Origin of the sequence: Brevibacillus sp. M2.1A (assembly GCF_013284355.2) — a bacterium.
Classification (GTDB): Bacteria; Bacillota; Bacilli; order Brevibacillales; family Brevibacillaceae; genus Brevibacillus.
This window is the reverse complement of sequence record NZ_JABSUY020000001.1, coordinates 3,938,259-3,995,929: the sequence shown is the minus strand read 5'-3', so window position 1 is coordinate 3,995,929 and position 57,671 is coordinate 3,938,259. Positions and strand designations below refer to the sequence as shown.

32 protein-coding genes and 1 tRNA gene (1 of these 33 only partly in view) are annotated in these 57,671 nt (G+C 47.2%); 25 read left to right on the top strand and 8 right to left on the bottom strand.

What is annotated here, in order from left to right:
• Window positions 1-146 carry the start of an edeine self-resistance N-acetyltransferase EdeQ gene (gene edeQ, locus HP567_RS19100; protein WP_173607821.1) on the bottom strand. Its footprint begins 292 nt before the window's first position, so only the first 146 of its 438 coding nucleotides appear in the window; its start codon is at window positions 144-146; its stop codon lies beyond the left edge, outside the window.
• Between the two features lie 298 nt (window positions 147-444).
• Here edeQ and edeP point away from each other — a divergent pair, with 298 nt between their 5' ends.
• The 17 genes from edeP to HP567_RS19015 all read left to right on the top strand — a co-directional run bounded on the left by edeP (window position 445) and on the right by HP567_RS19015 (window position 45,007).
• Window positions 445-4,950, top strand: a complete 4,506-nt coding sequence (edeP, locus tag HP567_RS19095; RefSeq protein WP_173607820.1) for an edeine non-ribosomal peptide synthetase EdeP — start codon at window positions 445-447, stop codon at window positions 4,948-4,950.
• Window positions 4,951-4,995: 45 nt separating this feature from the next.
• Window positions 4,996-6,243, top strand: a complete 1,248-nt coding sequence (locus HP567_RS19090) for a lysine 2,3-aminomutase (RefSeq protein ID WP_173607819.1) — start codon at window positions 4,996-4,998, stop codon at window positions 6,241-6,243.
• 24 nt (window positions 6,244-6,267) lie between these two features.
• Window positions 6,268-12,783 carry an edeine non-ribosomal peptide synthetase EdeN gene (gene edeN / locus HP567_RS19085; RefSeq protein WP_173608366.1) on the top strand — a complete coding sequence of 2,172 codons (6,516 nt, stop codon included), beginning with the start codon at window positions 6,268-6,270 and terminating at the stop codon, window positions 12,781-12,783.
• Window positions 12,784-12,798: 15 nt separating this feature from the next.
• Window positions 12,799-13,962, top strand: coding sequence for a pyridoxal phosphate-dependent aminotransferase (locus HP567_RS19080; protein ID WP_173607818.1), 1,164 nt, complete (start codon window positions 12,799-12,801; stop codon window positions 13,960-13,962).
• Between the two features lie 17 nt (window positions 13,963-13,979).
• A complete protein-coding gene (gene edeL, locus HP567_RS19075; protein ID WP_173607817.1) occupies window positions 13,980-17,270 on the top strand; it encodes an edeine non-ribosomal peptide synthetase EdeL in 3,291 nt (1,096 codons plus the stop codon).
• A gap of 33 nt (window positions 17,271-17,303) precedes the next feature.
• Window positions 17,304-21,287: an edeine non-ribosomal peptide synthetase EdeK gene (edeK, locus tag HP567_RS19070; RefSeq protein WP_173607816.1), complete on the top strand. Its 3,984-nt coding sequence runs from the start codon at window positions 17,304-17,306 to the stop codon at window positions 21,285-21,287.
• Window positions 21,288-21,317: 30 nt separating this feature from the next.
• A complete protein-coding gene (gene edeJ / locus HP567_RS19065; RefSeq protein WP_173607815.1) occupies window positions 21,318-24,008 on the top strand; it encodes an edeine non-ribosomal peptide synthetase EdeJ in 2,691 nt (896 codons plus the stop codon).
• Window position 24,009: 1 nt separating this feature from the next.
• Window positions 24,010-32,670, top strand: coding sequence for an edeine biosynthesis hybrid PKS-NRPS EdeI (gene edeI, locus HP567_RS19060; protein WP_173607814.1), 8,661 nt, complete (start codon window positions 24,010-24,012; stop codon window positions 32,668-32,670).
• 16 nt (window positions 32,671-32,686) lie between these two features.
• Window positions 32,687-33,955 (top strand): ACP S-malonyltransferase, encoded by a 1,269-nt coding sequence (gene fabD, locus HP567_RS19055; RefSeq protein WP_173607813.1) that lies wholly within the window; start codon window positions 32,687-32,689, stop codon window positions 33,953-33,955.
• Window positions 33,956-33,996: 41 nt separating this feature from the next.
• Window positions 33,997-37,368 carry an edeine polyketide synthase EdeG gene (edeG, locus tag HP567_RS19050; protein WP_173607812.1) on the top strand — a complete coding sequence of 1,124 codons (3,372 nt, stop codon included), beginning with the start codon at window positions 33,997-33,999 and terminating at the stop codon, window positions 37,366-37,368.
• Window positions 37,369-37,411: 43 nt separating this feature from the next.
• A complete protein-coding gene (locus HP567_RS19045; RefSeq protein ID WP_173607811.1) occupies window positions 37,412-38,455 on the top strand; it encodes a BtrH N-terminal domain-containing protein in 1,044 nt (347 codons plus the stop codon).
• A 25-nt stretch (window positions 38,456-38,480) separates the two neighbouring features.
• Window positions 38,481-38,717: a phosphopantetheine-binding protein gene (locus HP567_RS19040; protein WP_047067460.1), complete on the top strand. Its 237-nt coding sequence runs from the start codon at window positions 38,481-38,483 to the stop codon at window positions 38,715-38,717.
• Between the two features lie 67 nt (window positions 38,718-38,784).
• Entirely contained in the window at window positions 38,785-39,753 is a 969-nt protein-coding gene (gene sbnA / locus HP567_RS19035; protein ID WP_173607810.1) for a 2,3-diaminopropionate biosynthesis protein SbnA, read from the top strand.
• 45 nt (window positions 39,754-39,798) lie between these two features.
• Window positions 39,799-40,767, top strand: coding sequence for a 2,3-diaminopropionate biosynthesis protein SbnB (gene sbnB, locus HP567_RS19030; protein ID WP_173607809.1), 969 nt, complete (start codon window positions 39,799-39,801; stop codon window positions 40,765-40,767).
• A gap of 24 nt (window positions 40,768-40,791) precedes the next feature.
• Window positions 40,792-41,553: a ParB N-terminal domain-containing protein gene (locus HP567_RS19025; RefSeq protein WP_229088228.1), complete on the top strand. Its 762-nt coding sequence runs from the start codon at window positions 40,792-40,794 to the stop codon at window positions 41,551-41,553.
• Window positions 41,554-41,719: 166 nt separating this feature from the next.
• Window positions 41,720-44,779, top strand: coding sequence for a cyclic peptide edeine export ABC transporter EdeA (edeA, locus tag HP567_RS19020; protein WP_173608365.1), 3,060 nt, complete (start codon window positions 41,720-41,722; stop codon window positions 44,777-44,779).
• A gap of 154 nt (window positions 44,780-44,933) precedes the next feature.
• A tRNA-Gly gene (locus tag HP567_RS19015) sits at window positions 44,934-45,007 on the top strand.
• Between the two features lie 209 nt (window positions 45,008-45,216).
• Here HP567_RS19015 and HP567_RS19010 read toward each other — a convergent pair.
• A complete protein-coding gene (locus HP567_RS19010) occupies window positions 45,217-46,236 on the bottom strand; it encodes an alpha/beta fold hydrolase (protein ID WP_173608364.1) in 1,020 nt (339 codons plus the stop codon).
• A gap of 142 nt (window positions 46,237-46,378) precedes the next feature.
• Between HP567_RS19010 and HP567_RS19005 the strand changes: the two genes are divergently transcribed.
• Together HP567_RS19005 and HP567_RS19000 are read left to right on the top strand one after the other, a co-directional pair.
• Window positions 46,379-47,299, top strand: a complete 921-nt coding sequence (locus HP567_RS19005; protein WP_173608363.1) for a LysR family transcriptional regulator — start codon at window positions 46,379-46,381, stop codon at window positions 47,297-47,299.
• A 295-nt stretch (window positions 47,300-47,594) separates the two neighbouring features.
• Window positions 47,595-48,512: an aldo/keto reductase gene (locus tag HP567_RS19000; RefSeq protein ID WP_173607807.1), complete on the top strand. Its 918-nt coding sequence runs from the start codon at window positions 47,595-47,597 to the stop codon at window positions 48,510-48,512.
• Window positions 48,513-48,523: 11 nt separating this feature from the next.
• Here the strand turns inward: HP567_RS19000 and HP567_RS18995 are convergent, their stop codons facing one another.
• From HP567_RS18995 to HP567_RS18980, 4 genes are all read right to left on the bottom strand, one after another.
• Window positions 48,524-49,165: a DUF3885 domain-containing protein gene (locus tag HP567_RS18995; RefSeq protein WP_173607806.1), complete on the bottom strand. Its 642-nt coding sequence runs from the start codon at window positions 49,163-49,165 to the stop codon at window positions 48,524-48,526.
• A 33-nt stretch (window positions 49,166-49,198) separates the two neighbouring features.
• Window positions 49,199-49,591 carry a YkvA family protein gene (locus HP567_RS18990; protein WP_173607805.1) on the bottom strand — a complete coding sequence of 131 codons (393 nt, stop codon included), beginning with the start codon at window positions 49,589-49,591 and terminating at the stop codon, window positions 49,199-49,201.
• Between the two features lie 112 nt (window positions 49,592-49,703).
• Window positions 49,704-50,687 carry a zinc-dependent alcohol dehydrogenase family protein gene (locus tag HP567_RS18985; protein WP_173607804.1) on the bottom strand — a complete coding sequence of 328 codons (984 nt, stop codon included), beginning with the start codon at window positions 50,685-50,687 and terminating at the stop codon, window positions 49,704-49,706.
• Window positions 50,688-50,886: 199 nt separating this feature from the next.
• Window positions 50,887-51,096 (bottom strand): CDGSH iron-sulfur domain-containing protein, encoded by a 210-nt coding sequence (locus HP567_RS18980; RefSeq protein WP_173607803.1) that lies wholly within the window; start codon window positions 51,094-51,096, stop codon window positions 50,887-50,889.
• 190 nt (window positions 51,097-51,286) lie between these two features.
• Between HP567_RS18980 and HP567_RS18975 the strand changes: the two genes are divergently transcribed.
• Window positions 51,287-51,457, top strand: coding sequence for a tryptophan RNA-binding attenuation protein (locus HP567_RS18975; RefSeq protein WP_069844814.1), 171 nt, complete (start codon window positions 51,287-51,289; stop codon window positions 51,455-51,457).
• A gap of 90 nt (window positions 51,458-51,547) precedes the next feature.
• Here the strand turns inward: HP567_RS18975 and HP567_RS18970 are convergent, their stop codons facing one another.
• Both HP567_RS18970 and HP567_RS18965 read right to left on the bottom strand, forming a co-directional pair.
• Window positions 51,548-51,922 (bottom strand): DoxX family protein, encoded by a 375-nt coding sequence (locus HP567_RS18970; protein ID WP_173607802.1) that lies wholly within the window; start codon window positions 51,920-51,922, stop codon window positions 51,548-51,550.
• 136 nt (window positions 51,923-52,058) lie between these two features.
• Window positions 52,059-52,586, bottom strand: a complete 528-nt coding sequence (locus HP567_RS18965; RefSeq protein WP_173607801.1) for an isochorismatase family protein — start codon at window positions 52,584-52,586, stop codon at window positions 52,059-52,061.
• An 84-nt stretch (window positions 52,587-52,670) separates the two neighbouring features.
• On the opposite strand from HP567_RS18965, the gene HP567_RS18960 reads away from it, so the two are divergent.
• From HP567_RS18960 to HP567_RS18940, 5 genes are all read left to right on the top strand, one after another.
• A complete protein-coding gene (locus HP567_RS18960) occupies window positions 52,671-53,315 on the top strand; it encodes a hypothetical protein (protein ID WP_173607800.1) in 645 nt (214 codons plus the stop codon).
• A gap of 104 nt (window positions 53,316-53,419) precedes the next feature.
• Window positions 53,420-53,779 (top strand): YmaF family protein, encoded by a 360-nt coding sequence (locus HP567_RS18955; protein WP_173607799.1) that lies wholly within the window; start codon window positions 53,420-53,422, stop codon window positions 53,777-53,779.
• Window positions 53,780-53,909: 130 nt separating this feature from the next.
• Complete coding sequence (locus HP567_RS18950) at window positions 53,910-54,611, top strand: YjjG family noncanonical pyrimidine nucleotidase (RefSeq protein WP_173607798.1); 702 nt, start codon at window positions 53,910-53,912, stop codon at window positions 54,609-54,611.
• 73 nt (window positions 54,612-54,684) lie between these two features.
• The gene (locus HP567_RS18945; protein WP_173607797.1) at window positions 54,685-56,514 is read left to right on the top strand and encodes a UbiD family decarboxylase; all 1,830 of its coding nucleotides are present in this window, start codon (window positions 54,685-54,687) and stop codon (window positions 56,512-56,514) included.
• A 165-nt stretch (window positions 56,515-56,679) separates the two neighbouring features.
• Window positions 56,680-57,582, top strand: coding sequence for a hypothetical protein (locus HP567_RS18940; protein ID WP_229088079.1), 903 nt, complete (start codon window positions 56,680-56,682; stop codon window positions 57,580-57,582).
• Window positions 57,583-57,671: the final 89 nt, after the last annotated feature.

The following is a 57,671-nucleotide window of genomic DNA, read 5'->3' as shown; positions in this document are numbered from 1 at the left end:
GCCAAAGGAACAAATGTAGTTTGAAACTTTGATTCAGCGATGGAGTAGAGGTTCGGGGCAACAAACTCGCTCTGTTCGGGAGTAGGTTCCAGTTCAATACACTCTTCCCAGTTTTCCAAAGTTACTTCACGAAGTGTCACAGACATCTAATCACATTCATCCTTCCGAGGGCTTTTTGCCAATATATTACATTTTATCCTACGTGAAAAGACAGCCAAAATCAATAGAGTACACAAATTTTTTTCTATTTTATGCAGCGCTAGAGAAGGAGAACAAGGGATGGAATTCCCGTAATTTTCAGAAATAACAATTTATGGAAAATTCATTTGACACTACAGAAGAGTCATCTATATAGTTGGAATTGGAAGTATTTGTAATCGATTTGATTTTTTACCATGTCTGAATTGTGGTTACATCTGCACAATTCAGAAAGGGGGATATGCTTTGCGCCAGGATAAGAAGCAATGGAAGGTCGGTTATCCTTTAAGTCATCCACAAAAGCGTATCTGGTATACGGAAAAATTACATCCACAGCTTCCTATCCATACGTTAGGGGGGATGGTGAGGGTGCAAGGAAAGGTGAAGCTGGATGTACTGGAAGCCGCTATTCACCTGTTCATTCAAAAGAACGATACCTTGCGACTCAACTATCAGGAGGAAGAGACAGTCCTTCAGTTTGTTGGAGAGTACGAACCGCAGCCATTGCAGGTGTTTGATTTCAGACAGGAACAGAATGCGCCAGAGCGGTGCAGACAATTTCTGCAAGATTTGTTTACAAAGCCGTTTTCGATCGGACAAGAGCCTCTGTTCTACTTTTGTCTGATTCAACTGAGTGATGAAGAAGCGGGGTATTTTGTAAAGCTGCACCATTTGATTGCTGATGGTTGGTCTATTTCAATCATGACAGAACAAATTGCTCACTATTATGACACGTTGTTGGCAGGCGGTACCGTCCATGTAGGAGATGAACACGCTTATCAAACTCTTGTCGAAAGGGAGCATGCCTATTCTCAGACTGAGAGATTTGAAAAGGACAAGCGATACTGGCGGGACAAGTTTCATAGCTTGCCCGTAATCACGACATTACAAAAGGCGACAGATACTACTGAAGGCAAGCGCAAAGTTTTTGCATTCAACCGCGAAGATTCGACAAGAATACGCCAGTTTGCAGACCAAATGAAATGCTCGCTAAATTCCTTGTTTGTGGCTCTCGTGAGTCTTTACCTGCAGCGCTGTTCGAGGCAAGAAGAAATCGTGATCGGTACACCGCTGTTAAACCGTTCAGGCAAAGTGGAGCGCAAAATATTCGGGATGTTCACCAGCACTATGCCATTTCGTCTGGCAGTTCCGATGGAAATGGATGCTATCGATTATGTTAAATATGTCAACAGGGAACTCACTTCCTGTTATTTTCATCAGAAATATCCGTACGATTTGCTGGCTCAAGAGCTGGAGCTGAAGAAACATGGCTATGACAGCCTGTTTCAGATTTGTGTAAATTATTACAGCACGCAGCTGCCATTCACTCTTGGTGGCTACCCCGTGACTAATGAGGAGTTTTACAACGGTCACCAGTTGTATTCGCTCCAAGTGATTATCAGAGAATGGGCAACAGATGAACAATTGACAATGGAATTGGACTATAAGATAGCCGAGTACACGGAAGAGGATATTGACCGAATAGCGGATCATCTCATAAGGCTTCTCCATCAGATGATCTCGATTCCAGAAGTACCGCTGTCCAATCTGAACTTCCTTGCTGACGAAGAGTTGGCACTACAACTCCATACGTGGAATGATACTGCTGCTTCCTATCCCAGCGAGAAGACGGTTGTCCAGTTGTTTGAAGAGCAAGTAATACGCTCACCACAGGGAGTTGCGTTGGAGTCAGAAGGGCGCTCGCTGACATTTCAGGAACTGCAGGATCAAGTGAATCGACTCGCTCAGTCGTTGCGAAACCGAGGAGTTGGCCCTGGTGTAATTGTGGCGTTGCTGGCAGATCATTCGCCAGAGATGATCATCGGGCTGTTGGCAGTACTAAAAGCTGGCGGGGCTTACCTTCCGATTGATCCTCAACTCCCTTCTCAGCGCATCGAATATCTGCTGTCTGATTCTGGAGCGGACCTGTTGCTTCGTCACACTTCGCGAACAGAGGATATTTCGTGGTCCAAAAAAATCCTAGAGCTTGGTGATTCGTCCCTGTATATAAAGGATGGCGCAACTCTGGAATTGGTTAGTCAGCCAGATGATTTGGCCTATGTCATTTATACATCAGGCTCTACTGGAAATCCGAAGGGAGTCATGGTTACTCATCGAGGACTGGTCAACTATATTTCGTGGGCGAAAGACCGCTATCTCTCCGGTCCTGAAGAAGCGTTCGCTTTCTATTCCTCGCTAGCATTTGACTTGACGGTTACGTCTATTTTTTGCCCGTTGGTAAAGGGAAATCGGATGGTTATCTATCCGCACTCCGATTCAGAGTTTGTATTATCGCGAATCTTTAGCGATGGACGCTCCCATGTTGTAAAGCTGACACCTGCCCATCTGTTTTTGCTGCAAGAAATCGCTTTGCCTAGTACCACGGTAAAGAGAGTGATAGTGGGCGGCGAGGACTTGAAGGTGAGTCTGGCTGAGGCAATTCATGCGAAATGGAACGGACAAATTGAAATTCTCAATGAGTATGGCCCTACCGAAACAGTAGTTGGGTGCATGATCTATCAATACGATCCAGTGATCGATACCGAAGGATCTGTACCGATTGGACATCCGATCAGTAACGTGCAGCTCTACATTTTGGATTCATATGGCAACCCAATCCCAATCGGATCGACGGGAGAGCTATTCATCTCGGGAGATAGTGTGGCACGGGGGTATCTCAACCGCGAGGAATTGACGCAAGAGCGTTTCCTACCTGATCCGTTTCAGCCAGGTAAAGTGATGTACAAGACGGGCGACCTGGTTCGCTATCGGCCTAATGGAGTCATGGAGTATCTGGGGCGGGCTGACTATCAGGTGAAGATTCATGGTTACCGCATTGAATTGGGTGAAATTGAACAACAGCTACTTGGTTATTCTTCTGTGCGTGAGGCCGTGGTGATTGATCGCATGGATACGTGGGGGCGTAAGTACCTTTGTGCTTACTTGATCACGGAAACATCTTTCCGGGAAAATGAGCTCCGCGAAGAACTGGCGAGTCGATTGCCTGCATACATGATCCCTTCGCAAATTGTGCAGCTTGAACAGTTTCCGTTGACCTCAAATGGCAAGGTAGATCGAAGACTGCTTCCCGAACCTGTCATGGAGCGAAAAGGTGTGGGGGATGAAACCAGTCCTCGTGACGAGTTTGACAAGCTATTGGTTGACGTGTATGAGGACGTGCTTGGTCATTCGCCGTTTGGTCTACATGACCCATTTTCTCAACTAGGCGGGGATTCGATCAAGGCGATTCAGGTTTCCTATCGATTGCATCAGCGAGGAATCAAGATTCCCGTAAGAGACATCTTGATTTATGACACGATTGCAGAACTAAAAGCGAGAAGTGACTGGAGCTGGGGAGTGGAACAGATCTCGCAAGAGCCGTGTACTGGCGAGTTGCCGTCATCTCCCATCGTTTCTTGGTTTTTGTCACAACAGTTCCGCAATGCTGATCATTGGAACCAGTCATTGCTCCTTGAAAGCAAGGAAAAAGTAACGCTGGAAGAGTTTGAAGCGAGTCTGTATGCACTGGTTAACCACCATGATTGTCTGCGACTCAATTACTCTGCAAAAGATGGGAAGCTCTTTTACAATGAGCGCCACCTGACCAATCGCGTGTCAGTGACTTGCGTCGATCTTTATTCCTTACCGCAAGAAGAACAGGAGAGTAGAATGCTTGAGGCGATGCGAGCTTGCGCTGTTAGCTTCAAGTTGGAAGAATCTTTGCTGTTTACCGGTTGTCTCTTTGAATTAGGTCCTGATCGACCTCAGCGATTGTTTCTGACGGCCCATCATCTTGTAGTGGACGGTGTCTCCTGGAGGATTCTCCTGGAAGATTTGATGAGTGCCTTGGCCAGTCTGAAACGTAATGAGCCGATTGTTTTGCCAGATAAAACACATTCGATGCAAGCGTGGATCAAGGAAGTCTCCGCCTTTTACCAGTCGGATCAGGCAAGCAAAGAAAAAGCATATTGGGACATGTTTTCCATCCCGGAAGACAAACTACCGACTGACTTCGATTTTGGCGAAGATTTGGTAGAATACAGCGCTACATCTACGCGCACACTTTCAGCCGAGATGACATCGCGACTGTTGACGACGGCCAACCGAATGTTCAATACGGGTCCCCAAGACTTATTGGTTGCAGCACTTACCCGGACATTATCTGATGTATTTGATAGGGAGCGTCTCTTACTGGTAATGGAGTCTCATGGGCGGGAGTCTTCTATCCATACGATGAACATAACCAGAACAGTAGGATGGTTCACCAGCATGTACCCTGTTTTGTTCGAAACGAATCTATCCAATCGGACCGATCACCTAAAAGGGGTAAAGGAGAAGTTGCGCCAGATTCCGATGGGTGGGCTTGGGTTTGGCTGGCTAAAGCCTCAGCTGCTCGCGGCTGTGGAAAAGTCCCAAGTTCGATTCAATTATCTGGGATCGGTGGATAATCAACTAAGTGATGATCTGGTACTAATGGGAGGAAACTTGGCAGTTGATGCCGGGGTGGGGAATCATTTGACTGCACTGCTTGACGTGGCTGCTCTCATTCGTCAAGGAGAACTTCAGGTTTCTGTTACGTACAGCTTGCGCAAGTATAGCGAGGAGACCATGGAGAAGATACTTGCGCTGTTTTTCAATGAATTGGAGCAGCTCATTGATCATTGTTGCCGTCAGGAGGTCCCTGAATTCACTCCATCGGATTTTGAAGATGTGGAATTGTCGCAAAAAGAGCTGGATCTACTGTTTGGTTAGCAAGCGAATCTCATGCGTGTTTAATGAATGACAGGAGGGATTACATTGAGTGTCAAGGTATTAATGGGGAAAAAAGGATTTGAGGAGTTCGCAACAATTGTCGGCTTTACAGAAGCTGAGAGGGAAGAACGCAGTGCATTACTGGAGCAGTCTTATATGCCATTCAAGGTGACTCGCTATTATGCCGAGTTGATTGCGAGTCAATCAGAGCCTTATCGTACCCAGATGATCAATATCGTGCTTCCGCCACCGGGAGTAAAGCCCTATAAAGGCCGTTTTGATCCGTATGGAAACAAGTCGTACCGTCAGGATGAAACAGCTTTTCTGCAACACAAGTATAAGAAGACGTTGTTGCTTCACATCGACGATTTTTGTATTGCCAACTGCCAGTTCTGCTATAAAGTGAATGAAATCCGCCATGAGGATATTGGATACACCAATATTATGGACAAAGCAGAAAGGGCAGTACAGTATCTGGAAGCCCACCCGTACATCGATAATGTCCTCTTTACCGGTGGAGACCCTGCTTCCTTCCGTAAAACTTCTGACTTAATCAAGCTGATCAGCACGCTATTGAGTGTGAAGAGTATTCGACTCGTTCGCTTTGCAACCAAGGCTTTGGCCTATGACCCTGCTCGTTTTCTTGATGGAGAGCTGCTGGCGTTTTTCGACCAAGTAAGACAGACGCCGGGCAAGCAGGTAAGTGTGATTTCTCAGTTTAACCATCCTGGGGAAATAAGCGACGTTTCAATTCAAGCAACGCAAGCACTGCTATCCGTCGGTGTCCAGATTCGCGGACAGCCTGCCATCATTCGTGGCGTTAACGATTCTGTCGAGACCTTGATCGACTTGCAGCGCAAGTTTTTGGATAATCGAATCATTTCGTATTATTTGACGGTATTTATGCCAGTCAGGGGAGTCGAGCAGTATGCCATTCCGTTGGACGAGGCTTTCCGGAATGTGGCCGAGTCCAAGCGCAATCTGGGTGGCTTGGAGAAAAAAGGGGTACTTCTTACTTCCCACGACTTTGGAAAATTAGAGATTTGTGGCTTTTATCCGACAGCCGAGCGCCCTGAAAAAATCGTTTTGAAATGGCATCAAGCAGTCGGACCAGACTATCTTCCAGCGCGGTTGAAGGAATTAATTCCAACTCGTTCAGAAGACCTGATGATTTTGGACTACAAACAGGGAGAGATGTACTGCCTCGACCATGTCTTCGAACACAATGGCTTGCCGTACGTGAATGCAGATGGGGAGATCGTGGAAAACCTGCCGAGTGAAGCAGTTCGGTAAGGGAGTCAGGAGAGAAAAATTGTGATGAACAAGATCGACAAAAACAATATAGCTGACATTTTGCCGTTAAGTCCGACGCAGGAGGGCATGCTGTTTTATTACCGACTCCAAAAGGACTCCAATCTGTATTTTGAACAGCATCGGCTAACCCTTCGTGGCAAGTTTCAGCTGGAGTTGTTTACGCAGGCCGTTACGATGGCGTTTGAGGCCAACGAAATGCTCCGTACGGTTTTTCGCTGGGAGGGGCTTCAGGCCCCTGTTCAGCTCATTCTCAAGCAAAAGACATTGGAGATTCCTTATTTCGATTGGAGCGAGTTACCATCTGGAGCGCGTGAAAGAAAACTGTCTGCTTTGTTGTCACAGGACAAGCAAACACCTTTCACGCTTGAGTTAGGCAATACCATTCGCATTCAAGTAGTGAGGATGGAGTTGTATCGTTATGAAGTCATATGGTCATTTCATCACATTCTCATGGACGGATGGAGTTCCGGCATTCTCCTAAGAGAGATATTTACAGCGTATGGGCAATTGTGCTCGGGACAGTCCCCTGCGATCAAGCAGAAGGCGAAATACAAGGAGTATCTGCGTTTTCTCAAAGAAGCTTCGAATGAACAATCGTTATCGTATTGGAAAGATTCCTTACAAGGAATTAGCTCTCCTACGCCGCTTCCCTATATGCGGGATCGTAACGAAGAGCAGCGTTATTCTTCTTATCATCTTCGGCTTAGTCGAACGCTTACGGATACATTGGAGGAAACATCCAAGCGTAACCGCGTGACAATCAGCACACTGTTGCAAGCCGCGTGGGGGATTTTACTGCAAAAATACAGCGATACGCGGGATGCTCTTTTTGAAGTGGCGTACGCTGGTCGTCCTGCCCATCTCACTGGAGTAGAGGAAATCGTCGGACTCTTCATCAAGACGTATCCACTCCGGGTCAAACGGACAGAAACGACAACAGTCAAAGATCTGCTGGGTGTCATGATGGAAGAACAGCACCAGATGGCCCCGCATTTGTACGTGCCATCGGTTGAGTTGAAAAACTGCTCAGAGATGGACGCACAAACCCCTTTGGCGCACAGTTTGTTCGTTTTCCAAAACTATCCCATCGACAAGACGCTGGCCGGATTGGAACTTGACTTCGAGCTGGAGAATATCACTTCACATGAAACAACCGATTATCCATTGGTGCTGGAAGTAACACCAGGCGATGAATGGACAATCCATGTCAACTACCAGGCATGGAAGTTTCAAGCGACGGAAATCGAACGCCTGGCGCTTCACTACCTGAGCCTTCTCGAGCAGATTGCGGCTGATTCGGATCAAGAGATTCGTGACCTTACCCTGCTCAGTGATCGTGAGCGGCAAGAGATGATTGAGGAACAGATGAAAGTCGTGCCAGTTCCGAGTAATTACTGCGTGCACGAGTTGATTGATCAAGCTGCAGAAAAAACACCGGATGCAGTTGCGCTTATACACGGAAAGCAGACTGTGACCTACAAGGAGTTACAAGAACAAGCGAATCGCCTGTCTTGGGCTCTGCAAAAGGAGGTGACAGATGCAGGCCGACCGATAGTTATCATGTGTGATCGTTCCCCTGAGATGATTACTGCACTGCTGGCTATCCTCAAAGCTGGGTGTTACTATGTCCCGCTTGATCCAGACTTGCCAAAAGCGCGAATTGAACAGATCGTAAGCCAGATTCAGCCTAGTCTGATTGTGACAGAAGGCAGCTATCTGGAACTCGTCGCTGACTTGCAAACAAGGGTGTTTCGACTGGATGAACCAGCATGCTGGGCACAGGAGTTAACTCCAACACCACAGCGAAAAGCAGCACCTTCAAGTACGGCTTATGCCATCTTTACTTCTGGTTCGACAGGTACGCCAAAAGGTGTGCGTGTAAAGCATGATCAATTAATCAACGCTCTTTGGTGGCACATAGAATTTGTCGGGTTCGGAGAGCAGACGAGAACGTTGCAGATCGCCACATTAACTTTTGACGCATCGGTTGTCGAGATTTTTTGCACACTGATCAGTGGCGGTACCCTTTGCTTATTGCAGCGACTCGAAAACAAGTCCCCGCAAAAATTAGCGGCTGCCATCGAGAGTCAACAGGCAAACGTGATACTCGTCGTCCCTACGATGTATCACGCTTTGCTTGACCACGTGGCTGATGGCTCGCTGAATTCGATTCAAAAAGTGTTGTGTACAGGAGAGATGCTGTCTTCTTCATTAGTGGAAAGACATGCAGCCTTGCTCCCTCAAGCGCAGATGTACAACTTGTATGGTCCGACGGAAAATAGTATCTCGGCATCGGGGTATTGTGTACCTCGACAAGGGCCTTTTGAAAACCCGCTTCCGATTGGACATCCGAGTTACAATGTTCGTGTCTTTCTTCTGGACCAAGATTTTCATCTGTTGCCCAAAGGGGTAATAGGGGAGATGTACGTAGGCGGGATGGGAGTAACGGAAGGGTACATCGCTGACGAGGAAAAAACCAGAGCGTCTTACTTACTGACCCCATATGGCAGACTTTATCGTACAGGAGACTTGGCTTGCTGGACGGATGAAGGACATCTGCAATATTTTGGTCGCAAGGATTTCCAGATCAAGATTCGTGGCAACCGCGTTGAATTGGAGGAAATAGAAGCTGTCCTGCGCCGTCAGCCTGGTGTCAGGGAAGCAGCGGTAGTGGCCATTCAGGAGTCAAAGCGCGATCCTTATCTGGTTGCATGCTTGGCTGCAACGCATCCCATTGAGGACCACGTACTGCGAGAAGCAGTGCTGACTTATCTGCCTGACTATATGCTACCTGCCTTTTTTGTCCATCTTGATGCCTTGCCTCGGACGCAGAGTGGAAAAGTAGACAAGACTGCCTTGCAACGTCTGGATTACACGAAGTATCGCGCGGGAAAGGAAGAGGCCCCGGCAGATGAACTTGAGCAGCAATTGGCCCAAATATGGCGCGAGCTTTTGGCAATCGAAAAAATAAGCGTGCACGATCATTTTTTCTCGCTGGGAGGCCACTCGCTGAAAGCCGCTCAACTCGTGACCAGATTGCAAAAAGAAAGAAAAACAGACATCACGATCAGGGATGTATTCCAGAACCCCACCATTCGACAATTAGCGGACCGCATCAGGGGGAGACAGCCGATATCCTACGAGCCGATTGATCGGGTCAGTCAAGCCGAGAGATACAGGGCTTCTTCTTCACAGAAACGAATTTTCGTGATGCACGGGATAGAAGGCGAAAGCACCAGCTACAACATGTCGGGTGTAATCTCGGTAAACGGTCATCTGGATGTAAGTCGAGTGAAACGTGTGATTAAGGAAATCATCCAAAGGCATGAAGCATTCCGTACTTCGTTTGCGGTACAGGATGGAGAAGTGTATCAGTACATCAGCGACAAAGTGCCATTTGAGATCCAAACCATGCATAGCGATGGCAGGACATTGGACGAACTGATGGAAGACTTCCGGCAATCCTTTGATTTGATGAAAGCCCCTCTCCTTCAGGTTTGCCTGGTTGAGGTCACAGCTACTCAGCATTATCTGTTGTTCAACTCTCATCATATTATTTTGGATGGTATTTCTCTGAACGTGTTAATGGAAGACTTCGCCAGGTTGTATATGGGTGAAGAGCTGCCTGCACTGCCTATTCAATACAAGGACTACGCCGACTGGCAGTGGCAGAAGCGGGGGAGCGAGCAGTGGAATCAGCAGGAAAAATACTGGGTGGACACTTTCAGAGACCGAATCCCGCTCATGTGTTTTCCACTGGATTACCCCCGTCCTTCCGTTAAGACATTCCAGGGGGATCACCATACGTTCTTCATTTCTGATTCTACGTACAGTGATTTGCATGCATTTGCCAAGCAGAACGAAGTCACAGTCCATGCTGTTTTGATGTCGGCTTATTACGTGTTGTTGATGAAATACACGTCTCAGGAAGATTTCGTTGTCGGTTCACTGGTAGCTGGTCGAAACCATCCCGATTTGGAGCGAATCGTTGGCGTCTTTATCAACTTCCTACCGATTCGCAATCGTCCACGTGCCGATCTTTTGTATACCGATTTTGTACAAGAGGTTCAGCGCAGTCTGTTACTGGCCTACGAACATCAGGATTATCCGTTTGAAGAAATCGTTGCCCGTAGCGCCGCAGGCATTCAGCAAACGCAAAATCCATTGTTTGATACGATGCTGATCTTCCATAGCCAGCGCGAGCAAGAAGTCAAATTTACCCTTGGCGACGTGCAATTTGAAGAGGTTCCGCATGAATCGAAGACGTCGAAGCTCGACTTTAAGCTGGATATTACACCACTCGCCGATCAATTCAGGTGCGTGCTTGAATACGATACCCAGTTGTTTAAAGCAGAGACAATGGAAGGCTTCGCTGGCAACTATTTGCGTGTACTCGCAGCGCTTCTGAAGCATCCAAAACAGCGATTGGATGATGTTGACATCGTGCATCACCAAACAGAAAAAGAGGGCGTGATGAACCGCCTTCATCATGTCGGAGTTGCCGTTCCAGAACTGGGTCCGGCTCAAATCATGTATGGCACTCTCGGATTTGATGCGAGCGATTCCCTCCATGATCCAGAACAAAACGTGTACCTCTCGATGTGCATGAAACCGGGCTGTGTGCCAATCGAGCTAATCGCGCCTGTAGATGAAACGTCACCTTGCGTTCGTTTGTTGGAAGAGAAGGGGACGGGTCCGTACCATCTATGTTATTCTATTTCCAATATTGCTCAATTTTTGAAAAGGTTAGTTGATTCGGATTTCAAATACGATTTGGTCAGCGCACCTAAGCCAGCGGTGCTCTTCAATCATAGACTCGTTGCCTTTCTCTTTGTGGAATCGGTAGGCTTGATTGAACTTGTAGAGAGCGAGGATATGAAGCATGACGAATGGTACAGCAGCGATCAGCAATCTGTTATCCGATTGCTTACATCAGATGCTGATCAGGCACTATCGTTCTTTACCTTCCTCGGCTACCGTGTTCACGAGAAATATCTGGATCGGCAATCGCAAGCCAGTATCATCACACTAGGCAAAGCGGAAGAGAGCAGCATTCAGTTAGTTCAGCCTCGAATGGAGCACTCGCAAGAACAACGGGAGCTCATGAAAAGTGGTTGTGGCGTCTATCAAATCGAGGACAGAGTAACGAATCTGACCGAACGGATCGACACACTGATTGCGTGTGGCATTCCCGTTACGTTTGCAGACCAGGCAGGACGTAATCTGCAACTGACAGATGCCCCCTACCTGATTTTAACGGACGGGAAATCAGCCGCACAAAGAGCTAAGCCGATTCTAGGCGAGTTTCAATCGGAAACAACGCCCATTTATTCCTTCATTCAAGAACGATTGCTGAAGCAGGAACAAGAAGAGGGGATTGTGGCTGTCAGATGTTTTGACATCGAGCTGCGGGGCAGAATCGAACTGGCGTATATGCAGCAAGCATGGCAAGCTCTCGTGCGACGTTTCCCTCAGCTGTCGCCACAAGGCCTATCGGAACCGATTCCGCTCGCGCTTTGTGATTTACAGGAGAAAAGCGAGGCAGAGGCAGCGGTATGGTTGCGAGAACGCTTGACTGCCGAGCAGAAGAGGCCGTTTGAGGACAAAGCAGGATGTTTGGCTCGATTTGAACTGGTAAAGCTGGCGGCTGATCGCTATCGGTTGATTGGAGGTCTGCACAGCTCCTTGAGTGATTGGCGAGGTCTCGGAATTCTCCTGGAAGAATGGGAGGCTCTTTATCAGGCGATTGCACAAGGGCATGAACCAACTGTGGAAGAACCGCCTCGCTACGAAGCATTCGCTGTTTGGCAGAAAAAAATGCTTTATTACGGACATCTCGAGGCCCAGCGTCACGAGTGGTTGACAGCAATAAATCCACATTCTGCTCAACCTTTTGGTACGGGTGGGGTAGCAAAACGAAAGGTCGAGCAGTATATCGACCCGACAAGTCACGCGGATTTACTGCATGTATCTGCTCATTCCAATCAGGAGCTGGGAAACATTTTGCTTGCCTCCTACCTGTTGTTGCTTCGTCAGGTCACCCAGTTGCCGAGTTTGACACTTGGGGTGGTAACGACGAACCGGACGCCAGGTGTGCTGGAACAAACGCTAGGCAACTTTGACAACATCGTACCGCTCACCATCGATATGCAGACGATTCATTCGTTTTCACAATTAGTGGATCATACGAAGCAAGTACGTGCCCGGATGCAAGCGCTCGCGTTGTATCCGTCAGAGCACTGGCAAGCGACGATGAACATGGAATGGCCGACACTTTTTGTCAACCAGACCATTCCGTTCAAAGCTCAGTCGGCAGTTTGGAAACGTGAAGTCAAGCGATCAGTCGAGCCAGAAATGGCCGGAAGTCCGTTAGTTCTTCAGGTAGCAGAAACTTCGGAAGGTATCCATGTCGTTTTTACCTATGATCCAGCTATGCTTCAGACGGCATATGTTGAATCGCTTTCAGATCGTTATGTGAAAATCTTAAAAATGTTAGCAGAAAAAACCAAAATAAAGTAAAAGGGGTAGGAGAATATGGAAATCAGATCCTCAATTAATTTTCACGACGAGCGCTTTTTGATGTTTGTACTGGACCAGATGGCAAATGAGCTTGAGAGAAACGGTGGAGAAGCGATCCGAATGACTCTTGGGAAGTCGGAAATGCCGTTGCATCCCGAAATTATCAATTCTATGCAACAGGCATTGAACAGCTTTGAAAAATATTCGCTCGTGTATCCGGGTGGCCTTCCGGAGCTGAAAGATAAGCTCTCGACTCACTATCAAACAAAATACGATGTGTCCATCAAACCGGAAAATTTCGTGATCAGTGTCGGTACCAGCACACTATTCCGCAACCTGTTCTACCTCTTGCTTAAAGAAGGCGATGAAGTGTTGCTGCCACTACCGTACTACTCGCTTTACCATTTCTGCGCGCTCTTAGTCGGTGCTAAAGTTCGTTATTACAAAATTGATTTGGATACGTTGAGACTTGATGTGGAGTCGTTTAAAGAGAATTTTACAGACAAGACGAAAGTGGTCGTGATCAACACGCCAGGCAACCCGTTGGGAAATATTCTTACAAAAGAGGAATTGTACACGATCGACAGCATCGTAGACGGCCGAGCCGCTATTATCAATGACGAGATTTATGCGAATACCTACTTCGATGACGAGTGCGAATCCGTGATGCAGCTGAAAAATACCAAGTCTACGTTCATCACAACGGATGCGTTTTCCAAAGCGTATCGGATGTATAGCAGACGTGTCGGATATGCGATCGTACCGGATGAGCTGGTGCAACCATTGACGGTCATTCAGCACCACACACTGCTCACAGCTGACCCAGTTGTACAGTTCGGAGCAATGACTGCGCTTGATTACCAGCATGAGGTTGATCATTTGGTCCAACTTTACAAAGGTCGTCGGGACTATACGATTGACGCTTTCCAAAATGTACCGGATGTCCGTGCTCTGCCAGCGCGAGGCAGCTTCTACTTCACGATTGATTGCGAACAATTTATGAAAAGAAAAGGCATCAGCACCTCACTTGAGTTGGCTACACAAATTTTCGAGGCTACACATGTGGCGACCGTACCGGGTTCTGACTTTGGCATCCCGAACACATTGCGCCTCTCATACTCTGCCGCGAAGTATAACGAGGGAATTAACCGTTTGCGGGAATTTTTCACCACCACCTAAAAAGGGGAAGAGTCGCAATGAATGGACGTATGCAGCTCGATCTGGATCTGAACGAGTTTAACCTGCTCACTGATGATGAAGCGAACTTGTTAACCAGAGTCAATCAGACAGACAAACCGTACCGCAACAAAGTAACCATCGCTGAACTGTTCGCCCGGCAAGCGGAAAAAACGCCTGATAGAGTCGCTGTGGTAGAGGCGGATCGAGAAAGAACATACGCAGAACTACACGCGGAAGCAAATCAGCTAGCCCGTATCCTACAAGATGCGGGTGTAATTCCTTCGCAACTCGTAGGAATTCTCGCAGACAGGAGCTCCCGGATGGTAGCGGCAGTTCTTGCCATCCTCCAAGCAGGTGGGGGATACGTCCCGGTTGATCCGCATTATCCCCGAGCCAGAATTCAATACCTTTTGCAGGATAGTCGCTGCAAGGTGCTTGTAACAGAATCCGTGTATCTGGATGAGATCATACCGGATCTCCCTGACAGCATCGAAACGATCATTTGTTTGGACGAGACTTCCTTCCATCACGCAGGATACAAGGTCTATACAGCGTCCGACATTCGCCGTCAAAAGGAAGAGGCGATAGCCCCGGCAGGTTCAGAGGATGATGTTGCGTATGTCATCTACACATCGGGTTCGACCGGTGCGCCAAAAGGCGTCATGATTACGCATAAACAGGTATTGAATACGTTGTTTTGGCTAGAGGAGACTTTTCCACTAAGCGAGACAGACGTGGTTGCTCAAAAAACCTCGATCTCTTTTACAGATTCGGTGTGGGAATTGTTTTGGCCGCTGATGGTTGGATCAAAGCTGTCTATTTTGAAAGAGGAAGACGGCAAAGATCCGGGAGCCTTGTATGACTGGCTGCGGGAGCAACGCATCACAGTCACCCAGTTCGTTCCTGCGATGATGAATGTGTTTCTGGCTCATGTGCACTCTCGTAATGAAGCAGATCCGTTGCCCAATTTGAAGTGGGTATTTAATGGAGGAGAAGCACTGACCGCTAATCTGGTTCGCGAATGGAATCGTTTGTTTCGTGTCGCGCGAATCGCCAATATTTACGGAATGACAGAATCGGCGATATACGCGTCCGTCTTTCTTTGCACCGAACAGCCTGCTGAAGAAACACTCAGAATCCCTATTGGTGTACCTATTGCCAATACACATATGTTCATCCTTGGCAAAACGGGGGAAATTTGTCCCCCTGATGTCAAGGGCGAGATTTGTATCGGTGGAATTGGCATCACCGACGGATATTTGGGCAAGCCTGAGTTGACCGAGAAAGCTTTTACGCATCATCCCATTACTGGCGAGCGCCTTTACCGTACGGGAGATGTCGGATTGCTCAGTGAAACGGGAGTGTTTGAATATCTGGGACGAATGGACGATCAGGTTCAAGTGCGAGGCTATCGTGTGGAACTGAAGGAAGTGGAACGCGCCGTCCTCCAGCATCCTGCCGTGAACCAGGTAGCGGTATTGGCTATGACTGATCAGATGGGCTTGACCGAACTGGCTTGCTACTATGTCGTGCAAAAGGACGGCGTTCAACCGGATGGCCTTCGTGTGCACCTGCAGGAGTGGCTCCCCGAATATATGATCCCGAGTTACTTTATGGAACTGTCCGAGATGCCGCTTACCCCGCATGGCAAGATCGATCGCAAAGCTTTGCCTGCTGTAAAGCCAAGCATTAGTAGCGAATACGTGCCTCCGGCAAACCCTATTGAACAAAAGTTGGCTGAGTTGTGGGCGGATGTTTTACAGATTCCATCCCCTGGTGTACTTGATCACTTTGTCGGACAGGGAGGACATTCGCTGAAGGCCATTCAGCTTTTATCCAGAGTAGAAAGTGACTTTCAAGTGAAGCTTTCCATGCGCGACCTGTTTGATGCTCCTACGATACGCGGTTTGGCGGATCGGATCACAGGCAGCCTCCAAGAGATGGAGCAAAAACCGATCACTTTGCTCTCTGGTCAGGAATATTACCCTGTCACGCGTGCGCAAGAGCGGCTTTACTTGTTGTGGCAGTTGGAAGAAGATGCTACCAGCTATCATACACCGGGAGTTATGCGGATCACCGGTTCTCTTGATTCGGGGCGTCTGCAAGACGTCGCAGATCAACTCGTCGCACGACATGAGGCGCTGCGCACCTCGTTTCATCTGATGGAAGGTCAGGTGAAACAAAAAGTACACAGTGACCTTTCTGTACGGATCGAGACATGGAAAACAGACGAGGAAGCTGTGGAAAAGACAATCGAACGCTTTTTCCGGCCATTCGATTTAAAGCAAGCACCTTTGCTTCGTATCGGCTTAATTGAGCTTTCATCAGAAGAGCATCTGCTGATTTTCGATATGCACCATATCATTTCGGATGGCATATCCAAGTCTATCTTGCTTGAGGAGTTTTGTTACCTCTACCAAGGACAGGTGTTGCCGGAATTGTCGGTACAGGCCAAGGAATTTGCTTGGTGGCAAAGTGAACAAGCTGCCGAGATCGGCTGGGCCGAGCATGAAGCATACTGGTTGCAAGCATTTTCCGAGCAGCCACAACCATTGGCAATCCCGACCGACTATCCTCGCCCACAAACCATGACATTTGATGGCGACGAGTTGCTGACTGAACTGTCTGGAGAATGGCTGGAAAAACTTGACTCGTTTACCCGTCAAAGTTCTACGACGCTGTACATGCTTCTGTTGGCCGTCTATTCTGTTTTGTTATCGAAATACAGCAATCAGGAAGACATCGTCGTTGGTTGCGACATGGATGGTAGACAACGTGCGGAGTTTGCCCCTGTTGTGGGAATGTTTGTGAACACCTTGGCCTTGCGAAACTGGCCGAAGAAAGAATTGACCGTCGAAGAGTATATCGGGCAGGTACGCCAAAACGTGCTTAGCGGTTTTGAGCATGGAGATTATCCATTCGATCAACTCGTAAGCCAGATTCAATTGACTCGGGATCCAGCAAGAAACCCCTTGTTTGACGCTATGCTGACCCTGCATCATGCAGCGGAACAGCAAAAAGTCAGTCTCGATCAAATCGAGTTTGCACCGTACGAGTTCAGACGCAAATCTGCCATGCTTGATCTGGCTTTGGAAGTGGTGAAGGCTGAGGATCACATATGCATGCACTGGCAATATAACACGAACTTGTATCACAGAAGAACAATCGAGAAGATGGCTCAAGACTTTGTCATTCTATTGGAGCAAATGGTAGCCCACCCGAACCGAACCATCGGACAACTTCAGATCGGTCATGGAGTAGTACAGGTTGCACAGGGACAAGTGGACGACGATGACTTTGCTTTTTGAGAAATACATGATTGACAGAAAAGAGGGATTGGCTTGACAACGATAACGGCACAAAACATCTTGCTGGCCAGTGGGCAGTTTGATCGCGAAAAAGACTTTTGGATGGAGAACCTCTCTCGAGAGTTTCATTCACTCGACCTTCCAACAGACTCTCGGGCCTCGTTTCAGCGTCAGTCTGAGCTTCGTGGGTTGAACATCGTGTTTCCGGACGAACTGAGCAGGGCACTGATTCATTTGAGCAATGGCTCAGATCAACGTTTGTTCATGGCTTTGCTGAGTGGATTGGGCATCTTGTTGTCCAAATACACGGGACATCAGGACATATGCGTTGGAACGGCTATCTTTCGTCAAACAGAGCCGGGTGAGTTCTTGAATAAAGTGCTGCCTCTGCGTCATCAGGTACTCCCGGAATGGAGCATCAAGGAGCTGCTGCAAGAAGTTCGGCAGACCTTAAAGGCAGCTGTGGAACATCAGAACTACCCAATCTTGCGGTTGATCGAGGAATTGCAAGTACCGCAGCAGGGGAACAGCACACCGTTCTTTGAGGCGACTTGCTTATTGGACGTTCTTCATGATCAGGACAGCCTGGAACAGGTATCGAGCGAGTTGCAGCTCCTCTTTTCTAAAAAGGGGAACTCGCTCGAATTACTTGTGCGTTACGTGGGGCAAAGATACCAACTCAGCATGATGGAACGGATGATGGAGCACTTGGTCCGTATCTATCAGGTCATCGTAACCCACCCGAATCAAAAAATCGCCGAGATCGCGTGCTTATCTGAGGCTGAGGTACGTGAGTTAGTTCTTTCATTCAACGACAATCGGATTGATTTTCCGCGCGATCAGAGCTTTGATCACCTCTTTGAGGAGCAAGTAAAAAAGACGCCTCATCGCAAAGCGGTTACAGACGGAAAATCAACGTTAACCTACCAGGAATTAAACGAGAGATCCAACCGACTTGCGCGCCATTTTATCCAGCAAGGATTACGACCTGGCACAAAAATCGGTATCTATATGAAGCGTAACGTGGATACGCTAGTTGCGATTCTTGCAGTGTTCAAAGCGGGAGGAGCCTACGTACCGATTGATCCAGACTATCCGCAGCATCGGATCCTGTACATCGTGCAAAAGAGCGAGATTGCAGGGTTAATCACTCAGCCTGACTTGCTAGATGGATTGGAGCAGATTCAAGCATCCTCGCCTGAGCTGAAGTATCTCTATGTCTTTGGTTCATCCGATCAATCCGTAGAGTCACTATCGGGAGAGAACATCGGTCGGGAGAGTGCGGGAACAGACCTGGCTTACATCATCTTCACATCGGGCACGACTGGACAACCAAAAGGCGTAATGGTGCACCATCGCGGAATGATTAACCACATTTTCGCTAAAATCAACGACCTATCCCTCTGCGAAGATGATCTTGTCGCACAAACGGCTTCGCTTTGCTTCGACATTTCCGTTTGGCAATATCTGGCTGTTCTGCTGGTGGGTGGCTCTGTGCAAGTGGTCGATACAGAGACGGTAATGGATACGCAGGCTCTTCATAACGTACTCCGTTCCAACCGCGTCACCGTAGCGGAAGTGGTACCTTCTCTGCTCTCCGTGCTGCTTGATCTCGTCCAAGAATGGCCGGACTCCGAACGCAGCTTCCCTGATCTGCGATGGATGGCAGTGACAGGAGAGGAGTTGCCAGCTCCTCTGGTAAGACGCTGGTTTGCCTGCTATACGGAAATTCCATTGGTGAATATGTACGGGCCAACGGAAGCATCCGATGATATTACGCACCACATTATTCGGGGGATGCCCAGCGATCAGCAGATTGTGGTTCCTATCGGCATACCGATCCAGAACACTCATATTTACATACTCGATCAAAATCAGTGTATTTGCCCACGAGGCGTAAAAGGAGAAATTTGTGTAGCAGGTCCGGGGGTTGGATACGGCTACTACAAAGATGAGGTACGGACACAAAAAGTTTTTGTAGCAAATCCGTATGCCAACTGGGTAGAAGACCCTGACTACCAAGTACTCTACCGTACAGGTGATGTCGGACGGATCACGGAGGACGGATATATTGAGTACTTCGGGAGAATGGACAATCAAGTCAAGATTCGGGGTTACCGAATCGAATTAAGTGAAATTGAACAGGTGATGCGTAGACATCCAGCGGTTAAAGACGCAGTGGTCTTGGCGCTTTCAGAGGAAACAGGTGCAAAGTACTTATGTGCCTATGTCGTTCCCCAGGAGGAATTTTCCGCACGAGATGTGCGTGATTATCTGTTTACTGTGCTTCCGGAATACATGGTGCCGATGCACTATGTAAAACAAACCGTATTGCCACTTACCCCTAACGGAAAAGTGGACAGAGGGGCTTTGCCGAAGCCCGGCATACAGGATCGGGTCGACACATCTATTTTGGTGTCAGCGACAACCGAGACGGAAAAAGCTCTCACCCACATCTGGGCGCATGTGTTACAGCTCGATCCAAACACAATCAGTGCTCGGGACAATTTTTTCGCTCTAGGGGGGCACTCGTTAAAAATCAACGCGGTAGCTGCCCAGGTTGCACAACAATTTGGCGTTCAGCTTCCACTGCGAACCTTGTTTAATCACCCAACGATTCAGGAGCTTGGCAAGGTGATAGATGGCGCAGACAAGACCATTACGAAGAGACGATTCTCAGTCGAAGCCAGAACGTACTATCCGGTTACGGCCGCCCAGCGAAAGTTCTTTATTCTTCAGCAGGTCAATCCGGCAGACACAAGTCTTCACATTACGGCTGCCCGTTTCATCGAGGGTGAGTTGAGCCGTGAGAAGGTAGAACATGCTTTTCAAGGATTGGTTGACCGCCATGAATCTCTTCGTACCTCGTTTGATTATAGAGATGGGCAAGTGGTTCAAATTGTACATGATTCGCTGGCCTTCCATTTGGAAGTGAGCGAAGCCAGTGCAGAGCAGTTGGAGGCCAGTCTGGCAGCGTTTGTACGACCATTCGACTTGCGTCAAGCACCCTTGTTGCGTGCAGGGCTAATCAGGATTGCTCCGGAAAAGCATCTCTTGATGTTCGACATGCACCATATCGTTTCAGACGGTGTATCCATGGATATTCTCGTAGAGGACTTTGTTCGTCTCTATGCAGGTGTGACACTTCCTGTATTGGACGTCCAGCAAAAAGAGTTTGCTGTTTGGCAGGAATCTGCACTTGAGTCAGGGGAGCTTCAAGCTGACTATTGGGCAGACTTGTTTACCAGCCCGGCTCCACTACTATCGATTCCGACTGATTATGAAAGGCCAGAATCTCTTACGTATCCTGGTGCGACGATTGAGTTTGATATATCGGCTGAGGAGAGGCAGCGGTTGCTGGAATTGGCAACGCAGGAACATGCGACACTTTACATGGTACTGCTGTCGGTTTACAACATGCTGCTTGCAAAATACAGCGGTCAAGAGGATGTCGTTGTCGGAACTCCAGTAGCTGGCCGTAAATTTGCAGAGTTTGATGAAGTGATTGGGATGTTTATCAACACGATTCCTTTACGAAATTATCCAAAAGGCGAGAAAACCTATCGCGAGTTTCTTGCGGAGGTCCGCGAGCATACGCTTGCCTCTTTTGAACAAGCGGATTACCCGATTGATTTGTTTGTCCAGACTCTTGGTCTTGAACCAAATACAGGTCGTCAGCCTCTTTTTGATACAATTTTCGTCCTGCAAAACATGGACAATCCAGAAGGGGAACTGGAGCTTGAGGGAATGATCGTCAAAAACTATCCCCTGCAAAACAAGACGGCTAAGCTTGACCTTCATCTGTCGGCTTATCCGGTTTTCGACAGACTTACATGTAAGCTGGATTACCGCAGTGACCTGTTCCGCAGAGAGACGATGGAGCAGTTTGTGAGTGACTTCAAAAGCTTGTTGCAGCAGGTGATGGAAGATCCCCAGCGCCTCCTGCAAGACTTTGAATTGACCCGTGAGGTAGCCCTTATTCAAGCACAGGGCGTCGATTGGGATTTTGAATTTTAGAGCAAGCGGTGAGTAAGAGGGGGAGGGCATATGGAGAATACTATTTCGCAAAACATTCTGCTAACCAGTCGGAAATTTAGCCGGGAGGAGCAGTACTGGCAAGAGAAGTTACAGGGGGAGTGGACGCTCTCCCTCCTTCCAACCGAAGGGACGGAGAAGGAAGGCGTTGGGGAGGAGGAGACAAAAGAAATATCGTTTGTCTTTCCAGATGATTTGAACGCTGCCATTGCGGCCCATTGCGGTCATCATCCGATGAAGCTCTACCTGTTCCTTCTGTCGACATTTCAAATCATGCTGAATCGGTATAAGCAGACAGACGACATGATCATTCTCACGCCCGTCTTTCAGAATCCGCTTCCCCCTAATGCTTGGAATCGGGTGCTGCCGCTGCGTGTACGGATGCATCAAGAAGCTACTTTTGCAGAAGTGGCGAAAGAGGGTAAGCAGCTAGTCAAAGAGGCAATGGAGCATCAGAACTATCCGTTTTCGCAAATGATGCAATGGCTTGATCTATCCAACACAGATAGGAAGACACTGCTGGATACAGCCTTCGTACTCGAAAACGTGCAAGATATTGCTGCTTTAGAAGGCTTGTCTCTGCAAGTGGTATTTGCATGCAAGCAAACAGAAGATGGAATGACCGGACGCGTGCGATATGCGGGCGAGCAGTTCCAAGAGGCTGTCATCGAACGGATGATTGGGCATTATCAACAAATTCTTCGTGAAGTCGTCGTCGATCCTAAACGGTCCGTCCAGACAATCGATATGTTGACAGAGGCGGAGCGGACGGATCTGTTGTATACCCGCAATCAGACGGACGTTCCTCATTCTGCTTCCAAGCCGATTCATCAACTGATCGAGGAACAGGCAGCGCGGACGCCGCATCTAACGGCCGCTGTATTTGGCAACAAAACCCTTACTTACGCTCAACTTAATGGCAAAGCCAATTGCCTTGCGCGGATGTTGAAGGAGAGTGGCATTGGGAGAGGAAGCTATGTTCCGGTCTTGATGAATCGTAGCTTGAATCTGGTCATTTCCCTGCTAGCTGTGATGAAAACAGGTGCGGCCTTTGTCCCGCTAGACGTCCAAAGTCCGAGCGAACGGAAAAAGCAGCTACTGGATGAATTGGATTGTCCGGTGACGCTAATCGGGCCAGAAATACGCCAGGAACCGTCATTCGTGCAATGGACACGCGCTGTAATCGTCGATGCGGACGATATCCGGGAAGAACAGGACTTGAATGTCCAGGTAGATGTGGACGACCCGATCTATGTGATCTATACATCTGGTTCCACTGGCAAACCAAAAGGAGCAGTTGTTCCTCATATCGGTATTTTCAACCGGTTTCGCTGGATGGATGAACATTACGGTTGTACGGAACAGGACGCCATTTTCCAGACGACTCCCCACCATTACGATAGTTCGGTCTGGCAACTATTCTGGCCGCTCTTGCATGGTGGCCGTACGGTATTGCCGATTCCGGAATTCGAGATGACGCTCGATCAAGTGTTACACGCCATTTCAACCTATCAGATTACGATTACGGACTTTGTGCCGTCTGTGTTCAATCTGCTGGTGGATCAAATGGAAACACGGTTGGACATACACGATTCACTTTCTTCGATTCGCCACCTGATCTTGGGCGGAGAGGAAATCACGGCTCACACCGTACATCTGTTTCTTCAGCGATTTCCCCACGTTCGTATCACGAATCTGTATGGACCGACAGAGACGTCTATTGGTGTCATCTACTTTGAGATCGACCATACCCATCAGGGGCCGATCCCGATTGGAAAGCCGATAGCCAATACGAAAATCTTGCTGCTGGATTCAAATCGCAAACTTGTTCCGGCGGGACATCAAGGGGAGATTTATATAACAGGCTTGTGCTTGGGGCATGGGTACTTGCATGATCCCGAGAAAACTGCTACCAGCTTTGTTGACAACCCTTATCCGGAAATTGGCTATCAAAAGCTTTATCGGACAGGTGACCTTGGGCGTTATCTGCCGAATGGCAATATCAAGTTCTGCGGTCGCATCGATCATCAAGTAAAAGTACGCGGGCACCGAATTGAATTGGGCGAGATTGATGAGGTTTTATTGTCCCACCCGCTAGTAAAAGAATGTGCCGTGCTATTTCAAGAAGAGAAGGCTCGATTGTGCGCGTACTACGTAACGAATGCTCAGGAATTAACCGCAAGTGACCTGCGTGGTTATCTCAGCGAGCGGCTTCCCGATCACATGATCCCTTCCTTTTTTGTCAGCATTGAAAAAATGCCTTTGACAGCAGGGGGCAAGATCAATCGCAAGCTATTGCCTGAAGTGGATGAACAGCAGGCGTCCGATGCTGAATATGTAGCCCCACGAAACGAGAAGGAAGAACAGCTGGTTACCATCTGGAAAGAAATCTTGGGAATCGAAAAAGTGGGGGTACACGACAGCTTTTTCCAGCTGGGAGGGAATTCCCTGCTGTTGCTTAAAATGCATGCGCAAATTGTAAAACAAGTGGATAGCGAGATTAGTGTCGCGCATTTGTTTTCCTACTATACGATTGCCATGTTTGTGGATTTTCTCGAACAAAGAAAACAGGATCAGTTTGCATCTATGGAAGATCAAAGCGATGATGATGAATCCCTTCTGGAATTGCTGAGGGAGGTCAAGGAGGGAGTTCTCTCCGTAGACAAGGGTGCCGAGCTGATCGACAAAAGAAAGGGGAATTAGGATGAGTTTGCTAAAAAAATACATCTTGGAGCAAGTGGCAGCTCATCGGCTGCAAGAGAAGGAAGCACTCCCCTTGCTGAAAGAACTGTCCTCTGCCAACGTGAATACGCGCCAAGATATCGCGATCATCGGTATGGCTTGTCGTTTTCCCGGAGCCAACAGCCTCGAAGAATACTGGAACAATTTGAAACAGGGGCATGATTCAATTGGCGATATCCCTGCTGCAAGGCGTCCAGACGTCGAGAGGGTAGCGAGAGAATTTTTTAACGGCAAAGATTTTAAGTATGAGCGGATGGGATATCTCGATCACGTGGATTTGTTTGATCATGCGTTTTTCGAGATCTCACCTGCAGAGGCTCGAACCATGGATCCTTATCAGCGGATGTTTCTGGAGTTGGCATGGGAAACATTTGAACATGCCGGGTATAGCGAGAAGATGATCAGCGGTTCACCTACCGGCGTATTTCTGGGATATTGTGACAATGAATCCCAATACCAGCGTGTGTTGAAAAACGTTGATTCGTCTTCGCTTGCTGGCAACGTTGCAGCAATTATCGCTTCACGAATTTCCTATTTGCTGAATTTGTCAGGTCCGAGCCAATTGATTAATACATCTTGCTCTTCCTCCTTGGTCGCTCTGCACCAAGCATGTCATGCCATTGGAAATAACGATTGTCGAATGGCTCTTGTAGGTGGAGTTAACCTTTCCCTGTTTCCGATTCAACAAGATACTGACTTTGGCATCGTTTCTGTAGACCGAAAAACCAAAGCATTTGATGATTTTGCTGATGGAACAGTATGGGGAGAAGGTCTTGGCGCTGTTCTTTTGAAGTCATACGAACAAGCAGTCAAGGATAACGATTACATCCATGCGGTAATCAAAAGCACGGCGGTCAACTGTGATGGTCGTTCTACCAGCATTACAGCGCCCAATGCGATTTCTCAGTCTGCTTTGTTGCGAACAACCTGGGAGCGGGCGCGAATCAATCCGGAGAGCATCTCTTATATTGAGGCACATGGGACCGGGACCAGATTAGGTGATCCTGTCGAGATTGAGGGGATCATGCATGCCTTTCAGAAGGTTTCAAAACGAAAGCAATTTTGCGCAATAGGCTCGGTCAAAAGCAATATCGGGCACACGATAGCAGCATCAGGTGTAGCTGGGATCATTAAAACGGTTCTGATGATGAAACATCGTCAGATTCCGCCGACGCTGCATGTGAAACGGCCGAATACCTTAATTCCTTTTATTGATTCGCCTGTTTATATCAATGATGTACTAAAGGCTTGGGATGTCGAGGCGGACCAACCTGTGAGGAGAGCCGGGGTAAGTGCATTCGGCCTGAGCGGGACAAACGCCCACGTCCTATTGGAAGAGCCTCCTGGGCGCGAGGCGACAGCCGTCACTGGAGCTGGTGATTACCTCATTACGTTATCTGCCAAAACAAGTGACTCACTATGGGATTTGCTCGAGAAATACCAAGCATTTTTATCGGGGCCTTCTGAGCATTCCCTTTTGGATATGTGCGCTACTGCCAATATTGGGCGCGGACACTATCGATATCGCCTTGCCTTCATTATCAACAGCAAAGAGGACTTTTTGCAGAAGATCCATCGCCTGTGCGCGGGAGATCGGACAGAGGACGGTGCTCCGATTGTTGATGGGAACGAGGTATTCTACGGAGTACTGAATTCACGTGGTGAAAGTGAATTGACGATCAGCGTGCAAATAGACAGCGCTAACCCAGTAGAAACGGCAAAACAGTACGTGACCGGGGTGCCTATCAATTGGCTTGAATATTACCGTCCTGTCAAATGGAAGAAGGTACCTTTGCCAACCTATTCCTTTGCCAAAACCCGTCACTGGGTGGAATCTGATCAATCTGCAAACGACATGGCAGAGCGGTCCACTGCCGGAGCATCTGAGGCGATTCATAAGAACGAAATAGCAGATGTGCATAAAATTGCTTCCACCTTCTTTACTTTTGGGGAAACCTTACTGAATCAAGTGAATGTCCGAAAGCAAACAGATTTGGAAGAGAATGAGATTTTTTATTCCGGCTTGTCATCGCTTGCGTGCTTCAAGCAACTGGGTGTTTTCCACAAGCAGGATCAAACATACACGCTGGAAGAATTGCGTGAAGCTGTAGGGATTGATGGAAGAAATGAACATCTCTTCCAACTCATGCTTGGGCTTGTCGTTAAGGCGTCTCTGGTTGAACACGTTGAAGGAACATACCGTCTATCTGCACATGCAGTAGGCCTTGATACGGAAACGTTTTATCAGGATTGTCTGGATCGCTATCCGAATGAGCGGGATACGTTCTCTCAACTGAAAGCGTGTTTTGCTCATTACACAACGATCATGACGGGGCAGAACGTTCGCGTGTCGACCGACAGTACTACTGACTTATTTAAGCCATATGCGGATCGCATTACTCTTGGAAACCCTTCTGGACTTATGGCAGTGGAAACCATTGCTCAATACATCCATTCGTTTAGCCGTCCCGTCCGTATTTTGGAGCTCGGGGGCGGTTCCAGTAGTCTGACTCGCTTATTGCTGCCGAAGATTGAGAAACAAGATGTCATCTACTCGTTTACGGATCGTGCGCAATCGTCTCTCGCAGAGGCAGAAAAAGAGTTCCAAGAGGTGTACCCGTTTGTGCAGTTCCATTCGTTCGACATGGAGCAGGACCCAGCCGGACAAGGCTTCGAACTACACGCGTACGATGTGATTATCGCTAATAACGCTATACACAGGACGAAGGATGTTCGGGCATCCTTATCGATATTGCATCAGTTGCTTGCAGAGAAAGGCGTGCTGTTTGCGATCGAGCTCGTGAAAAATCGTTCAACGGCAAATGTGATCGGGGGGCTTGCCGCAGACTGGTGGCAGCACAAAGACACCGATCTGCGACCGCAAAACAGACTGATGGATGCGCTACGTTGGGAAAAGGCGCTTCGAGATACGAACTATCAATCGGTTGCCATTTATCCGTCGTCAACAGCGCTGGGTGATCTGTCTGATTCAGCGTTATTGATCGGACATTCAGCGTATACGCCACAAGAGTATCGGGAGTGGCTCTACCAGATCAACTGGCAAACAAAAGAGCTGACAACCAATTCTCAGACCCAGCGTTCAGGAATCTGGCTGGTGCTTCAAGATGAAGGCGGTGTTGGAGAAACGCTGGCTGATGCGATGTCATCGGAAGGACATGAAGTGTTCAGACTCCGCAGCGGTGAGGCTTTTGCCTCCGTTTCTTCCCACGAGTTTATCCTAGATCCCAGCCAGCCAGAAGATCTGCGGCGTGTGTTCGAGAGACTTGGAGACAAAAAGGAAAAGCTGACTGGAATTATCCATTTATGGAGCTTGACCTCGGGCGCCCAGCAGCCAAATGATCCCGAACAGCTTGAGGCTCTTGAATCAGCGCAACACCTGGGAGTTTACAGTCTGTTTCATTTGACACAAGTGTTGCTGGAGCTGGATCTGAAGCAGGTGCTTGATTTACGGATCGTTTCGAACTACGCACAAGCAGTGGATGACAACGGACCTGTTTTCTCAGAAAAAGCTCCCTTGTTCGGTCTTGCCAAGGTTATCTCTCAGGAAAATCCAAAACTGCAATGCTTTAGCCTGGATCTAGCAACTGAGGGGCTGTCCGTATCGCAGTTAGCAGGCCAGCTTCTAGCGGAAATTCGCTGCAATCGGGATGACACATTGGTTGCTTATAGAGGAAATCGTATCGTCCCAGAAATGAATCGCTGCGATATCGATCAAATCCCGAAGCGGCCCGTAGAGATACGCGAAAATGGCGTTTACTTGATCGCTGGAGGTACAGGAAAACTGGGACTGGCATTTAGTAAGCATCTGGCCGCGCAAAAAAATGTCACGCTCGTGCTGATTAATCGTTCACCACTTCCACCTAACCACGAATGGCGTGAGCGTTTACAGCATCCAGACTGCAGTGCTGCTGAAGCACGAAAGCTGAAAGCGCTGCTTGAGCTGGAGGAAATGGGAGCGCAGGTAGTCTGCTATGCAGCCGACGTGTCTGACCGTCAGCAGATGGAGGATATTTCGGAGCAAGTCCGAGCCCGTTACGGACCGATCAACGGGATTATTCAATCCGCGGCGCATATCACCTTCGAGACGATTCAGACGAAGAAGTTTTCCGATTTTCAAAATGGTTTGAAAGCGAAGATGGCAGGCACAGTCATACTCGATCAGATAGCTGAACCAGAGCATTTGGATTTCTTTGTCATCTTCTCATCACTTGCTTCGATTTGGGGTGGAGCGACTGGAAGTGACTATGTCTCCTCCAACTGCTTCTTGGATGCCTATAGTGCCGCTCGCAGTCGAACGGGAAAACCAACGATAGCTTTGAACTGGTATGCGTTTGAAGGAATAACAGGTCCTGGTTTTATCGGATACATGCCGATGGATGGAGCCATTCAAGCCTTCGATGCATCGCTGTCTTGCCAAACTGAGCACCTGATCATTGGACAGTTTGATTTGAAAGTGCTGAAGGAATGGGCACCGTCTCTGAAAGTAAAGCTAGGAGATTCGATATTTGCAAGCAGAAAGTCTCATGAAGAACGCGAAGCACTACCCGCAGTGATTATGCAAAATCGTGTTGTTTTGTCTGGCAGGGAGGAAGGCGATCATTACACGTCCTTGGAGCTTGCCTTAGGTCAGATTTGGTCTGATGTGCTGGGTTACACCGAACTGAGCATCGACGACGACTTTTTCAGACTGGGTGGCGATTCTCTTTTGGCAATCGGTATCGTTTCCCGTGTCACCAAGCAGTTGCAAAAAGAGATGACGATCACCGACCTGTTTCAGACACCGACGATTCGTCAATTGGCTATGTTGATGGCTCCGAACGAAGAAACATCTGTGTCAGCGATTCCTGTAGCAGAGCATCGGGATGCTTACCCCGCCACCTCGTCTCAGCAAAGAATTTATGTGCTGGAACAAATGCAGGAAGGGGCAGTTGCCTATAACATCCCAACTGTCATGATGCTTGAAGGAGAGCTAGATAGAGAGGCTTTCGAACGTGCATTTGTCTCGTTGGTTCAGCGTCATGAGTCGTTGCGAACCTCATTTACCATCGTGGATGGAGCTTTGATGCAAACCGTTCACCCGAGCGTAGATTTTACGTTGGCGTATAGCGAAGTCGACGAGAACGAGGCCAAGAAAACGGTCGAACAATTCATCCAACCATTTGACTTGTCAAAAGCGCCGCTTGTTCGCGGGATGCTCATTCGCATTGATGTCAACAAACACTTGTTGCTGTTCGACATGCATCACATTGTTTCCGATGGTGTGTCCATCAACATTTTGATCCGCGAGTTCTTCCAATTGTATCAGGGACTCGAGTTGCCCGAGCTGCGGATTCAATATAAAGACTACAGCGTGTGGCAAACCGAACAACTTGGCAATGGGGTATTGGCTGCTCAGGAGAAATTCTGGCAGGGAGAGCTGGATGGAGAACTTCCTGTGCTTAATCTGCCTACAGACCACCCTCGGCCGTCCGTTCAGAGCTTCGAGGGAGATGTCCTGACCTTTGAGATTCCTCAAGAGATGACAGAGAAGGTACTTGGACTGGCAAAAAACAATGGGGCAACCTTGTACATGACGTTGCTGGGAGCGCTCACCATTATGTTGTCGAAATACGCTGGCGAAGAAGACATTATCATTGGATCGCCAGTGGCTGGCCGTCACCATGCAGACCTGGAAAACATCGTGGGTGTCTTTCTGAACACACTGGCGATGAGAAACTTCCCGCGAAGCGACCGAACCGTAGCGGATTTCCTTCAGGAAGTAAAGGAACGGGCATTGGCTGCGCTCTCTAATGCCGACTATCCGTTCGAAATGCTGGTGGATCGTCTGATGCTGCCAAAAGATACGGCGCGCAACCCGCTGTTTGATGTGATGTTCATTTTGCAAAATACCGGCGACGCGAAGGGAAGCATGAGTGCAAATGGCCTTACGCTCTCTCCTTATCCATTTGAACAACGCTCTGCCCAGTTTGATCTGACCTTTGACATCATCGAGCGAGAACAGCGCCTGATTGTCGATATCGAATACAGCAACAAGCTGTTCAGCAAAGAGACGATCACGTCGATGTCCACACACTTCCAGAAGATACTGGAGCAGATGGTGGAAAATCCTGAACAGTTGATCGGTAAGATATCCATGCTAGCAGAAGAAGAACGTTTGCTGCTGATTGAGCAATGGAATGACACAAGCTTGGAATACTCACGTGAAAAAACAGTCATCCAGCTTTTTGAAGAAGTAGCGGCAACACAGCCAAACGCGCTAGCTGTATCGTGCGGAGATAAGAAAGTTACTTATTCAGATTTAAATAAGCGTGCAAATCAAGTTGCTCGTGTGATCAAGGAACACGGCGTCACTGCTGATACTTGCGTGGGCCTTTTGACGAATCGTTCCGTGGAAATGATGGTCGGACTCTTGGCGATCTTGAAAGCAGGAGCTGCGTTTGTTCCGATTGATCCGGACTATCCAGAAGAACGTATCTCCTATGTTCTGGAAAATAGCATGACTCGCCTCGTCTTAACCCATGATTCTCTTGCAGAGAAGCAGTGGGGAAGTGTTGACCGAGTGGACGTAAACGATTCCCGGATAGAGACGGCAGAAGACTCGAATCTTCCAACACAGTCTGCACCTGGCGATCTCGCCTATGTCATTTACACATCGGGATCTACAGGCAAGCCTAAGGGCGTCATGGTTGAGCACCGCAATTTGATGAACTTCTGCTCGGGGATCGGGGAACACATCGATTTTGCCAGTGCAGACAAAATGCTGGCTGTGACGACGATTTCGTTTGATATTTTTCTGCTTGAAACGATTGTACCGCTGACGAAAGGGATGACCGTAGTCATTGCAACCGAACAGCAGCAAGCAGACCCGCAGGTGCTCAAGGAGTTGATTTTGCAGGAAGAGATCACGTTCCTTCAACTGACTCCATCCCGACTGCAGCTCATGCTGGAAGAGAAGAGCAACTTGCACGCACTTGACTGCCTGAAAGCAATCCTGATTGGAGGAGAAGCTCTTTCAGCGTCTTTGTTCCAACGGCTTCGTAGGCAGACCAAGGCGAGACTTTACAATCTGTACGGTCCGACTGAAACAACGATCTGGTCTACGGTGCAGGACTTGACCGACGCAGAGGAAGTAACGATTGGAGCGCCGTTGCCCAATACACAAGTCTACATCCTCGATGAGCATCTGCAAGTGCAGCCGATGAAGATCAATGGTGATCTTTACATTGCAGGAGATGGGGTAACGAGAGGCTACTTTGGTCAGCCAACACTGACGGCTGAGCGCTTTATCCCTAATCCGTTTCAACCTGGTCAACGCATGTACAAAACAGGTGATCTCGCGAGATGGCTGCCGGATGGGCGTATTGAATACGTGGGACGATCTGACTTTCAGTGCAAAGTGCGCGGTTATCGAATCGAATTGGGTGAGATTGAATCTGCCCTTTCTCAGCATCCGGATATTACGGAAGCGGTGGTCAGTGTGCGAGATACCGCCAGCAATCCTTACCTGGCTGCCTACTATATGGGTCCGCAAATGTTGGACAGTGATGAATTGCGAGCGATGCTGAGCAAAAGTTTACCCGATTACATGATTCCACATTTCTATACACATATGAGTATGTGGCCGCTGACACCAAACGGAAAACTGGATCGCAAATCATTGCCAGAGCCAGATGCAATCCAACACAGCAGTCACACCGAATATCAAGCACCGGCTACCAGACTGGAAGAACAGGTGGCAGGCATCTGGCAGGAAGTGCTGAAACGTGAAACGGTCGGTATGCAGGATAACTTCTTCCAAATAGGCGGTACTTCGCTTTTACTGGTGCAAGTGCATGCCAAGCTTGAACAGCTTTACCCTGGACTGGTTCGAATTGCCGATTTGTTCGCACATCCTACGCTGTCAAGCCTAACCAACTTTTTGAAGAATGCGGCTTTAGACCTGACAGATGAACATGAGGAAACCGATACGGCCACCTATTGGTTGAAGGAGCTGGATCGTGTCTCGTTGATAGAGCTGCCTCCTCAGTATTGGGCTAGTGGAGAAGCGAATGCGGACACAAACTGGGTCCAATTCTCACTTACTGGTGAGCTGTTTGAAAATGTGCAGCAGGTATGTCAAATGGAGGCTGTTGAGGTGAGAGACGTCCTGCTTTCGATGTATCTATACCTCATGGCGGAATTGACTGAACAGCAGGATCTTTATATGGAAGTGGCTGTTGCCAAGGAACTGCAGACGAATGCCTATCCATTCCGGGTGAACATGTCGGAGGTCAACACCTTCTTCGATCTATTCAAGCAGGTGCAACAGAAACGACAGATCATCGAGAAAATGACGGGAGAAGCCTCGTTGTGGCTAAAAAAATTGCGGACAAATCGCAATGAAGGAACCGTTATTCCATTCTTTGGCAGTGTGAATGCATTTACAGATGCAATGTTCACACATCATGAACATGAGCTTACCTTCTGGATCAAGGAAGGAAAAGACGTGATAGATATCGTGTGTGTGTTCGACCCTGATTGCCTACGGGCAGAAAAAGTCACGGAGATGACGCAAGATTACCAGCAATTGCTCAGGATGCTAGTGAATGAATACATGACGTAGAGAAGGGTGATCAAAAATGGACAAAATCGCACTCTTATTCCCGGGACAAGGTTCGCAATATGTTGGAATGGGCCAAGCATTATGTGAGGCCCATCCCATTGCGGCTCGCACCTTTGAAGAAGCAAGTGATGCGCTTGGATTTAACCTGCAAACACTTTGTTTTGCAGGGGATGTACAAGAACTGACCAAAACAGAGCACGCTCAGCCGGCAATCCTGACGGCAAGTGTCGCAGCCTTCCGCGTTTATTCACAGGAAATGGACATCGAGCCACAGTGGGTGGCTGGTCACAGTCTGGGCGAGTTTACGGCCCTGACTTGCGCCGGTGCCATCCAGTTTGCAGATGCCGTCCGCCTTGTCTATCGGCGCGGTCAGTTCATGCAGGCGGCTACGCCGCAGGGTGTCGGTGCCATGTCAGCAATTTTCGGGTTGAATGCTCAACTTGTCGAGGAGATTTGTCGGGAACATTCTCGTGACGGTGCGATCGTCGTGGTCGCCAACCATAACTCCTTAGATCAGATTGTCATCTCCGGACATGCACATGCGGTGCGACAAGTAGAAGAAGCGTGCAAGCAGCATGGCTCGACTTCCGTTGTCAGCCTCAAGGTGAGTGCGCCTTTCCATTCGCCACTCATGGTGCAAGCAGCCGAGCAACTAAATGAAGAATTAAAGCGGTACACGTATTGCGATCCCAAGTGGCCTGTCATTTCCAATGTGACAGCACAACCTTATGTCCATGCAGATCAACTTGTCGATTTGCTCACAGCCCAGACAACCAGCCCTGTTCGCTGGCAGTCCACGATGGATTACTTGGTAAAACAGGGAGCGAATACCGTAATTGAGCTCGGACCGAAAAGTGTACTGACAAATTTGGCCAAAGGATATCCCCTACGCGCCTTTGCTTTTGACAAGCAGGGGGAGATCAATCGTTATCAGCAAGAGCTTCTGGATGCTAAAACGCGTAATCAAGCAGCCATTGCCCAATTGGTTGATTCTTGCATTGCGATTGCCGTTTGCACAAAAAACCGCGGTCTCGATGAAGAAGCGTATCAGCAAGGAGTGATCGCTCCCTATCAAGCGCTACAACAACTGAGGCTACAGCTGGAACAAGGGGAAAAAGAGGGGAGCTATGGGGATGTACGCGAAGCTTTTTCTCTGCTTCGTATGATCCTGCAAACAAAAAAAGCTCCTGACACGGAACAAGCCATGCGCTTTGAACAGCTGACTAGCAAACCGGACTTGCAACAGCGATTTCCTGAGATCAGCAACGAATGGCAAGCAAGCTAAGCCGAACCAGGTGAGCAGAGGACCCAAGGAGGAAGAATGCAGTGAGCAAGCCATTAGGACTGAACCGAATCAAACTGAATAAACAGCAGACGGATGCTCATTCAACAGACAGCAAACCCAATCAACACGATATCGCGGTGATTGGTGCTGCTTGCCGATTCGGAAGCGCAGAAAACCCGGCAGAATTTTGGCGTCTGTTGCAAGCTGGTCAAGATTGCGTGCGTGAGCTTCCCAAAGAGCGCCAGAACGATTTGATTCCATTGTTACTCGCCAAAGGTATGACGATGGAGCAAATTCAATTTCGAGAAGCTGCCTACCTGAATGAAATTGATAAATTCGATCCGCAATTTTTCGGTCTTTCTCCGAAGGAAGCCAGTCAGATGGACCCAAATCAACGCTTATTTTTGCTGACATGCTGGGAGGCGATTGAGGACGCTGGATATGGTGGAACGATGCTCGCAGGCAGCCGTACGGGTGTATATCTGGGGTTTAGCAGTGATTTTGGTGAAGAGTATAGACGAATGATTCGAGAGCTGGAACCAGATGCGCTGTCCACCTCAATCATTGGCAATATGAAATCGGTGATCGCTTCTCGCATCTCCTACCTGTTGGATCTCAAAGGTCCGAGCATGCTTGTGGATACTTCCTGCTCCTCTTCGCTGATGGCTGTTCATCTGGCATGCCAGGCGATTCGTCGAGGAGAATGTGAGATGGCGCTTGCTGGCGGTGTCAAGCTCATCCTGCTGTCTTTACAAGATGGAAGCAATGATTTGGGGATTTTATCTCAATCTGGTCGTACTCGCCCTTTTGACAATGATTCAGACGGTACAGGTGTCGGTGAAGGTGTTGGCGCCGTTTTGCTGAAGCCGTTGGCAAAAGCTCTTGCAGACGGCGATTCGATTTATGCGGTGATCAAGGGAAGCGCGGCCAATCAAGACGGTCATTCTTTTGGTCTTACGGCGCCAAATTCACTGGCACAAGCCGAAGTGATCCAGCAGGCATGGAAAGATGCGCAGATTGATCCCCAAACCCTTTCCTATATCGAGGTGCACAGCATAGGTACCAAGCTGGGTGATCCGATGGAGATGGACGGCCTAGAGAGAGCGTTTCGCCCATACACAAGCCGACGCCAATTTTGTGGGATCGGCTCCGTAAAGACGAACATCGGTCACACCGACCATGTAGCGGGCATGGCTGGTCTTTTCAAGGTAATCCTGTCTCTTAAACAAAAGCAGATACCTCCGCATTTGCACTTCCAGCGGGCGAATCGGATGATTCCTTTTGAGCAATCTCCCATTTACATCCATGACACATTGACAGATTGGGAACCAGAACAAAGTGTACGCCGGGCAGGAATCAGTTCCTTTGGGATGAGTGGAACGAATGTGCATCTGGTTGTTGAGGAAGCGCCATCCATACAGCCCCCAAAGCAAGACGAAGGGATTCAGACTATCGCTTTATCAGCTAAAAGCAAGGAGAGCTTGCTCGACCTGTTGCTCCGCTTTCAGAAGTGGACCAGCAAGCCTGTGGAGGAACTGCCGACATTGGAAAGTCTCAGCTTTACGGCAAATACGGGCCGTAGTCACTACGGCTACCGTTTGCTGCTGATTTGCAAGGACATGGACGATTTTGCCGCAAAAATCTCCAAGCTGTGTGCGAGCGACTGGACAACACTTTCTGACCCGGATATTTTCTTCGGCTGGCACAAGGTTATTTCGCAGGAAAAAGCTGATAGAGAACCAGGGATTCTGACTGAGGCAGAACAACAAGCGATGAATAAGGCTGCTGATTCTCTTTTGCAAAAGCTTTTATTGGCGCAAAGCAAAGAGTTGTCTGATCTGAAAGAGCTCGGCGAATTGTATGTGAGCGGGGCAGATGTACGCTGGAGTGCCATGTATACGTTTAAAAAGCCGCGGCGCGTGCACCTCCCTGTTTATCCGTTTGAGCGTAAACGTTGTTGGCTGGACATTTCTTCTCTTCATTCTCTTGCTCTTGGCAAGGATGCCGGGAGAGAAAATGACAAGGTTGCACCGCAAAAATCTGGTGAAGTGAAGCTGCCAAACGTGGTGGTACGTGGGAGAAAACATGATACCTACACCGCTTTAGAGCAAGAGCTGGCTCGCATTTGGGGATATGTCCTGGGGCTTGAAGAAGTAGATGTCCATGACAATTTTTACGAGCTGGGCGGGGACTCGATCATTGCGATTAAAATGGTCAGCGAAATTTCCAAGCGGATGAACCGAGAAGTAGAAGTACAAGACCTGCTTACCCATTTGACGATTTCCGACTTTGCTGCCTATCTTGATGCGGCTGGGCATGAGGTTGAACAGGTTGCGAAAGCAGAGGCAGCTGCTACTGCCGTCCAAACTGTTCAACAACGAAACACAAAATCATCGCATGGTACGCAAATCAAGCGCAGCTCGTATGCTGATGTCAGTCATTTATCCTGGCGTCAATGGAATTGTTATGATCGCGGTCTCGCTTTATTAATGGAGGAGCAGGATGCCCATCTGATTCCGTATTTTAAGCTTTTTCTCGGGTTGAAGCGCGGCTATCAGCTTGATGCCGAGGGGTACCCCTATTCGTATCGGGAACATGCTGAGGTTATGGGATATTTGTCGGATGAGGAGATGCTTTACAAATTTGGCTATCGGGTCAAACTCGTACCTGTCGCTCGTCTGGATGAATTGCATGAGTCGATCATTCGCCAATTGGATCAAGGCAAGCCAGTAATGGTTGCATTTGACGAGTACTACACCTTTTACACACCGCAATACCAGAAGGAACATACCGATCATCTCACCGTCATCACTGGCTATGACCATGAAAAGCAGGTCTATACAATCATCAATCACAATCATTTGACTCGCGGGCAAGCTCAGCGAATCCAGTACGATAAATTCTCCACAACCTATCAAACGCTTGAGGAGATTTATGCAAATATTGAGCCGCATTCTCGGCTGATCATGGTGCTCGATCGCATTTCAGATGACGAGGCAAGCTTGCGTGCGAGCGCAGAGCAGGAATTGCTGCGTTTACTAAAAGCGGTCGAGAGTAAACAACAATCTGGCCGTGAGCTTACGCTGTTGTTATCGCTTACGGAGCAGCCAGACACCTATTTTCATGAAGCCAATTTAAACGAGCTCTACGTTCAATTAGGCGGAAAAGAACTGTGCGTGGAAACATTATTGGACTGGTACATTCCACACGCAGATCAGTCTGTACGAGAATTGGCAGAGGAGATTTTACAGACATCGAATAACGCGGTGAATCGCTATGCCCTTAGCTTATACAAAGAAAAAATGTTGAAGCGATCTGATGTGGAAGCTGCTGCCGACAAGTTGAGTTCTCTCACTCGTCAATTTCTGCAACAAGTATTCGCCTTGCGTGAACGTGATTCGGATATCCGCTAGTCGCATGTGTTTACCATTACGATAGACAGGGAGGAGAGTGCTCATGTCACTCGCCGAGATTCAACCGAGCAAGCATCCGAACCTGGATTGCATCGGCGCTTCTATCTTCACGGTTCTGAAATACCTGAATTTTTCCGCCTTGGAAACAGCTTGGAAGCAGTGCGGTGCCATCTATCTTAAAACGCAGGATTCTCCTTATGGAGATGTAAACGGTCAATACATGAGAACAGTCAGTGAGCTTATGTGGATACACAATATCCGCGTAGAAGGACGGGCTGAACCAGAAGACGACTTGTTTTTGGCAAATATACAAGAACGTCTGGAACGGGAGGTACCGACAATCGTCCTCTGCAACATGGCAGAACTCCCGTACAACCCTTATTATCAGGACCTGCCTGAAATGCATAGCATCATTGTCACCGGAAGAGAAGGTAACCAGCTGCTGATCGTCGATGATTACTACCGCTACAAAGGTCTGTTGTCCATCGAGCAATTTTTACAGGCGAGTAACTCTTCCTATCGGGATGCAGGTACAGGTGAATGGTATCCACTCCACAATCGTTCATTTGAATTGGTACTTTCAGATTCCCAGCATCCGACGCCTGATCAGTTACTAGAAGCGGTCAGGAGCAATCTCAGCGTACTAGAGGGACGGTGCGACATAAGTCACATCAAGCGGGAGTTGGATGTGCCCGACGATGTCAACATCGAGGTAGGGCTGAAATCCCTTGATCCTTTTCTCAAAGATGTAGAGGCTTTTCTCGCTAGCGGAGTGGAGATTACAGACGATCATCTCGATATCCTTAACCACAGCTTGATCAGCATGGCACAAACACGAGCGATGTATGCCAATGTGCTGCAAGCGATCAGTGAGAAGTACGAAAACTTTGCAAATCTTGCCGAGCTGTATCGCAGTATCGGACATCAATGGAAAATTACGACCAATATGATTCTCAAGGCTTTTGACAGTAATCGCAGTGATATGGTTCATCGCGTTCTGCAAAAAATCAGCAGCATTAAAACGCAGGAATTCGAGGCAGTCACCAAAACAAGAGAAGTGCTGGAACGGGTTGACGTTGTTGTGTAAGCATTTACCACATGGAGGGACTCATATGGAAAAGGAAAACGAAGTATACGAGACGCTCCTGCAGTTGTTTTCTGAGTACGTGAACGAAAGCGGAGAACTTACGGAGTACATTGATTCACTAACCTTTATCAAGTCGGTTGTAAAGGTTGAAAAAGAGTTTGGGATTGAATTCGATGATGACATGCTCCATTTAGAAAACTTTCAAGATATGAAAATGTTGGCAGGTTACATCCAGCAAAAAATGGATGCAAAATCCGCTTGATTCAAGGGACCAAGATAGATTCAGCCGATTGGACGAAGACGGGAAAAAACGGGAGAGAGGGCTCAACATGCTAACGAAAATGATGGCCATAAGTCACATGATTGGCAATACGCCTTTAATCAAACTTGAGCATGAGCACATCAATCTGTTTTGCAAGCTGGAGTACAACAACCTCATGGGAAGTGTAAAAGTGAGGCCGGCCTTTTACATATTACAGGAGGCGATCAAAAGAGGAGAGATTACGCCGGATACTACCGTAGTCGAGTCTTCTTCGGGAAATTTTGCGATCGCTTTGGCGACTTTATGCAAGCGAATCGGAATTAAATTTATTCCAGTCATTGACCCCAATATTAATCCTGTATATGAGAATTTGCTCAGGGCGTTTTCCCATGAGGTCGTAAAAGTAACGGACCGTGACGAGACAGGAGGATTTCTCCTAACGCGCATCCAAACGGTCAATCGTTTGCTTAATGAGACGAAGAACTCGTTTTGGACCAACCAGTATGGAAATCCGGATAGCGCTCGAGCCCATTACTTCGGACTGGGAGCCGAGATCGCAGACAGCTTCGAGACATTGGACTATGCGTTTATCGGCGTTAGCTCTGGCGGCACGATTACGGGAATCTCGCAACGATTGAAGGAACGTTTTCCGAACATAAAGATCATTGCTGTCGACACGGTAGGATCAGTGATTTTTGGACAAGAGCCACAAAAACGTTACATCCCTGGAATTGGATCGAGCATGCGACCTGACATACTCAAGGGCGCGATTATTGATGAGGTCGTTCATGTTTCGGAGGAGGACACAGTCGAGGCGTGCTATCAGCTGTATACGGAGCATGGCATTTTTGCTGGAGGATCTTCTGGGACTTCCTACTGGGCGATTAAAAATTATTTCAAAGATCAAAAGCATGCAGTCAAGCCTAATGTCGTCTTTTTATGCCCAGACGGTGGCATGCCATATGTCAATACCGTATACAACCAGGAATGGGTCCAGTGGTTGCATCAGCAAAAGCATTCTTTCGTCGGCAATTAAGCAGTGTCCAATAAATCTACTACGATAAGCAGGGTGGAATGTACGATGTTATATCTAAACACGAGTGATATTGAAAAGGTCGGCAAGAATTGGAAAGAAACCATTGATGTCATTGAACATGCCGTGAATTCCTTATATAAGGAAGATTATGCACAGCCGATTAAACCTTACTTGCGATATCATGACATGTCAAACCGCATTATTGCCATGCCAGCATTTGTAGGCGGAGATACTTATATGGCGGGAATCAAGTGGATTGCCAGTTTCCCGAAAAACCTCCAAGAGGGTATCCAACGCGCGCATTCGATTACCATCCTGAACGAAGCCAGAACGGGTAAGCCTGTGGCAACGATTAATACCGCTCTGGTCAGCGGCATTCGAACTGCTTCTGTTTCCGGTCTTCTCCTCAAGCATTACGAACAAGTACGTCCCCTGCAAAATGTAACGGTCGGAATAATCGGATTTGGTCCGATTGGCAGACTTCATCTGCAAATGGTCACGGCCTTGTTAGGAGAGAAGATCGACAAGGTGGTTCTCTATGACATTGCGGGTATCCAGCAGGAGCATATTCCAGCTGAGATAAAAGAGAAAACGGTTATCGCGCAAACGTGGGAAGAAGCATACTGCGAAGCAGATGTGTTTATTACGTGCACCGTGTCACCGCATGGTTTTATTGACAAGCAACCCAAACGTCATTCTTTGTTGTTAAATGTGTCGTTACGCGATTTTACACCAAAAATTCTTGACTATACCCGCTCCATTATCGTAGATGACTGGACTGAAGTTTGCCGTGAGAACACGGACATCGAGATCATGCATCTGGAGAGAGGATTGCAAAAAGAAGATACCAAATCCATCACAGATATCGTCTGCCTTGACCAGATGAAAGAATTTCCGCAAGATGAGCCCATCATGTTTAATCCGATGGGGATGGCGATTTTTGATATCGCCATTGCTGCCTACTATTACAAACAAGCACTCTCGCAGGGGATCGGAACTCACTTGCAAGACTAACTGGAGGTTACCATTTTGTACGATGTGCTAGCAAATCTAAAACTGGTAGAGTCATCTCGTATTTGTTTGCACGAGTCACATGAAAACAAGCGACTACACAAGACCAGACAGATCATTGAGGAGGAAGGGATTTTGCGCCATCCTCCACTGGCGATTCTCATGCAAAACGGCCAGTATTTGATCATTGATGGTGCACATCGGACCTTTGCTCTTCAAGCGCTTGGGTGCAAACATATCCCCGTACAGTTAGTGGAACATGAGGATTTTCACTTGGATATGTGGGATCATATTGTGCCAGTCGCTGCATGGTTGCAATCAGTGGAGCAAGATTCTGTGTTTCGATGGGAAACAGAGCGTTTACGAGAAACACCTGTGGCAGAAATGATGATAGGGAACAAGGAGCGATTCTACCTTTATCCAAATGAGAAGCGGCAGGATGATGAGTGGCGAATGACACTATGGCGTCAATTAGTGGACAGTTACAACTATAGCCACCCGGTGCATCGTCTGCCCACAGGGATGCTCGAATGTCCGGAGGCAGGAGCAGCCTTGATACGGTTCCCGCCAATCAGTTTGTCGGAATTAGAGCGTATCGTATCGGAAGGGCATGTTTTGCCTGCGGGTGTTACCCGTTTTGAAATAGACGGGCGTCTATTAAACTTGTGTATCCCGATTAGCCTATTGAAACAAGAGCAAATCGAGCAAGAACAGTGGGAGCGATTGGTTAAAAAATGGAGAGAAACCTTGCGCCTCTACTCGAAACCCGTGTATATGTGCGATGCCTAATAAGAAACCGTGGCGAGTTTGATTCGCCACGGTTTCTATCCAATCCTAATTTACATCACGTACTCGTTTACTTGCGGTTGCGGTCTTTCCCACAGACGCAGTGCCTAAAAAGGAGTGGATCAATCTGCAAAAGATCATAGATGAGTCGAGACGAAAACTGACGTTCTTGCTGATGTGTCTGGTTCTCGTACTATCCGGCAGTATGCCCGTGTACGCCGAAACGAGCGTACAACAGGATTCGGAAATCGCAACGGCAATTGAACAGCTGGTCAATAAAACGATGGAGTCGGAGAAAATCCCGGGTGCAGCCGTAGTGGTCGTCAAAGAGGGGAAAACCATTTACAAGCAATCGTTTGGCTACTCTGACATCCAGAAGCAAGAGCCAGTAACTGCTGATACATTGTTTGAAATCGGATCGAACTCCAAAGCCTTTACGGCGCTAGCCGTTCATCAGCTTGTCGAGCAAAAACGACTTTCACTGGACGACCCGGTTCAGAACTATATCCCGTGGTTTGGTGTTACCTATAAGGGACAGCAGGAAACGATCCTGATTAAGCATTTGCTTTACCATACCAGCGGGATTCCGTTTGAAAGCATTGGCGCCATCCCTATTTCTTCCAGCGAAAATGCAATTGAAGAAACTGTGCGAGCGATCAATCATACTGAACTGGTCCGCAAGCCGGGGACCGAGTATGAATACGCGACAATTAACTACGATATCCTGGGCTATGTGGTTGAAAAAGTCACCGGAGAGACCTATGAGCAGTATGTGCAGCAACAAGTCATTGCCAAATTGGGACTAACCCATACCTTTTTGAAGGCACAGGCACCCGCTGAGGAGATGGCAAGAGGGCACAAAATCGAGTTCTTTTCCCCGAAAGTGTACGATGCGCCGGAATATCGCGGAAATACGCCAGCCGGTTATGTCGTTTCCAATTTAAACGATATGGAGCGATGGTTGCAGCTTCAGTTGGGGATGGAGGTATCTGCGTTTCGTTCCGAGCTGGTGAGTGCTTCCCATCTTCCTGATCGTTCGGTAGCCCCTGCTGCAGACGGTTTCTCGTATGCGTCAGGCTGGATGATTTATCAGGATGGTGGAGGGCAAATTTCGCACGGTGGCAACAACCCTGCATTTTCTTCGTACATGGTATTTCGTCCAGAAGAAAAGCTGGGCGCCGTCGTTTTGACCAATATCAACTCGTTGAACGCATCTGTTATCGCAGAAGGGGCCGTCAATCTCGTACTCGGCGAAGAACCTCCCGTAGTCGTGTCTGACACCAATCTTCAAGCGGATCGACTGGCGAGCATTTCTCTCGTAATCCTTGGGATCCTCTTGTTGCTACTTGGTGGGGGAATCGTGCAGATTTTCGTGCAAGTCTATCGAGGTGAACGCAAACTCGCCGTGAATGCGGGGCGAATCTGTTTTGCATCCTTCGTTGCATTTGTTGTCATGGGCAGTGTTTTGACCGCCGCCTTATACTATTTGCCGGATGTATTTTTTATGGGCTTACCATGGCCGTTCATCGAGGTCTGGCTTCCCATCACCATTTTTTACGCCATGTACGCATTGGTGACAGGACTCGCTCTGTTTAATGTCTACATCACGCTCATCCGCTTGTTCCCGAAATCGCAAGAAACATCCATGACGTCTATTGTCATCCAGGGGCTTATCAGCGGATTTGGGAATGCGCTGATCATTTTTATGATCAATCTGGCGCTCACTTCTACAAACAAGTTTCATGCAGCGATTTTCCTGTATTTTCTCCTGGGTATCTTGTTGTATATCGTCGGGGAGAAAATGATGCGGAGCCGACTGATCGTGATCACAAATGAAATCGTATACGAAAAAAGAATGGAACTGATCCGCAAGATTTTTCGGACCCCTTATCAAAAGTACGAGACACTTGATAACGGTGAAATATATGCGGGGTTAAATAACGATACGGAAACCATCAGTACCTTTGCCAATAGTGTCGTTGTGGCACTGACGAGTGCGGTTACACTTGTGTTTTGCTTTATTTATCTGGGATCCCTGGATCTATACGGATTTTTGTTTTGTCTGGCTGTCATTTTTGTGGCTGTAGGTTTGTACACGCTGGCAGGTCGCTTTGCAAATAAAGTATGGGAGGAAACCAGAGACATCCAAAATGTGTTTTTCTCCTATATTACCGATATGATCGGAGGCTTCAAGGAGCTGTATCTGACGCAGTCGCAACGAAAAGAATTCGAAGCAGACATGGAAAGAAGCTGCTCTGACTACCGACATAAGAAATCAGCGGGCCAATTTAAGTTTGTGAACGTGTATTTGATTGGGGAATTGCTTTTCGTTGTGGTAATCGGCACAGTTGCCTTTTTATTCCCGGTTCTATTCCCTTCGCTTCAAAAAGAGATGCTGATTAGTTATGTGTTTGTCTTTTTGTATATGACAGGACCCGTTCACGGTATTTTGAATGCAGTACCGGAGCTCATTCGCATCAAGATCAGCTGGCAGCGATTGAATGCGTTGCTTGATTCGTTATCAGTGGAAACGAGAAGAGAAGAGGAAAGCTTGGCTGAGCGGAACACGCAAGATTTTGAGTCTTTTTCAACGGAACAAGTGCGTTTCCGATACAAGAACAAGGAGGGCGAAGAGTTTTCCGTAGGGCCGCTGGATTTCTCCTGCCAAAAAGGGGAAATCGTCTTCATTGTTGGCGGGAACGGTAGCGGGAAGTCAACGTTTGCCAAGCTGATTACCGGATTGTATGAGCAGGATGAGGGCGAGTTTTTCATGAATGGCCAAAAAGTGAATGCTGATCAACGGTGCGAATTCTTCTCCGCGATCTTCAGCGATTTCTATTTGTTTGAGAAGATGTACGGCATCGACTACCAAGCAAAGCAAGAAGAAGTGAGCAAATATTTAGAGGTGCTTCGCATTGCAGACAAAGTAGAAGTGGATGAAACGGGTACATTTAGCACGACGAAGCTGTCTACGGGTCAGCGTAAACGTCTTGCCTTAATGCTCAGTCTGGTAAGAGACCGGCCCATTTTCCTCTTTGATGAGTGGGCAGCGGACCAAGATCCAGAGTATCGTCAATTCTTTTACGAATCCTTGTTGCCAGAAATGAAGAGACAGGGCAAATGTGTCATTGCGATCACACACGACGATCGCTACTTCCATCTTGCTGATCAGGTTGTGAAAATGGAGAGTGGGCGAATTATTTCGCAACAAACCTATGCGCATGCCTGATGCCAAACCAAGCAGAGAAGACCGAACGGGGAATGATGCCCGGGCGGTCTTTTCTTGAATGATTGGCAAGGCTCCATTTGATTGGAGACGCTAGACAAATAATTCAGACAGCTATATAATTGGAAGCAGTTGGAATGAAATGCACGAACATCATGCGGGTGTAGTTCAATGGTAGAACTCCGGCTTCCCAAGCCTGCGGCGTGGGTTCGATTCCCATCACCCGCTCCATACAAATGTTCGAAAAGCCTTTGAATACAAGGGCTTTTCTTGTTTGTACAGCAACACCAGAAAGTTCTGGTGACCTCATGTAAGATCAGAAGGGATCGTTCATTCAAAAGACAAATGTTCCCACATTACCAGTTGCCTTGACCGGGAACGCCGTTACGTGGAATACTCTGACCGGGGTCCTTACAGAACACTCGAATGCTAATAATGATCTATTCGTTTCTACTAAGCGCCAACAAGCGTTTTAGGTTGTCATCAATAAATTTATTATCGGCACTATTGATTCCGCGACCAGCAAAATGGCCCCAGATCGACTCGATAGGTTTAAAAATAGCATGAGGTATTAGCTTAGCTTCATATTCGTTATCGTCTGCCGAGCAGAAGAGATCCGTGCTCCCTGGCATGACGCAGGCAAGTGCTTTAATGCTTTTGAGCGCCTCATCGAAATCTCCGTTATAGGTCGGGTTTGCACTAATATCTGCATGTTGTCCTGTCCATAACATGGCCAGGACATTGTGCGGATCCATTTTCATAAAGCTATCTTCCCAGACGCCAGACACAAAATCTGCCAATGAGTCAAATCCCAGCCCACGATAAAGTTCATTTCTGTAAAACGCCTGCGATACACCCCATCCTGCATAGACACGGCCAACGGCGCGCATGTCCGCAGAAGTCAACTGGTTTAGTTTACTTGAATCGAAGCGGGTCGCAGCCATGAGCGGAGCTTTCATACCGTCCAGGACCACATACGTTTGGGGCCATGTCTTTGCAACTCCGGCAAAAGGTGCAATTCGTTCAACCATCTCGGGATAACTTGCCCCCCATTGGAATGCTTGAATGCCTCCCATTGACCAGCCTACAACGAGAGCGATCTTTTTGATGCCGAATTTTTCGGTCACCAGCCGATGCTGTAGTTTCACGTTGTCATAGATCGTTACCTGCGGAAAATTAGCCCGGTCGAATGGGGGAGGCGTGTTACTGGGAGAAGAAGATAATCCGTTGCCCAGCAGATTTGGAACAACAATGAAATATTTCTGCGGATCGAGTGCCATGCCGTTTCCGATCAACCATTCATTCTGAACATGCTGGTCGCCAAAAGCGGTTGGATAGACGATGACATTATCTGTCTTTTCATTTAATCTTCCATAAGTCTTATAAGCAATAAAAGCGCTCGGTAACGTAACCCCTGATTGCAAGGTTACGTCACCCAAATCAAAAATCTCATAATCCATCATATTGTCTCCCCCTTCAAAATGAAACCATACATTAAGGTTGTATTTCTTGTTGTTAGTATAGTTCTGTGATAGTCTCAGTAAAAGTGAATAAAACTCAAAGTAATATTCAATAATCTTGAAAGTAAAAGGGGATTGTATGATGGAATTGCGCCAACTGATTACGTTCCGCACGGTTGCATCAACTTTAAATTTCAGTCGGGCTGCGGAAGTGCTGAACTACGTCCCCTCCAACGTCACGATGCAAATAAAAGCATTGGAGGATGAGCTTGGTGTTCGTCTCTTTGACCGCTTGGGCAAGCAGCTCGTTCTCACAACTGCGGGAAAACGCTTTTTAACTCATATTCAAAGCGTTTTAGACAAATTGGACGAAGCTCGCAGTGTTGTTCATGACAATGAAAATGTAAGCGGGACCCTAACTGTAAGTGCTAACGAAGTTCTTTGCGCCTATAGGCTTCCAGTTGTCTTTCACCTATTTCGTTCGCGCCATCCGAGAGTTCGTCTCATCTTCCGCTCCGTTCCAAATCAACAACTCAAGCAAACGCTTTTTGAGGGAGCCGCGGATGTCGTCTTTATGTTGGACGAACCCATTCGCTCGAGCGCACTTGCAGTGGAGCCGTTGGTAGAAGAAACGTTCCGCTTTTTCGCCGCTCCAGACCACCCACTCTCGAAACTAACTGTACTGCATCTGGAAGATTTTCATGGACAAGTGTTCCTGACGAATGAGAAGGGTTGTCCCTATCGAACCATGTTTGACCGGCAATTTGAGAAAAAGGGCATTGATAGTCTTACGTATTTAGAGTTTCAAAATGCCGAAGCTATTAAACAATGTGCAATTACGGGAATCGGTATTGCCTTTCTTCCTGAAATGACAACGAAAGCGGAAGTTGAACGGGGCGAACTTGTTGCTCTTCCATGGCAAATTCCGGACTTGCACGTGTATACACAGATGTTATGGCATAAAGACAAATGGCTTTCACCAATCATATTATCTTTCATAGAAGCAACGAGAGAGGTTATCGCTATAGAGGAGGAGAATAAAAGCCGCTTGTCACTCTTTTAGAGGGATAGGCAGGCTTTTCAGGCTTTACAAAACCGGCTGTTTTTGCTTTCTGAAATCCTTAACGTTGTAGAACTCTCTTTTCTGATTCATGGCTATTCCATACCCGCAGGATTCTCAGTCTTGCGAGTTGAATAAACCAATGAGCTCTCATGATAATCCGCTTAAACAAGCCCTGCTTTCTTTGTCTGTACCTCCATTTCAACATCGAAACCTGTCCTTTATAGCACCAGTAGGGGGGAGTGTTGAAACGATTGTTTTGAAATGACACATGAAAAAATGGAATCGGAGGATTGACATGAGAACCATACCACTCGGCACGAGCAAGTTGAAAGTACCAGTCATCGCAATCGGTTGTATGAGGATTGGGTCACTAGACAAGCTGCAAGCGGAGCGCTTCGTACAAACGGCACTTGAAGAAGGAGCGAACTTTTTCGACCATGCAGATATTTATGGAAAAGGCAGATGTGAGGAAGTATTTGCAGAAGCGATTCAGATGAGCCCTAGCGTGCGCGAGCGTATCCTGTTGCAATCAAAATGTGGCATCCGGCCTGGCATGTTCGACTTTTCCAAAGCGCATATTTTGAATGCGGTGGATGGCATTCTCAAACGCCTAAAAACTGAATATTTGGATGTTTTGCTGCTTCATCGACCAGACACGCTTGTCGAGCCGGAAGAAGTAGCGGAAGCGTTCGATCTTCTGGAAAGTACGGGTAAAGTGCGCCACTTTGGCGTTTCCAACCAAAATCCGATGCAGATCCAGCTGTTAAACAAATTTTTGAAGCAACCAATCGTTGCTAACCAGTTGCAGCTCAGCATTATGAACGCGACGATGATCTCGCAAGGCTTCAACGTCAATATGGAGAACAACTCGGCTGTGAACCGCGATGGTAGTGTACTCGACTTCTGCAGGCTGCACGATATTACGATTCAGCCTTGGTCGCCGTTCCAGTATGGATTTTTCGAAGGATCTTTCCTTGGGAACGAGAAATTTCCTGAGTTGAACAAGAAAATCGATGAAATTGCAGCTAGATATGAAGTGTCCAACACGACAATCGCCATCGCTTGGCTACTACGGCACCCGGCGAACATGCAACCTGTCATTGGCACGACGAACATCGACCGAATGAAAGATTGCGTGAAAGCAGCCCATATTCGCTTGACGCGAGAAGAGTGGTATGACATCTATCGCGCTGCCGGAAATGTGTTGCCATAGCTGTCATCCATTTACGAAAATACCTGATCGATCTTGGCTCTGTCATAGTCTAAAATCCAATGCGAATAGCTTTCGTAAATCCCTCTGATGGTTTCAGGAGAAGTGGCTAATAAATCACAGCCTCGATCGTCATAGATGTGAAAGATAGTTTGTTTAGTCGTATTGATAAAGTAGACCCGATGAAAAATACGTGGTTGTAATCCCATATCCTGACGGCAGATCGCTTTTATCATCGGAACAAATGAAAAGTCCGATGTCTTACACTTCAAGGCGAATCGATGCGTTCGATAGGTTTCATTTTCATCGTCTTCTGGAAAAACATAAGGGATAGTGTGTTGTTGCAGCTTATACAAAAGGGATTTGTTCTTCACATACTTGGAAAAGGCATTCAATTTACGCTTGAAAGCCCCACCGTCCCCAAAATCGTTTACATCCACGACGATAAAAATGTCATCATGAGGTGCATGCAAAGACTTGAATAAAGTAATCGCTCGGCCATAAACCCCCTGTAAATAGGGACAATTTTCATAAACGTTATGGTAATCGTAGTTCACACCCAGCTCAAAACGAATTCCAATATCCCAGCTATAAAACAAGGGCGGTCTAAGCATTAACGCTGGAAATGTATGATGTAAATACTTGTGTAACGTCATCAAATCACCTCGCTCTACTCGAATGTATTTTTCCTATTCCTGTAAAAACCCCTTTTGTTTCCATTCTTTGTATAGAGTAAGGTCGCTGCTCACTTGTCGAAACACCAATCCAATGATTGTCGCGTCATCTAGTAAACCAGCAAAAGGAATAAAATCTGTGATGGCGTCTATGGGTGAAACAAAGTACAAAATCCCGCCAATAATCATCAAGATGGATTTAACAGGGATCGTTCGATATTTTCCGCTCGTCCAATCACCGAAAATACTAAAGAGTAGCTGTAAATTCTCCCAAACATCTCCGATCGCTTTTTGGTCAGCTTTTTTCATTGCTTTTTTTAAGAGATGAGATGCTTTTTCTTTATCGTTCAGATATTCCGAGGCTTTTGATTCATAATTTTTAAGAAACCTCTTTTCATGTCTAGCCATAGGACCTCCTATGTTTCGCCGAAGCCAAAAAGGGCGAGAAGACGCTCATTTTTGGCTTTGGTGTTATTGAAACCACTTGTACATGACCGTTCCTAGCGTCTTTTTCTGGTGTTTACACCAAGATGACTTTCCCCGTACGATGACGGCTCTCCGCAAATCGCACGGCCTCTTTTACATCATGCAGTGCAAATTTTTCTCCAGGCTCTGCCAAAAGGAGTTTCCCATTATCAACAAGCTCGATGACTTTCTCAAATGTATCGTGCCAGGTAGACACAGATATGCGTTGATTCCAGTGGCGCAATAAAAACAGTTGTGGGAGAACGCCAAGCTCTTTCGAGATGATCGACCAATCCACTTGAACTCCCGATAGAAGGCCTAACGACAAGAAAATCCCGCCGGCACGTGTAGACTTCGCCAGCTCTAAACCGTCTGGGCCGCCAATCGAATCAATAGACGCATGTGCACCTTGTCCGTGCGTTACACTCATGATGGCATCATAAGTCGACACACGTGAACTGTCGATGACATGCCACGCTCCGAGTTGTATCAACTCCTCGGTGTATCTTGCGTTTCGGACAATGGCGATCACCCGAAAATCGAAAAGAGCGGATAGCTGAATAAACAAACGGCCAATGGCTGAGTTGGCTGCATTGACTAACAAAACCTGCTGAGAAGACAGTTGAAGGGTCTCATTGCATATGACCCACGCAGTGATGGGGTTTATGTACAACCGACAGGCGATATCATCTGGGATCGAATCAGGAACCCCAATGGCTAGCTCTGCTGTCGTTTTTACGTATTCTTGCCACGTACCCTCACCGCGCAAAGGCAGAACACGTTTCCCGATAAGAGAGCGGGGAGCAAAAGGACCTGTATCCATTACGGTACCAACTCCCTCATACCCGGGAATGGCGGGAAGGTTGATACGATGCTTGTAAGCACCACGAATTGGAATGACATCAGAAGGATTAATGGGACGTGCGCTCATTTTTACTAAAATTTCATCTTGCTTCAAAGGTTCAATCAGCCGTTGTTCGACCTTCAATACTTCATGGGGCTCGCCAAATTGATTGTAACGTACAACTTGTGCATACATGGTTGTGGACTCCTAACTTTGTCAGCCATAACTGACGAAGGAAAGTTCTTCGCCATTGCGTATGGGATCGGAATGTCTTTATCATAGGCTTTTCGCTTTCAGAATGCTTTTCAAAATTATACCAATAGTTCGAGGAGGAAACAATTTGACATAAAAAGCGATGGATAAAAGAAAAAGAGCGCATCTGCGCTCTTTCGGATCATGCTTTTGCTCGTGGTGCACTTTCAAAGCCTACTTTTTTATGCGTGCCATCACAGAACGGTTTTTTCTCGGATTGACCGCATCGACAGAGTGAAAAAGATGAACCGACATCATACTTGTCACCTGCGCCATCCAGCAACTCAACTTCACCGGTAACACGAATTGATCCATTGTCGTTAATCTTGATGGTTACTTTTTCTTGATCCACATGTCATCCCTCCTTTTTTACTATCTTTACCTACTATGATCCCGGGCAGAAGGGTATGTGGTAAATATTTGCTTCTCTACATAGGAAGAGCCTGCCACAGCGAAAGTGAACTTGCTGGCAGAACATGACGAATTCGTGTTAAAATAAGGACAAGGTACGGTTATTTTTAGCAGGGAAAGGGTTATGCCTCATGACGATTTCGATGGATGACTTAGAGCAATCCTGCTGGGAATGCGAAGGCAAGGGGATTCTTGTGAATGAAAACAAGCAAGAGGAATCATGCCCAAAATGCCAAGGTAAGGGAGCAATTCTTACCGCACAAGGTCAGACCCTACTACACTTTATAAAAAAGCATTTGTAAACGAACGAGCTCGAAGAAAAAACGGGAGGCCGTCAGATCCTCATTTGGTAAAGGAGGGGGAACTGGCGGCCTTTTTAGTGAGTCATAAAATTAAATTGACGAAGCACGATTCGGCTGTTTTTTGCTACCACTCTGGCGACCGATCAGCAAGAAAACAAGGAATAAGACAAGCGGAATCGCTACAGTAGATGTGTCACCATGTAAAAGAAGCGTGATTGTAGCACCCAGCATAATCACTGCGAGCACGTAGGCGGCGTAACGTGTATACTTTTTCATCAGTAACCCTAGTCCGCCGAGCACTTCTCCTAAACCGATCACAACTTGAAACCAAGAGGGAAACCCGAGTGCTTGGAAAGCAAGTGTTGCCTCTGGATGTCCTATCAGCTTGTAAATACCAGATGAAACGAACATCAAGCACAACCCTACGATCATTACCCATTTTGCAAAAATACGTAGACCTGTCATACTGAAATCCTCCAATCGTTTCGTTGATGGACTCAGTATAAATCGTTCATTATGACATCTTTTGTCATATAGCTAACGGAACGTTCTGCAAAGGATCGGCTATCATCGGGCTCCTTTTTAAAAGTGCCTGCTCCCATCACTTGTATTTTTCAGTGTACTCGGCGTAGTTTACTACTTCAATGACACTCGACCAACGGAGAACGGTACCTACAAACCGGTTAATGTCTAAACCTTGCATGCCGTATGTTTCGGCGGTATTTGTTGTTCCAGTTGCGTCTTTAATGAATGTCACTTTATATCCGCGATCATAGGCAGCGATCGCCGTAAACATACAACAAAATTCCGTCTCAAAACCGATGATAAAAAGATGATCGACCCCTAACTTTTCTAAAGTGTGTGAGAGCTCCGTTTGGAAGAAGGAGCTAGGAGTATGCTTCTCGATTAAGTAGTCGGAATAGTCTTTTAACGAAGGGTGTATTTCAGAGCCGATAGAGCTTCTATTCAGTGGACTTTCTTCTGCATCATCGATATGTCTGATAAAAATGACAGGGCGATTGCTCTCTTTAAAATCTTTTATTACCTGTTCCATCAAAAAAAGTTCCTCTTTGTAATCCCCACAACTCACAATTCCGTTTTGCACATCAATCACTAAAAGTGCGTTCATTGCTACACCTTCCTTTTACCTTGTTGAGAGATAATATACCATGAGATAATGAAGGGAAGGAAATAATAGGAAAGGTTGATTTACATGAGAGTTTCATTTTCTTATGCATTCATACTTGTTGCCTTTATTCTTGCTACAGGATGTGGTTCAACCAATTCAAGTGCTTCATCCGCGTTTTCCAATTTAGCCACACAAGGCTCTTCTTCCACGAGTGAAGCTAAAGGGGGAGTGGTGGAATCAGAAAATAATAATGTCGCTACGTATCTTTCGATGGCTGTACTCGCCCTACATGAAGTGAATGGCTTTAAAGCTGGAGAAGAATTTCCACCGGAATCCAAAGCGTTTTTGGCGAAGTATGCTCATCTGTTCCCGGCAACCGGGGAGAAAGTGAAGGAAGCCAAGCAATTAGTTGATCAAAATGTGCAACCGAAACATATCAATAAAAATATTTCCAAGTATCATGCCTCGATGATTCAAGATAAAGGAACAGTGCTAAGCATCGAAGAGGAAGAAATACCGGAAATGGGAACCGTTTCTGTCTTGCATGTCGTCAATGACGAGGAGCATAGCTACCAAGTCGTTTATCTAGGTGGATTAGATATCTACGAAGAAGATACAGTTGAATTTCTGGGGGTTCCAACCTTACTCTCAGGTTTCGATAATGTAAGTGGCGGATATACCAATTCGATCATTATTGCAGGGAGCTATGTTGGAAAAAGTGTGAACTAAGCTAGGGTAGTATGGATTTTCGTAGAAAACAAGCTGTTGACCAGTTCGCCTCCTTGTCTGCCTGAATATAGTGGGAGTAAGCCAAGGGTGGAAGGATGGAAGTAATGGCGAAAAAGAATAGGATGAAATGGAAGTTAAAACGAAAAAGTACAACGCGGCTTCAAAGACATGTTCATGAGTTTTTAGGTAGTACGCAGCTTGCAGAACAAGGAGCAGATCGGCATAACCACCGTTTTGCTGGTGTCACTGGTCAAGCCATCCCGAGAGGAAACAGCCACGTTCATGTCATTCGATCCAGCACAGATTTCTTTAATCATCTGCATGGTGTGAGAATTGTTACTGGACCTGCCATCCCGGTTGGGAATGGGAAACATGTTCATTTCGTAAGTGGATCGACCACATTCAACGATGGTCATGTTCATCGGTTCAAATTCGCGACGTTGATCCAGAAGCCGCTCCTCTAAAATAGCTTTCTTGGCCTCGAATGATACAGTTCGAGGCTTTTTGTATGCAGTTTGGCCTTCTATTTTTGATATGATAGAAAGGTGTTAGTTTGTACGAATACTTGATCAGTAAAGATTTCTGGAGGTTGCCATGCGCTATCAAGTCATCTTATTCGATGTAGATGATACACTTCTTGACTTCAAAACGACAGAAGAAAATGCTTTGCAAAAGACGTTTTCCCAGTTTGGACTCGCTACGGGATCGTCTGATTATGGAGCGACCTACAAAGAGATCAGTAAAGGATTGTGGGAGGATTTAGAAAAGGGGCGGATCACTCTAGCAGAGCTGGGTGTAGAGAGATTTCGTAGACTTTTCAAAGCTGTTCAGCTAGACGTCGATGCAGAGGCGTTCGGCAGCGCCTATCTTGAATCCTTGGGCAAAGAAGTGCATTTGGTACCTGGAGCGGTTGAATTGTGCAACAGTTTGGAGGATTGCCGCTTGGCGATCATTACGAATGGGTTCGCCTCTGTGCAAACGGCAAGAATTGCCGCTTCACCGCTTTGCGACTCTTTTGAGCATCTGATTATTTCCGAAGAGGTCGGCTATAAGAAGCCGGATCGGGAAATTTTTGACTACGCGTTTTCCAAATTGCAATGGACGGAGAAGGCGAACGTATTGATGGTGGGAGATTCGTTGACCTCTGATATACAAGGGGGAGCGCATTACGGGATCGATACGTGCTGGTTCAATCCGCTGGGCAAGGAAAATCAGACGAGCATTCAGCCGACGTACGAAATCAGAGAGCTGAGCGAGCTTCAAGAAATTGTGCGGAAGGGTATCGTGAATTTGTAGGATCTTTCCTGTATGATGAGAAGGTATTGATCTACAGGTAAATCTAGAATCTAGTGATTGGAGCCCTATAGATATGTATCAGAATTTAGAAGAGTGCATCCTTGACTTGGAAAGGCACGGACATTTGGTCCGTATTCGCGAAGAAGTAGATCCCTATCTGGAAATGGCCGCCATTCATTTGAAGGTGTACGAAGCAGGCGGACCAGCTTTGTTGTTTGAAAATGTAAAAGGCTCAAAATTTCGCGCGGTATCCAATCTATTTGGCACAATTGAGCGCAGCAAGTTTATTTTCAGAAGCACCTGGAAAGCCGCTGAAAATATCATCGCCATGCGCAATGATCCGATGAAAGCGCTAAAGCAGCCATTTAAAAATATCGAGAACGGCTTTGCTGCTCTGAAAGCATTGCCTGCAAAAAAATCCACTAGCATGCCGGTAACTGCACAGGAAATCAGCATAACGGACCTTCCGCTCATCCAAAGCTGGCCAATGGATGGTGGAGCTTTTGTCACGCTGCCCCAAATCTATTCGGAAGATCCGGACAAGCCTGGAATCATGAATTCCAATTTGGGTATGTACCGTGTGCAGCTTACAGGTAATGAGTATGAAGTAAACAAAGAAATTGGCATGCACTATCAAATCCATCGTGGAATCGGAGTCCACCAAGCCAAAGCGACCAAAATGGGGATGCCGCTGAAAGTAAGCTGTTTCGTAGGCGGGCCACCTGCACATACTTTGTCGGCTGTAATGCCGCTGCCAGAAGGCTTGAGCGAAATTACTTTTGCAGGTTTGCTCTCTGGGCGTCGTTTTCACTACAGCTATATCGATGGTTACTGCATAAGCAATGATGCGGATTTTGTCATCACAGGAGATATTTATCCTGGAGATACGAAACCAGAAGGACCATTCGGTGACCATCTGGGCTATTACAGTCTGATCCATCCATTCCCTGTGATGAAGGTAAAGAAAGTGTATGCCAAGCCGAATGCCATTTGGCCATTCACAGTTGTGGGCCGTCCGCCACAAGAGGATACATCGTTCGGTCAGTTGATTCACGAGTTAACGGGTGATGCGATCAAACAAGAAATCCCGGGTGTTAAAGAAGTCCACGCAGTAGATGCCGCCGGTGTACATCCGCTGCTGTTTGCCATCGGAAGCGAGCGGTATACGCCATATCAGCAAGTCAAACAGCCGACGGAGATGCTCACCATTGCCAACCGCATTTTAGGGACGGGACAATTGAGCTTAGCCAAGTATTTATTCATTACCGCCGAAGAAAACCGACCATTGACGACGCATGATGAAGTTGATTTTATGACCTATATTCTGGAGAGAATCGATTTGCATCGCGATGTTCATTTTTATACAAACACGACTATTGATACGCTGGATTATTCGGGAACGGGCTTAAACAGTGGCAGTAAGGTTGTCCTCGCAGCTTACGGCGATCAAAAACGAGAGCTGTGCAAAGAGGTACCGGATGAACTGAAGGATTTGCGAGAGTTTGAGAATGCCCGCCTGATTATGCCAGGTGTGGTGTCGATCCAGGGTCCTGCATTTACCGATTACGCGAGCGCCCAGCAGCAATTACAGAATCTGTGTGATGCGATTCAGGCGAGGGGGCCGATCCCGTCTTGCCCGATGATCATCCTTTGTGATGATAGTACCTTCCTGAGCGCGTCGCTACAAAACTTCCTGTGGGCAACCTTCACACGAAGCAATCCATCCCACGACATGTACGGTGTGAACAGCTACTATGAGAACAAGCATTGGGGTTGCGATAATCTGATTATTGATGCCCGCACCAAACCACATCAAGCACCCCCATTGGTACCAGATCCAACGGTCGAGAAAAATATCGAACGACTGTTTGTCAAAGGTGCGAGCTTGGGTGGAATTCTGTAAGCACCTCCTACAAGTAGAGGTATTGGTAGAGGTCCGTAACCTTTCGTTGCGGACCTTTTTTGTGTAATGATACTATTTGGATGGAGGTTTTCACCAAAAAATGGTTGGAGGCGTACGGAATGCTTTTCATGAAGCGAAAGCAGTCTTCGTGGAATTTATTTCCTCATGAGCTGGATGGTTGCATTAGCCTTGCTTGTTACATGGTCACCAACAGTCACCTTGGCATCTGAAGAAATGGAAGAGTCGATACCGGTTGAACTAAATATAAGTCCAGACAAAGACAGGTATGCTCCCGGTACGAAGATTCAGGTGGAGGCCGTTACGAAAAAAGAGGGAAAATCATTCGAAGCGAAAATCGTGGTTAAGGCAAAAATGGATAAAGAGCAGACGATAACCATTGAGCCAGACACGAAAATAAAGGGAAAGAACTATGTGTCAAAGGCGACATTTACACCGGAGGATATTATCGGCGACAGAGTGGGAAGTTTGGGTATCGAGTTTGAGATCATTATGAGTGATACAGATAAAATATGGGTAGGAAGAGCGAATAAAAGGATCTTTGTAGACAACATGCCGGTAACGGTGCCTTCTGTAGATTCAGAATTTTTTATTTCACCTGAACAAAAACTTAAAGTTGGTGAAAAAATAAAATTCACTGTACATACTCCGTATAAGGGAATGATTCGAGAAGACGCGAAGTTTTTATTTTTCTCGTTTAATTCAGTAGATACGACTCAAAAGGTAGAAAAAGTAAGAACCACACATGATCGCAAGAAAGGGATATACGTAACAACAGGCTACTTTACTCCACGTAAAGAGGGAACCTATACTCCTTTCTTTTTCTTGGAAATGTATGATAAAGAAAAAGATGAGGAGATAAGTGGAAGCGGAGTGATAAAGTTTGACGTGACCGAAATCAATGAAGAATATGATGATGAAAATAAAACGCATAAAGTACTGCTAAAGTTCAAGCCAGAGCAAAAAAAGACACATAAGTTTGGGGCAGCAGTGAAAAATATCGAAACGGATACAAAGGCAACTGCAAAAACGACGATCTATGTCAAATAGGTTATACAGAGAGGATGGCCCCAGTTTTAACCGGGGTCATCTTTTTCATTGCTGTCGAATCAAACTGATAATTGCAAAAATTGCACGAT

Bases quoted from the DNA above. Each gene is read 5' to 3' on its own strand.
- fabD (WP_173607813.1), top strand. From the start codon at position 32,687: ATGGACAAAATCGCACTCTTATTCCCGGGACAAGGTTCGCAATATGTT.
- edeJ (WP_173607815.1), top strand. From the start codon at position 21,318: ATGGAGAATACTATTTCGCAAAACATTCTGCTAACCAGTCGGAAATTT.
- HP567_RS19005 (WP_173608363.1), top strand. From the start codon at position 46,379: ATGGAATTGCGCCAACTGATTACGTTCCGCACGGTTGCATCAACTTTA.
- HP567_RS18950 (WP_173607798.1), top strand. From the start codon at position 53,910: ATGCGCTATCAAGTCATCTTATTCGATGTAGATGATACACTTCTTGAC.
- HP567_RS18960 (WP_173607800.1), top strand. From the start codon at position 52,671: ATGAGAGTTTCATTTTCTTATGCATTCATACTTGTTGCCTTTATTCTT.
- HP567_RS18945 (WP_173607797.1), top strand. From the start codon at position 54,685: ATGTATCAGAATTTAGAAGAGTGCATCCTTGACTTGGAAAGGCACGGA.
- HP567_RS18955 (WP_173607799.1), top strand. From the start codon at position 53,420: ATGGCGAAAAAGAATAGGATGAAATGGAAGTTAAAACGAAAAAGTACA.
- HP567_RS19080 (WP_173607818.1), top strand. From the start codon at position 12,799: ATGGAAATCAGATCCTCAATTAATTTTCACGACGAGCGCTTTTTGATG.
- HP567_RS19045 (WP_173607811.1), top strand. From the start codon at position 37,412: ATGTCACTCGCCGAGATTCAACCGAGCAAGCATCCGAACCTGGATTGC.
- HP567_RS18970 (WP_173607802.1), bottom strand. From the start codon at position 51,922: ATGACAGGTCTACGTATTTTTGCAAAATGGGTAATGATCGTAGGGTTG.
- HP567_RS18990 (WP_173607805.1), bottom strand. From the start codon at position 49,591: ATGGCTAGACATGAAAAGAGGTTTCTTAAAAATTATGAATCAAAAGCC.
- sbnB (WP_173607809.1), top strand. From the start codon at position 39,799: ATGTTATATCTAAACACGAGTGATATTGAAAAGGTCGGCAAGAATTGG.
- HP567_RS19040 (WP_047067460.1), top strand. From the start codon at position 38,481: ATGGAAAAGGAAAACGAAGTATACGAGACGCTCCTGCAGTTGTTTTCT.
- HP567_RS19000 (WP_173607807.1), top strand. From the start codon at position 47,595: ATGAGAACCATACCACTCGGCACGAGCAAGTTGAAAGTACCAGTCATC.
- edeL (WP_173607817.1), top strand. From the start codon at position 13,980: ATGAATGGACGTATGCAGCTCGATCTGGATCTGAACGAGTTTAACCTG.
- edeI (WP_173607814.1), top strand. From the start codon at position 24,010: ATGAGTTTGCTAAAAAAATACATCTTGGAGCAAGTGGCAGCTCATCGG.
- HP567_RS18985 (WP_173607804.1), bottom strand. From the start codon at position 50,687: ATGTATGCACAAGTTGTACGTTACAATCAATTTGGCGAGCCCCATGAA.
- sbnA (WP_173607810.1), top strand. From the start codon at position 38,785: ATGCTAACGAAAATGATGGCCATAAGTCACATGATTGGCAATACGCCT.
- HP567_RS18940 (WP_229088079.1), top strand. From the start codon at position 56,680: ATGAGCTGGATGGTTGCATTAGCCTTGCTTGTTACATGGTCACCAACA.
- HP567_RS18995 (WP_173607806.1), bottom strand. From the start codon at position 49,165: ATGACGTTACACAAGTATTTACATCATACATTTCCAGCGTTAATGCTT.
- HP567_RS18965 (WP_173607801.1), bottom strand. From the start codon at position 52,586: ATGAACGCACTTTTAGTGATTGATGTGCAAAACGGAATTGTGAGTTGT.
- HP567_RS18975 (WP_069844814.1), top strand. From the start codon at position 51,287: ATGACGATTTCGATGGATGACTTAGAGCAATCCTGCTGGGAATGCGAA.
- HP567_RS19010 (WP_173608364.1), bottom strand. From the start codon at position 46,236: ATGGATTATGAGATTTTTGATTTGGGTGACGTAACCTTGCAATCAGGG.
- edeN (WP_173608366.1), top strand. From the start codon at position 6,268: ATGAACAAGATCGACAAAAACAATATAGCTGACATTTTGCCGTTAAGT.